This is a genomic window from Catellatospora aurea (assembly GCF_042663325.1).
In the GTDB taxonomy this organism is placed as follows: Bacteria; Actinomycetota; Actinomycetes; order Mycobacteriales; family Micromonosporaceae; genus Catellatospora; species Catellatospora aurea.
Map to the genome: position 1 here is coordinate 1 of NZ_JBHTAC010000014.1, position 56,445 is coordinate 56,445.

The window sequence follows — 56,445 nt, forward strand, 5'->3', positions numbered from 1 at the left end:
TTAAAGACTTGCGGCCTCCGAAGCACTCGGAGGCCGCAAGTCTTTAAGAGTTGCGGCAGGTCGCAGAGGCGGCAGGTCGCAGAGGCGGCAGGTCGCAGAGGCGGAAGGTCGCAGAGGCGGCAGGTCGCAGAGGCGGCAGGTGGGAGGGTCAGGGGCGAGGGGTGAGGGTGGCGGGGTCGAGTTCGCCGGTGAAGGTGAGGACGGCGGGGCCGGCGAGCCAGGAGGTGCGGGCGTCGCGGGTGACTTCGAGGCGGCCGCCGGGGACGTCGACGGTGACCGTGCCGGTGTCGCGGCCGGAGGTGTGCAGGGCCGCCACGCCGACGGCGGTCGCGCCGGTGCCGCAGGACATGGTCTCGCCGGAGCCGCGCTCGTACACCCGCATGCGCCGGTGGTCCTCGCCGAGCTTGACCGAGAACTCGACGTTGACCCCGGCCGGGAACAGCACCGGGTCGGTCTCGGGCGCGCGGGTCAGGTCGACGGCCGCTGCGACGGAAGCGGGCACGTCGCAGACCAGGTGCGGGTTGCCCATGGAGATCGCCAGGCCCGGGTAGCTCACCCCGTCGATCACCGCGGTCGAGTCGCCGAGCAGCGCGGGCGGGGCCATGTCGACCCGGACCAGGTCGCCCTCGACGTACGCGGTGCGCAGGCCGCCGCGGGTGGACAGCGGGATCTCCTCCCCCGCCAGGCCGGTGGTGTGCAGGTAGCGGGCGAAGACGCGCACGCCGTTGCCGCACATCTCCGACAGCGAGCCGTCGGAGTTCCAGTAGTCCATGAAGTAGAGCGCGGCGGGGTCGGCCGAGGGCTGCACCCGCAGCACGCCGTCGCCGCCGATGCCGAAACGCCGGTCGCACAGGGCCGCGACCAGGGCGGGCGTCAGCTCGACGGTGCCTTCGAGATCCTCGATGATCACGAAGTCGTTGCCGGTGCCGTGTCCCTTGGTGAACTTCACGGCGTCTCCCTCACCATCCGCAGCGCCTGCGCCACCAGGTCGGGGGCCGCGCCGTCGAGCCAGCGTACCGAGGGGTCGCGGCGCAGCCACGAGCGCTGGCGCCGGACGAAGCGGCGCGTCCCGGTGACGGTGTCGTCGTGGGCCTGCTGCTCGCTGCACCTACCGTCAAGGTACGCCAGGACCTGCTGGTAGCCGAGCGCTCGCGACGCGGTCAGGCTGCCCGCGAGCCCTTCCGGGAGCAGCCCGCGCACCTCGTCGACGAGCCCGTCGGCCCACATCTTGCCGACCCGCTGCGCGACGCGGACGTCCAGGTCGGCGCGGTCCACCGCGAGCTGGAGCACCGGGTACACCGGGACGGGGTCGGGCAGCGAGGCGGTGAACGGCTTTCCGGTGAGTTCGATCACCTCCAGCGCTCGTACGATGCGACGCCCGTTGCTTTTCAAGATCTTGTCCGCGGCGACCGGGTCGGCCGCGTGCAGCCGCTCGTGCAGCGGCCCGGGGCCGACCTCGGCCAGTTCGGCCTCCAGCCGGGCGCGCACGTCGGGATCGGTGCCGGGGAACGAGAAGTCCTCAAGGACGGCCCGCTGGTAGAGGCCGGACCCGCCGACCAGCAGCGCCACCTTGCCCCGGCCCTGGATGTCGTCGATCGCCGCGCGGGCCAGCCGCTGGTACTCCGCGACGCTGGCCGGCTCGGTGACCGGCCAGATGTCGAGCAGGTGGTGCGGGACGCCCTCGCGCTCGGCGAGGGTGAGCTTGGCCGTGCCGATGTCCATGCCGCGGTAGAACTGCATGGAGTCGCAATTGACGACTTCACCGCCTAGGGTGTGGGCCAGGGCGAGGGACAGCGCCGACTTCCCCGCGGCGGTGGGACCGACTACCGCGATCACCGTTGCGTCCGTTTTCGCACCTGTCTCGTTCACCCGCACGGGACAACCGTAATCGGATCGTGCCCTGCGCAGCGGGGCGGAGCAGGTGCGGTGTCGGCGCGGACCCCGTAAGGTCACCTTGTCCTGGGCGCGCGCCGCGCGTCCAGCCGGACCTGTGACAATGCTGAAGGAGAGACGAACTACTCTCCCCGGTGTAACGGGTCAACTGCGCTGTGGCGGCGACCTCGCACGTGATGGCGAGGTTCGGTCGGGAAGAACGAGGATGGGCACATCATGAGCGACTGGGCATCGTATGGCCGGGTGGACGCGGACGGCACGGTCTGGGTGAAGTCGGCGGCAGGCGAGCGCGCCGTCGGATCATGGCAGGCCGGCACCCCGGAAGAGGGGCTGGCGCACTTCGTCCGCCGGTACGAGGATCTCGTCACCGAGGTCGACCTGATCGAGACCCGCCTCAAGTCCGGGGCCGCTGACGCCTCGCAGACCCTGACCACGGTCAAGCGGCTGCGCGCCGGCATGGACGAGGCGCACGTCGTCGGCGACATCGACGGGCTGTCCACCCGCCTGGACGGGCTGACCACGCTGGCCGAGGAGAAGGCCGGGGCGGCCAAGGCCGCTCGCGACGCCGCCCGGGTCGAGGCCGTGGCCCGCAAGACCGCGCTGGTCGAGGAGGCGGAGAAGCTCGCCGCCGAGTCCACCAGCTGGAAGGCGACCGGCGACCGGTTCAAGGAGATCCTCGACGAGTGGAAGACCATTCGCGGGGTCGACAAGAAGACCGACGGTGACCTGTGGAAGCGGTTCTCGGTCGCCCGGGACAGCTTCACCCGCCGCCGCGGCGGCCACTTCGCGACGCTCGACGCCGCCCGCAAGCAGGCCCAGACCGCCAAGGACGACCTGGTCGCCGAGGCCGAGTCGCTGGCCGAGTCGACCGACTGGGCGGCCACCGCGGCCCGGCTCAAGGAGCTGATGGCCGACTGGAAGGCCGCGCCGCGCGCCTCCAAGGAGGCCGAGCAGAAGCTCTGGGACCGGTTCCGCGCCGCGCAGGACGCGTTCTTCACGCGCCGCAGCGAGGTCTTCTCGGCCCGCGACAACGAGCAGAAGGCCGCGCTGGTGCGCCGCCAGGAGCTGCTGGCCCAGGCCGAGGCCATCGACGTGGACGCCGACCCGAAGGCCGCGCAGAACGCGCTGCGTGAGATCCAGGGCCAGTGGCACGACACCGGCCGGGTCCCCCGCGAGAACGTGGCCGGCCTGGACCGCCGCCTGCGCGCGATCGAGGACAAGGTCCGCGACGCGATGGACGCCGCCTGGCGGCGTACCGAGCCGTCGGCGAACCCACTGCTCAAGCAGATGCGCGAGCAGGTCGCCGAGGCCGAGGCGCGGCTGGAGCGGGCGCAGGCCGCCGGCGACGCCAAGCGCATCAAGGAGGCCGAGCAGGCCCTGGCCGGCAAGCGGAATTTCTTGGCCTTGGCCGAGAAATCAAGCTGATCAGCCTCGCCCTGGCGGAGAAGTCGAGCTGATCTGAACGCAACGACAAGAGGGGCGGTCGCACGAGCGGCCGCCCCTCTTGCTGTGTACGCCGTCGGCGGTGCACGATGTACCCCGGAGCCAGGGCAGGCACGCATTTCCCGATCACGCACGTCCGTCATGGATGGAGCAATCCGAAATGCGTTGGAAGACTCGCACGACGGCGTTCACCGCGGCCCTCGCCGCCGTGACAGCCGCCGCGGCCACCGCCCTCGTGGCGATCACGTTCTCCGCCGGACCGGCCAGCGCCGACACCGGCACCGGCTACCTGCGCACCAGCGGCCGCAACATCGTCGACAGCGCCGGCCGGGTGGTGCGCCTGACCGGCATCAACTGGTTCGGCATGGAGACCGACAACAAGACCTTCCACGGCCTGTGGGCCAACGCCCCCGCCACCTGGAAGGGCCAGCTCGACCGGATGGCCTCGCTGGGCTTCAACACCCTGCGCGTGCCGTACTCCGGCGACGCGCTCAAGGCCGGGGCGGTCGCCACCGGCATCAACGACTTCACCAACCCGGACCTGGTCGGCAACTCGCCGCTACAGATCCTCGACAAGGTCATCACCTACGCGGGCACCAAGGGCATGCGGGTCATCCTGGACCGGCACCGGCCGACCGCGGCCGGGCAGACCCCGCTCTGGTACACCGCGTCGGTCTCCGAGGCCAGCATGATCGCCGATTGGGTGATGCTGGCCCAGCGGTACGCCGGCAACCCGACGGTGATCGGGGCGGACCTGTTCAACGAGCCGCACGCCGAGGGCACCGACCCGAACGCGACCGGCGCCTGCTGGGGCTGCGACGTGCAGGCCCGGGACTGGCGGCTGGCCGCCGAGCGCATCGGCAACGCGGTGCTGGCCGCCAACCCCAACTGGCTGATCTTCGTCGAGGGCGTGAGCTGCCTGTCCGGCGGCGTCGCCAACGAGTGGGACGGCATCCCCGACGACCCGATGGCCTGCGACTGGTGGGGCGGCAACCTGTCCGCCGCGATCGACAAGCCGGTCCGCCTGAACGTCGCCAACCGGCTCGTGTACTCCCCGCACGAGTACGGCATCTCCGTGTACGACCGGCAGAAGTGGTTCAACGACCCGAACTTCCCGAACAACCTGCCCGCGGTCTGGGACTTCTTCTGGGGCAAGCTCGCCAAGCAGAACGTGGCCCCGATCCTGGTCGGCGAATTCGGCAGCACGCTGGCCAACCCGCTGGACGTCCAGTGGCTGACCAAGCTGATGGGCTACATCGGGGAGAACGGGCTGTCGTTCACGTACTGGTCGTGGAACCCGAACTCCGGGGACACCGGGGGCGTCGCGCTGGACGACTGGTACTCGATCAACCAGACGAAGTACAACATCCTCCAGCCTTACCTGAACCCGCCGTCGGGCAACCCGAACCCGACCACCCCCGGCCCGTCGGTCTCCCCGTCGCGCTCGGCCTCGCCGTCGCCGTCGCCGTCCCGGTCCACCTCGCCGTCGCCGTCGGCCTCACCGTCCACGCCGCCGAGCCCCGGCACGGGGGCGTGCAGCAAGGTCGTCACGATCACCAACTCGTGGCAGGGCGGGTACCAGGCCGAGGTCCGGGTGACGAACACCGGCACGAGCGCCGTGAACCCGTGGACGGTCACGTGGACGGTGCCCAGCGGGGTGTCGCTCACCAACGGCTGGAACGCGACGGTCACCCAGAGCGGCACCACGTTCACGGCCGCCGCGCCGAACTGGAGCACGTCGCTGGCCCCGAACGCCACGGCGGTCATCGGCTTCACCGCTACCGGACCGTCCTCGCCGGCCCCGAGCAACGTCCGCCTCAACGGCGCGGCCTGCTCCTGACCCGCGCCCCGGCGCATCCATCCGTTTAGGACAATGGATGCGCCGGGAACAAGGCACCTGGCGCCCTGCATCGATCCACCGGCGATCGCCGGGATGGGCGCCAGGTCTCGCCGGCCCGACTGCGACCGCCGCACCGGGCCGGCGAGGTCCTCCCGCCAGGCGGTTCTCCTGCCGCAACTCTTAAAGACTTGCGGCTTCAGGCAGCCCCCGAGGGCGCGACTCTTTAAGAGTTGCGTCAGGAGGGGGCGGGTCAGGGCAGGCCGGCGAGGTGGAGGAGGAGGGGTTTGACGTCGGTGGCGGCGAAGGCGTCGCGCTGGACGGTGCGGTCGGAGCAGATGAGGACGGGGCCGTCGGCGGCGGTGGTGGGCAGGCGGCCGTGGGAGCCGCGGACGGCGCGAGCGCCGGCGTCGAGGCCGACGACGTCCATGAGGTAGCGCATGCCGGCCTTCTTGCGCAGCAGCGCGGTGGCGGCGCGGCGCTTGGCGGCGGCCGGGGCGGCCGGGTCGAAGAACAGCTCGGCGGGGTCGTAGCCGGGCTTGCGGTGGATCTCGACCAGCCGGGCGAAGTCGGGGGCCTTGGCGTCGTCGAGCCAGTAGTAGTACGTGAACCAGGCGTCGGGCTCGGCGACCAGGACCAGCTCGCCGGAGCGCGGGTGGTCGAGGCCGTACGCGGCCTTGCCGGACTCGTCGAGCACCTGGGCCACGCCGGGCAGGTTCGCGCAGATCTTGGCGACGACGGCCCGGTCGGCGGGGTCGGCCACGTAGACGTGCGCGACCTGGTGGTCGGCGACCGCGAAGGCGCGGGAGGTCCACGGGTCCAGGTATTCCATGCCGGCCTGAGTGTGCACGCGCAGCAGGCCCTCGGCCCGCAGGGCCCGGTTGACGTCCACGGGCCGGCGCACCGGCGTGATGCCGTACTCCGACAGCGCCACCACGGTCGCCCCGCGCGCGGCGGCGTCGTCGAGCAGCGGCGCGAGCACGCCGTCGAGTTCCTTCGCGGCGGCGGCGGCCTCGGGGCCGTACGGGCCGAAGCGCTGCAGGTCGTAGTCGAGGTGCGGCAGGTAGACCAGGGTCAGGTCCGGGGAGTGCGCGGCCATGACGTGCCGGGCAGCCCCCGCGATCCAGCGGGTCGAGGCGATGCCCGCCCCAGGCCCCCAGAACTGGAACAGCGGGAACGTGCCGAGTTCCGCGGTGAGGGCGTCGTGCAGCTGCGGCGGGTCGGTGTAGCAGTCGGGCTCCTTGCGCCCGTCGGCGCGGTACACCGGGCGCGGCGTGACGGTCCAGTCGACGTCCGCGCCCATGGCGTACCACCAGCAGATGTTGGCGACCGTGTAGCCGGGCCGGACCTTGCGGGCCGCCTGCCACACCTTCTCGCCGCCGACCAGCGCGTGGTGCTGCCGCCACAGCAGCACCTCACCCAGGTCGCGGAAGTACCAGCCGTTGCCGACGATGCCGTGCTGCGCGGGCATGACACCGGTGAGCAGCGTCGACTGGGCCGAGCAGGTCACCGCGGGCAGCACCGTGCCCAGCGGCGCGGAGAAGCCGGCGTCGGCGACGGCCCGCAGCCGGGGCATGTGCTCCAGCAGGCACGGGGTGAGCCCGACGACGTCGAGCACGACCAGCGGGGTCACGGTGTCCACGGGCGGACCTCCTGCAGCTCCATCATCTCCAGCGGTGCGGTCGGGCCGCCCGGGGCCAGCCCGAGCGCGATCAGCTCGTCCCGCGCGAACGCCAGCTCGGCGGCGATGCCCGCGGCCAGCTGCGCCGGGGTCACCGGCCGCAACGCGGGCGGCAGCACGTTCCAGGTGTACGTCTCGACGTCGACGTGGTCGCAGCCCGAGGCCGGCCCGCCGAACAGCTCCTTCAGCGCCACCCGCAGCTCGGGCAGGGTGCTGCCGAGCGGCGCGGCCGGTTCGGCGTGCAGCGGCACGTGGTAGTGCACCCGCCACGGCTGCGGGGTGCGGCGCGGGCGTGGCAGCAGCCGGTCCAGGGCCTCGCCGAGGTCATCGGCGGCCTCACCGCGCGAGCCGCGGGTCTGGTGCAGGAACCGCGGCTCGTCGTAGCCGCGCAGCACGGCCTGCGCCGCGACCGGGTCGTCGGCGGTCAGCGCGGCGGAGACCTGCACCTTGATCACCGGCAGTCCGGCGCGGGCCAGCCGCGACAGCGCCTCGGCCGGTTCCTCCCAGGCGCAGGCCAGGTGCGCGAGGTCGAGGCATACGCCCAGCCAGTCGCCGTCCATGCCGGACCACAGCCGGGCGGCCTGCTCGGTGGTCTCCACCACGCAGCCGGGCTCGGGCTCGAAGCCGACCTGCACGGTGCGGCCGGTGCGCCCGGCGATGGCGGCCAGGCCGTCGGCCAGCTCGTCCAGCACCCGCCCGGCCGTCCCGGCGCGTTCGGTGTCCCACGGCTCGCGCCAGGCCAGCGGCAGCGTCGAGATGGAGCCGCGCACCGCGTCGTCGGGCAGCAGATCGGCCAGCACCACGGCCAGGTCCAGGGTGTAGCGCAGCCGCTCCGGGGTGGTCCAGTCCGGGTGGTACACCGCGTGCTTGACCACTTCGGCCTGGAACGACTGGTACGGGAACCCGTTGAGGGTCACCACCTCCAGCCCTCGGGCGTCCAGCTCGCGCCGCAGCCTCCGGCGCAGGTGCGGCTCGGCGGCCAGCGCGGACGCCGCCGGGGCAGCCAGCCACAGGCCCAGCCCCAGCACGTCGGTGTCCAGTCCGCGGCGGATGGCCGTGCCGTACGTGTCGAGCTGCGCGACGATGCCGTCGAGGTCCTCGGCCGGGTGCACGTTGGTGCAGTAGCTCAGGTGCACCGTCTGCCCGTCGGGATGGAACAGCCGCATCAGGCGCCGCCCCGCTTGATCGAGTTGCCGGCGAAGTCGGCGGGCGCGTCCGCGTCGGACAGGTCCAGCCGCCCGGACGCCCCGTAGAACTCGACCGGGTTGCGCCACAGCACCCCGTCCACGTCATCGTCGCTGAACCCGGCCGCGCGCATCGCCTCGCCGGTGGCCCGGGTCAGCAGCGGGTCGGAGCGGCCCCAGTCGGCCGCGGAGTTGACCAGCATGCGCTCGGTGCCGTGGCGGCGCAGCAGCTCCACCATCCGCGGCGGCGACATCTTGGTGTCCGGGTAGATCGAGAAGCCGAGCCAGCAGCCGGTGTCGCGGACCAGCTCCACGGTCACCTCGTTGAGGTGGTCGATCACCACGCGGCCCGGGTCGATGCCAGACTCCTTCACCACGTCCAGGCTGCGCTGGGTGCCGCGCTGCTTGTCCCGGTGCGGCGTGTGCACCAGCGCGGGCAGGTCGTACTCGACGGCCAGCGCGAGCTGCGCGGCGAAGGCGAGGTCCTCCAGCGGGGTCATCGAGTCGTACCCGATCTCCCCGACCGCGACGACCGCGTCCTTGTCCAGGTAGCGCGGGACCAGTTCGAGCACCTCGCGGCAGCGTGGGTCGTTGGCCTCCTTCGGGTTCAGCGCGATGGTGGCGAAGTGCCGGATGCCGAACTGCCCGGCCCGGAACGGCTCCCAGCCGATCAGCGCGTCGAAGTAGTCGGCGAACGAGCCGGGGCTGGTGCGCGGCTGGCCGAGCCAGAACGACGGCTCCACCACGGCGCGCACCCCGGCGGCGGCCATCGCCTCGTAGTCGTCGGTGGTGCGTGAGGTCATGTGCACGTGCGGGTCGAAGATGCGCATCAGATCCCCTTCTCGGCTTTGAGGCGGGCCAGCAGCGCCGCCGCGTCGGCGGGCAGCTCGCGCCCGGCGGCGTGGCGCTCGTCGGCGACCCCGGCCAGCATCGCGGCAAGCTCGCTGTCGGCCCGGTGGTCCAGGTCGTCCACGCAGGTCAGCGGGATGCCCATGAACACGCACTTGACCACCGCCTGCCGCCACGCGGCCGCGTCCAGGTGCGCCGCGTACGGCCCCAGCGCCGCCGCGACCAGCCGGGTGTCGTTGGTGCGGATGGCGTCGTGCAGCAGCTCGACCGCGCTCGCGCCGACCGGCAGCAGCGGCAGCGCGCGCAGCACCGCCCGCTTCTCCGCCGCGTCGCCGTGCCGGTAGAGCGCCCGCGCCTGCACCGCCGCGCGGTCGGCGGGCAGCGTGGCCAGCAGCACCGCGCGGGCCGCCTCGTCGGCGGTCCAGCCGGGCACGTCCAATTCCCCACGCCCGCAGCGGCGAGCCGCGGCGGGGAACAGCCGGCTGATCACCGACGGGTCGGCGGCCACCCGGCGTAGCGCCTCGTCCAGCCAGCCGCCGTCGTCCACCGCGGCCAGCGCGGACCGCAGCACGTCGGGTGCGGGCACGGCCCCGGACGGGCGGCGCTGCCCCGGCGCCCGCTGCCCCGTGGCGGCGGTCCGGTCGGCGGCGCCGGACTGCCCGGCCGCGGCGCGCAGGAACGTCAGCGAGCGCCGCGCGACATCCGGCGCGGCGTGCGAGTGCCGGGGCAGCTCCACCCCGACCAGGCCGCGGTATCCGGCGTCGGCCAGCGCCCGCAGCACCGGCGGGAAGTCGATCTCGCCCTCGCCGAACTCCAGGTGTTCGTGCACGCCCCGGCGCATGTCCTCGATCTGCACGTTGACCAGCCACGGCGCGGCCGCCGTGACGCAGTCGGCGACCGGCTCGGGCTCCAGGCACCGGCAGTGCCCGATGTCGAGGGTCAGCCCGAACGCGCGCGGCATGCCCAGCGCCCGGTGCAGCGCCCGCCAGCCCGCCAGGTCCTGCACGAACATGCCGGGCTCGGGCTCGAAGCCGATCGGCACGCCCGCCTTGGACGCGGCCTCGGTCAGCCGGGCGCAGCCATCGACCAGCCGGTCCCAGGCCAGCTGCGGATCGACCGACGGCGGGCGCACCCCCGACCAGCACGACATCGCCTCCGCGCCCAGGTCGGACGCGATCGACACGGCGCGCAGCAGGAAGTCGAGCCGCACCTCGCGCTCGTCGTGCAGCAGCGTGGGCGCATGCTTGCGGCGCGGGTCGAGCAGGTACCGCGCGCCGGTCTCGACCACGGCGGACAGGCCCAGTTCGATCAGGCGGGTGGCCAGGCCGGAGACCCGGCGGGCCAGGCCCGGGGCGTACGGGTCGAGGTGGTGGTGGTCGAGGGTCAGCGCGACGCCGTCGTAGCCGAGGTCGGCGAGCACGGCCAGCGCGTCGCCGAGGCGGTGGTTGGCGAAGCCGTTGGTGCCGTACCCGAAACGCAGGTTCATGTCGCCGAGATCCTCCGCACCAGGCGCCGGGCCAGCGGCGCGAGAGCGGCGAGGGCGAGCCCGGTGACCCCGGCCCCGGTGCGGGCGGCCAGGGTGCCCTGCAACGTGGGCAACCCGGTGATGCCCGAGCCGACTGCGGCGCGGACCCGGGCCGCGTCCGGCTGCGCGGCGGCGCGGGCCTGCGCCCGGCCGTAGTGGGTCAGGTACCAGCCGGCCAGCGCCACCGGCAGCACCGCCCGCCAGCCCTTGCGGCGGCTGGCCCCGGCGGCGGTCGCGGCGACGGCCACCGTGCCGGCGAGCGTGGCCACCGGAAGGGTCGCGTCCGCGCCGGACACCTCGCGCCGCGACAGCGCGGTGACGGTGTACGTGTGCGCGGCCACGGTCAGCGCCGCGGGCACCGCCTTCGCGGCCCGTCCGCCCGACGCGCCCAGCAGCACGTCCAGCCCCCGGCAGGCGGCCATCACCGCCGGTCCCGCCGCGGTGTTCTTCGCCTTCACGTCGTACGCCCACACGGTCGCCGCCAGCGGCACGGCCGTGGCCAGGCCGCGGCGGCCGCCCACCCACGCGGCCAGCCCCACTCCTGCGGCGGTGAGCCCGGCAGCCAGGCCGAGCGCGGCCCGGGGCGACACCCGCCCACTGGGGATCGGCCGCTCGGGCCGCTCCACGGCGTCCAGCTCCCGATCGGCCCAGTCATTGGCCGCCATGCCCGCCCAGTACAGGCACACCGACGCCGCCGCCAGCCCTGGCGTACGCCGGTTCAGCGTGCCCGCGGCGGCCGCCCCGGCGATCACGTCCCCGGGCACCGAGAGCGCGGCGGGCGCCCGCACCAATTCGGCAAGATCGCGCGCGATGGCCGCCCAGCCGCGACGGCCACCGCTCGGTCCGCGAGGCACATCGGGCATGCGCGCGGCGGGCACGGCCGAGCCGACCGCCTCGCCCCGTCCGGCGCCTGAACCGGCCCCGGCCGTCGCGATCGGCGTTCTCGCCGGGCGAGCGGTCCGGCGGCGGCCCTGGGCCAGGCGCAGGGCGCGGGCGGCGGGCCGCGCCGCGGGGCGCTGCGCCTCGGCCTGCGCGGACCGGGCAGACCCTCGACCATGCGGACCAGCGCGTCGAACTGGGCGCTGAGCCCGTGCTCGACGTCGCCGAGCGGGTCCTTGAAGAAGAACGCCAGCTCCGGCAGCGGGCCGCTGCGCCCGGCGCGATGCGCGGCGGCGGTGAGCCGGACCAGGTCCAGCACCAGCGGGGCGGCCAGCGCCGAGTCGCAGCCGTGCCAGCTGAACTCCAGGCGCATCGCGGTGCCGAGGAACCCGCGGAAGGTGACCAGATCCCAGGCGGTCTTGAACTCACCCAGGTCCTCGACGTACTCGATGCGCGTGTCGCCCTGCGGCTGGTAGCCCAGCGTCTCGGCGAGCACCCGCTGCTTGCTGGCCGCCTTGGCCGCGTTCGGCGCGGGTTGGGCCAGGTTGGCCCCGTCACCGCCGCCGAGCAGGTTCGCGCCCGACCAGCTCCGCACGGCGAGCGCCCGCATCGCGAACATGGGCGCGAGCACCGACTTGACCAGGGTCTCCCCCGTCTTGCCGTCGTGCCCGGCGTACGGCACCCCGCGCTCGTGGGCCAGTTGCGCCAGCGCGGGCAGCCGAGCCCCGGTGGACGGGGTGAAGTCGACGTACGAGCAGCCGGCCGTGAACGCCGCGTACGCGTACAGCGAGCTGGGCGGCAGCACCGGCACCGGGCCGCGCAGCGCCTCGCGTAGCACGTCGAGCGCGGCGTGCGCCTCGTGCGGCTCGGCGGCGGGCTCGGTCGACGACACGTTCACGACGACGACCCGGCCCAGCTCGTGGCGGCGGCGGAACTCGTCGATGTCGGCGGCGACCAACGCGGCCGTCTCGGCCTGGGTCGCACCACGCGGCGCGGGCCGCACCTCGGCGTCCAGCGCGGCCAGCTCCGGCTGCAGCGCGGTGACCAGGCGGCCGGGCAGCACACCCGCGTCGGCGAGCGCGTCGGCCTTCTTGAGGATCGGGGTGGCGACCACGTCGTGCCCGCCGAACACCAGGTCGGCCAGGGCCGGCAGGGCGGGGCTGCGCAGCTGCGGCAGTTCCGTGACGCACCCGGTGGGCTCGGCGAGCCCCGCGCGCAACGCGACTGCTCCGACGATGCTGGTGACGGCGACCGACCCCCGCCCACCGACCAGCCAAACACCTGTTCGCATGCGGTCTCCCGGGGAGATGGAGGAAAAACCACGACAGATTACTTGATTTCGCCGAGACTACCCATATTCGGACCTACCGGCGTTTCGTGAATCGTCGTCGCAGCTCACCCCCGCGTTTCGCACAAAGGAAGGGCACCTTCCCATCGCTATGCAATGGAGAAGGTGCCCTTCTTAACGGCGGCGGGGGGTGTGGCGCTCCGGCTCCCGGCGAAGATCGCCGTTTCGGGTCACGGTCTGCGGTCGCACCGCAGGTCCCGACCGCAGACAGCGATCTTCAACCCGAGTGGTGTCAGCAGGTCGAGCAGGCGGAGTCGGCTGGGGCGGGCTGCGCCGGCGGGCGGCCGATGGTCGGCAGGCCGAGCATCACCCCGGCGGTACGCGCCACCCGTCCCGCCTCGTAGGCGTCGCCGGCCCGGGTGCGCCGGTGCGACACCAGCGCACCGTCGCAGTTCAGGTGGTGCGGCGCGGCGTAGTCGACCACGGTGTGCACGATGTCGCCCGGCCGGACCAGCGCGACCTGCTCCGGCGCCACGGCGAAGTGCACCAGCCGGCCGTCGCGGGCCCGCCCCGACATCCGCCCGGTGGCCTGGTCCTTGCGACCCTCGCCGACCGCGACCAGCACCTCGACCTCGCGCCCGACCAGCTTCTTGTTCTCCGCCCAGGTGATCTCCTCCAGGGTGGCGACGAGCCGCTCGTAGCGCTCCTGCACCACCGCCTTGGGCACCTGGCCGTCCATGGTCGCGGCGGGCGTGCCGGGCCGGATCGAGTACTGGAACGTGAACGCGCTCGCGAACCGCGACTCGCGTACCACCCGCAGCGTCTCCTCGAAGTCCGCGTCGGTCTCGCCCGGGAAGCCCACGATGATGTCGGTGGTGATCGCCGCGTCCGGCATGGCCGCGCGCACCTTCTCGATGATCGACAGGTACCGGTCGGACCGGTACGAGCGCTTCATCGCCTTGAGCACCGCGTCGGACCCGGACTGCAGCGGCATGTGCAGCGAGTGGCAGACGTTGCCGGTCTCGGCCATCGCCTCGATCACGTCGTCGGTGAACGCCGCCGGGTGCGGGCTGGTGAACCGCACCCGCTCCAGTCCCTTGTCCTGAAGCTGCCCGGTGGCCCGCAGCAGCTTGCCGAAGGCGAGCCGGTCGCCGAACTCCACTCCGTAGGTGTTCACGTTCTGGCCGAGCAGGGTCACCTCCAGCACGCCCTCGGCGACCAGCGCCTCGACCTCGGCGAGCACGTCGCCGGGGCGGCGGTCCTTCTCCTTGCCGCGCAGGCTGGGCACGATGCAGAAGGTGCAGGTGTTGTTGCAGCCCACCGAGATCGACACCCAGCCGGAGTACGTCGACTCGCGCCGGGTCGGCAGCGTCGACGGGAAGACCTCCAGCGACTCCAGCAGCTCGACCTGGGCCTGCTCGTTGTGGCGGGCCCGCTCCAGCAGCACCGGCAGCGAGCCGATGTTGTGGGTGCCGAACACCACGTCGACCCAGGGCGCCTTCTTGACGATCTCGCCCTGGTCCTTCTGCGCCAGGCAGCCGCCGACGGCGATCTGCATGCCGGGGTGCTTGTCCTTGACCGGGCGCAGGTGGCCGAGGTTGCCGTAGAGGCGGTTGTCGGCGTTCTCGCGCACCGCGCAGGTGTTGAAAACGACGACGTCGGGGGTGCGGCCGGGTTCCGCGGCCGGGTCGAGCCGCACGTATCCCGCTCCGTCGAGCAGGCCCGAGATGCGCTCGGAGTCGTGCACGTTCATCTGGCACCCGTACGTGCGCACCTCGTAGGTGCGGGCGGGTGCGCTCTGGGTTTCAGGCTGACTGGTCATCTCAACCGACCAGGGTATCCGGTCGCGGGCACGGGTACGGAATCCGGGGAAGTTACCCGGTCGTGACCATCCAGCGCCGTTGTCGTCGCTTCGGCGGCCCTAAGGTCGGTGGGACGACGATGTACGAACGCCGAAAGGACGGTGGCATGTCCCACGAACCGCTCATTGTGCTGGACGCGGTGAACAAGTGGTTCGGAGACCTGCACGTGCTCCGCGACGTGAGCCTCACGGTGGACCGCGGTGAGGTGGTCGTGGTGATCGGCCCGTCCGGCTCGGGCAAGTCGACGCTGTGCCGCGCCGTCAACCGGCTGGAGACGATCAACTCGGGCATCATCCGCTTCGACGGCACTCCGCTGCCGGCCGAGGGCCGCGCGCTGGCGAAGCTGCGCAGCGAGGTCGGCATGGTCTTCCAGTCGTTCAACCTCTTCGCACACAAGAGCATCCTCGACAACGTGACGCTGGCGCCGATCAAGGTGCGCGGCGAGTCGAAGGCGAGCGCCCGCGCCCGCGGCATGCAGCTGCTGGAGCGGGTCGGCATCGCCAATCAGGCCAACAAGTTGCCGGCGCAGCTTTCCGGCGGCCAGCAGCAGCGCGCGGCGATCGCGCGCGCGCTGGCCATGCAGCCCAAGGCGATGCTGTTCGACGAGCCCACCAGCGCACTCGACCCCGAGATGGTCGGCGAGGTGCTCGACGTGATGACGTCGCTGGCCAAGGAGGGCATGACCATGATCGTGGTCACCCACGAGATGGGCTTCGCCCGGGCCGCCGCCGACCGTGTCGTCTTCATGGCCGACGGCCAGCTCGTCGAGCAGGCGCCGCCGGCCGAGTTCTTCGGCGACCCCAAGAGCGAGCGAGCCCGCGACTTTCTGTCGAAGGTGCTGTCCCACTGATCGGCTTCTGCCGGCCCGCCCCGGAGCGATCCTCCGGGCGGCCGGTGATGACTCCGCCGCCGGCCGCGGCGGGTTGGGTAACGAGCTTCGTCGCCTCCGGCGGCGGGAGATATGAGGAGGAAGCATGCGTCTGAAGCGTTTCGCGGCGCTGGCCGCCGTGTCCGTACTGGCGTTCGGGGCGGCGGCCTGCGGTGGCGAGGACCCCGGCACCACGCCGACCACCTCGAAGTTCGAAGCCGGCACCACGATGGAGAAGCTGAACAAGGCTGGCAAGATCACCATCGGCACGAAGTTCGACCAGCCCGGCTTCGGCCTTAAGGGCCTGGACGGCAAGCCGGCCGGCTTCGACGTGGAGATCGGCAAGATCATCGCGGCTGAGCTCGGCATCTCCGCCGACAAGATCAACTGGATCGCGACGCCGTCCGCGGTGCGCGAGGAGGTGCTGGAGAAGGGCGACGCCGACGTGGTGATCGCCACTTACACCATCAACGACAAGCGCAAGGAGCGCATCGACTTCGCGGGTCCGTACTACGTCGCGGGCCAGCACCTGATGGTGCGCTCGGACGACAGCTCGATCACCGGGCCGGACTCGTTCAAGGACGGCGCCAAGAAGGTCTGCTCCGTGCAGGGCTCCACGCCCGCCACGAACATCGAGAAGTTCCTCAAGGACAAGGCCACCCAGCTGGTGCTGTTCGACGTGTACACCAAGTGCGTCGACGCCCTGAAGAACAAGCAGGTCGACGCGGTGACCACCGACAACGTCATCCTGCTGGGCTACGTCTCGCAGAGCAACGGCGCGTACAAGCTGACCGGCAGCAAATTCACCGACGAGCCGTACGGCATCGGCGTGAAGAAGGGCGACGCCAAGTTCCGCGCCTTCATCAACGACCTGCTGGAGAAGATCTATGCCGACGGCCGCTACGCCAAGGCGTGGACCGACACCGCGGGCAAGTTCGACGCGAACGTGCCCACCGGCCCGGCCGTGAACCGTTACTGATCCATCCCGATTGACGTAGTGCTGGAGAGGTGAGCCGATGGATGTCCTGATCGACAACGCCGACGTGTTCGTCAGCGGGTTCTGGCTCACCCTCCAGCTCTGTGTGCTGTCCGCCACGGGGGCACTGCTGATCGGCACCATCGTGGCGGCGATGCGGATCTCTCCCGTGCCGTCGCTGCGGTGGGCCGGCGCGACCTACGTCACGCTGGTGCGCAACCTGCCGCTGACGATCGTCTTCTTCCTGACCTCGTTCGGCCTGCCGGAGCTGGGCTCCAACGCTGACTTCCTGCGTATCCCCGGCCTGTCGTCGATCTTCGACCGGCTCGGCATCGACCTGCCGTACTTCCGGTTCGCGGTGATCGCCCTCAGCGTGTACACCGCTGCGTTCGTCTGCGAGGCGATCCGGTCCGGCGTGAACGCGGTGCCGGCCGGGCAGGCCGAGGCGGCGCGCTCACTGGGCCTCACCTTCCGGCAGAACCTGCTCTCCATCGTGCTGCCGCAGGCCTGGCGGGCGGCCATCGTGCCGCTGGGCAGCGTCATCATCGCGATGATCAAGAATTCGGCGCTGGCCGGCGCGTTCGGCGTCACCGGTGAGCTGTTCAGCTCCGGGCAGTCGCTGACGTCCTCGGGGGGCAACCCCATCGTTCCCGTCTTCATCGGCATCTCGATCGGCTACCTCATCATGACCGTGCCGCTCGGCATCTTCATCGACCGGGTCGAGAACCGTCGGGCGGTGGCCCGATGAGCCCCCAGTCGAGCGTCCTGTACGACGCCCCCGGTCCCCGCACCCGCCGCCGCACCACCGTCGCCGCCGTGCTGATCGGCGTGCTGCTGCTCGTCGGCGCCTACTACCTCGTCTACCGGCCGCTGGAGGCCAACGGCCAGTTCACCGCGCTCAAGTGGGGCCCGCTGGTCGATCCCGACGACCCGAACCTGTCGCTGGTCTGGGAACGCATCAGGCTCGGCATCATCGCCACGCTGACCGCCGCCGCGCTGGCCATCGTGTGCTCCCTGCTGGCCGGCACGCTGCTGGCCATCGCTCGGATGCTGCTCAAGGAGCAGGCGAAGCGCCGCTACGCCGGGATGCCGGCGGCCGCCGCGTACACCCTGCGCGGGCTCAACACCGCGTTGCGTGGGATCACCCGGTTCTGCGTCGAGGTCTTCCGCGGCCTGCCGGTGCTGGTGACCATCTTCTTCGCGTGGCGGATCTCCGGCATCAGCGACCCGCTGTGGCCGCTGGTCATCGGCCTGAGCATCTACAACAGCGTTGTCATCGCCGAGATCATCCGCTCCGGCATGGAGGGCCTGCCTCGCGGCCAGCGCGAAGCGGCCGACTCCCTCGGCCTGACCCCGTTCCAGGCGATCCTGCTGGTCCAACTGCCCCAGGCGTTCCGGATCATGCTGCCCGCGCTGATCAGCCAGCTTGTCGTGATCCTCAAAGACACCACGCTCGGCTACATCATCACCTACGAGGACATCCTCGCCGTCGCCCAGCAGATGATCCAGATCCTGCAGAACCCGATCCAGATGTACACGATCATCGGCGCCATGTTCATCGCGATCAACTACGCGCTGTCCCAGCTGGCCGGTTACGTCCAGCGCCGGGTCTCGCGGGTGCGGGCGCACAAGCCGGCCACCCCGGCTGCCGCGCCGGCTGCCAACGAGCCAGTGGTCCTGGACGCCTGACCCGGGCTCGCCCACCTACCAGCACCGACAAGATCGCCGTTCGCGGTCGGAACGTCAGGCTCGACCTCACGTTCTGACCGCAAACGGCGATCTTCGCTTCCAGCCTCAGCGGGCGATCTCGGTGGTGCGGGACTCGCGGACGACGGTGATGCGGATCTGACCCGGGTAGGTCAGTTCCTCCTCGATCTGCTTGGCAACGTCCCGGGCCAGCACCGCGGCGCCGATCTCGTCGACCTCCTCGGGCCGCACCATGACCCGGATCTCCCGGCCGGCCTGCATCGCGAACACCTTGTCCACGCCGCTCTTGGCTCCGGCGATCTCCTCGATGCGCTCCAGCCGCTTGACGTACGCCTCCAGCGACTCCCGCCGGGCCCCCGGCCGCCCGCCCGAGCAGGCGTCCGACGCCTGGGTCAGCACGGCCTCGATGGTCTGCGGCTGCACCTCGTTGTGGTGCGCCTCGATCGCGTGCACGACCTCGTCGCTCTCCCCGAAACGCCGGGCCACGTCCGCGCCGATCAGCGCGTGCGAGCCCTCCACCTCGTGGGTGAGCGCCTTGCCGATGTCGTGCAGGAAGGCCGAGCGCTTGATCAGCTCCGGGTCCAGCTTCAGCTCCGAGGCCATGATCCCGGCGATGTGCGCGGTCTCGACCAGGTGCTTGAGCACGTTCTGCCCGTACGACGTGCGGTAGCGCAGCCGGCCCAGCAGGGTCACCAGTTCCGGGTGGATGTCGGTGATGCCGACCTCGACCAGTGCGTCCTCCGCAGCGCGCTGGCACATCCGCTCGACCTCGAACCGGGCGACGTCGTACACCTCCTCGATGCGGTGCGGATGGATCCGCCCGTCGAGGACCAGCTTCTCCAGGGTGAGCCGGCCGACCTCCCGGCGCACCGGGTCGAAGCAGGACAGCAGCACCGCCTCGGGAGTGTCGTCGATGATCAGGTTGACCCCGGTGACCGTCTCGAAGGCCCGGATGTTGCGGCCCTCCCGGCCGATGATGCGGCCCTTCATCTCGTCGCTGGGCAGGTGCAGCACGCTGACCACGCTCTCGGCGGTCTGCTCGCTGGCCACCCGCTGGATCGCGTCGACCACGATGTGGCGGGCCCGGGACTCGCCGGTGGACCGGGCGTCGGCCTCGATGTCGCGCACCAGCAGCGCCGCCTCGCGCTTGGCCTGGACCTCGATCGTCTCGACCAGCTCGGTCTTGGCGGCGTCGGCGGTCAGCCCGGCGACCCGCTCCAGCTCCTTGCGCCGCTGCTCCTGCGCCTGGGCCAGCTCCTGCTCCTTGCCCTGCAGGGCCAGCTCCCACTTGGCCAGCTCGGCCTCGGCGGCGGCGATGCGGCGGTCGCGTTCGGCGAGGCGCTCGGCCTCCTCCACGTTCTGCCGCTCACGCTCGGCCAGCCGCTCGGCCTCGGCCGCGTGCATGCGCTCGCGCTCGTCGAGGCGCTGCAGCCGCCGCTCGGCCTCGGCGGCCTGGTCCTTGGCGGTGGAGGTGAGCATCGCGATCTCGCGCTCGCCGGTGCGCCGAGCGGTCGAGCGGACCTGCTCGGCGTCCTCCTCGGCCTGCCGGTGAGCCCGCTGCAGCACGGTGTCGGCCTCGGCGTGGGCCGCGTCCAGCACCCGCTGCGCCTCGGCCCGGGAGGTGGTCACCTCGGCCTTCACGGCCGCGTTCTCGGCGCGTACGGCGGTGGCCTCGGCGCGGGCGGCGGCCACGGAGCGGCGCTCGGCCTCCAGGGCGGTCTGCGCGTCGGAGACGGAATTCTGCAGCTCGACCAGGGTCTGACGCTGGCGCTCGCGCTCGGCCACGGCCTCCGGGTCGTCCACGATCACGCTCAGCGGCTGACCGGTCGGGGCGGTGGGGGCGGCCAGCCGGCGCACCAGGCGCACGCCGACCGCCAGCATCCCCGCCACCATCAGCGCGAGGAGGACGATCGCCGCCAGCAGCAGCCCTTCCATCGTGGTCATGCCACTCGCCCGTCGAACTCGGTCATGGCCGCCTCCTGACGCTCCGAACCGCCGACACGGTGGTGCCGGCGCGGAGGCAACCCGACCAGATGTGCGGACCCGCCACACGACGCGCACGGCACGGCCCGGCGACACCCACCCTTTCGGTGGATGCGACCGGCGCACCAGAGCCCGCGAACCGCTTCAACGGCCCTGAGCTGCGACTACATGTAGGCAGCCGCAGGGGTACAGCGGCTGCGCGTATCCTCACCAGGCAAAACTGTTGTCGTACTGTTACACGTTCTATGTTGTGTGGTTTAACACGTACTGGTCGGTGATACCTCTCCTGCGAGGCTAGGTTGCCGATGGCGGTCCGGTCAAGAACTCATGATCGGACACCAAGACGGACGCATCGCCCATTGTGTCCGGTTGTCACGCAGCCCACCGATGCCGAACCGTGACCTGACCGGCGAACCCGCGCCGCGCCCGGCGTGTCGCGAACCCGACCGAAGGCCGAGAAAATCACTGCTCCGGCGTGTCGAAAAGATCGGGGTCGAGCAGCTCCGCCAGCTCCGCGTCCTCAGCGCTACGAGCGGCCAGGGCGTCCTTCACGGCACGCACCGCGATCCCGCCCGGGTAGCCCTTGCGCGCCAGCGCGCCCACCACCCGCCGGAACACCGCGTCCGGCTCGCCCCGCGTCGTGCGCAGCTTGCGCACCGCCAGCTCGTACGCCGTCCGTGCCTGGGTCTCGTCGTCGAGCTCGGCCAGCGCCTCGGTGACCACCTCGGCGTCCACGCCGCGCCGCCGCAGCTCCTGCCCCAACGCCCGGGACGCCAGCCCCTTGCCGTGATGGCGGCTGGACACCCAGGCCCGCGCGAACGCCGCATCGTCGATCATGCCGACTTCGTCGTAGCGGTCGAGCACCGCCTCGGCAACCTCGTCGGCGACGTCCTTGGCCCGCATCGCGGCGGCCAGCTCCGCCCGGGTGCGCGGCCGCACCGCGAGCTGCCGCAGGCAGATCTCCCGCGCGACCTCGTGCGGATCCCGCTGCGCCTGCCGCTTCGCGGCCCGCTCGGCCCGTGCTGACCCGTCGTCCACGAGCTCCGCACCGTCCGACGGGCCCGCGCCGTCGTCGCCGGGGCGCGCGGGCCGGGCCGGGGCGGGCGGTTTCGCGTCCCATCCCCGGCCGGTGCGCGCACCGCGGCGTCGTCCCACCATGACGGCCGGTCAGCTGCTCAGGCGTCGATCAGAAGTCGACCGGCGGCAGCGCCGGGCCGCCCGCGGCGTCCGACACGCTCGACTGGCCGACGCCCAGCTTCTCCAGGATCTTCTTCTCGATCTCGGCGGCGACGTCCGGGTTCTCCTTGAGGAACTCGCGCGCCTTCTCCTTGCCCTGGCCCAGCTGGTCGCCCTCGTACGTGTACCAGGCGCCGGCCTTGCGGATGATGTTCTGCTCGACGCCCACGTCGATCAGCGAACCCTCACGCGAGATGCCCTTGCCGTACATGATGTCGAACTCGGCCTGCTTGAACGGCGAGGCGACCTTGTTCTTGACCACCTTGACGCGGGTGCGGTTACCCACGACCTCGGTGCCGTCCTTCAGGCTCTCGATGCGGCGGATGTCCATGCGCACCGAGGCGTAGAACTTCAGCGCCTTGCCACCGGTGGTGGTCTCCGGGCTGCCGAACATGACGCCGATCTTCTCGCGCAGCTGGTTGATGAAGATCGCGGTGGTGTTGGAGCTGTGCAGGCCACCGGTCATCTTGCGCAGCGCCTGGCTCATCAGACGCGCCTGCAGACCGACGTGGCTGTCGCCCATCTCACCCTCGATCTCGGCGCGGGGCACCAGCGCCGCCACCGAGTCGATCACGATCAGGTCCAGCGCGCCGGAGCGCACCAGCATGTCCGCGATCTCCAGCGCCTGCTCACCGGTGTCCGGCTGGGAGACCAGCAGGGCGTCGGTGTCGACGCCGAGGGCCTTGGCGTACTCCGGGTCGAGGGCGTGCTCGGCGTCGATGATCGCCGCGATGCCGCCGCTGCGCTGCACGTTCGCGATCGCGTGCAGGGCCAGCGAGGTCTTACCGCTGGACTCCGGGCCGTAGATCTCGACGATGCGCCCGCGCGGCAGGCCGCCGATGCCCAGCGCCACGTCCAGCGCGATCGAGCCGGTGGGGATGATCGCCATCTGCACCTGCGGCCGCTCGCCGAGGCGCATCACCGAGCCCTTGCCGAACTGCTTGTCGATCTGGGCGAGCGCCAGGTCGAGAGCCTTGCTCTTATCGGGGTTAGCCGCCATCTTCGTCGCCACCTCTTTTAGGGCACTGTCAGTCGCCGACTTCGCAGCCTTCTTCGTCACGCCGACACGCTAGGCGCTGGGTCCGACAAAGGCGATACGGGCACGCCGGGCCTGTGGACAACCACGGCATGCACAAGCACTGGTTGTGGACGATAGCCGAACACGTGTACGAGCGCCATCCTGCCACGCCGTAGGTGTGCTCGCACACGCAAACGCGCGAGGCGGAGCCGAGCCATGACTCAGCGGAGGCGGCCGGGCACCCGTTCGGCGTACTGGTCGCACACGGCACGCCAGATCACGTGCACTTCCTCACCGTCGGCCAGGGCGGTGTCGATCGTCCGCCCGCCCAGCTGCGGCAGCACCTGGTCGGCGGCGACGCTGGCGGCATAGGTCGGGCCGAAGACCTCGGTCAGCCGTTCGTAGAAGTCGGTCCGTCGCATCGGGCTAGTCTGCCACCTTCACGGCGGCGAGCGTGGAGGGCCGCAGCGCCAGCGCGATCAGCGGGATCGTGGCCAGCGCGGCGAGCAGGGCCAGCACCGCGTACCCGGACAGCTCGACCACGATGCCGGACAGCACCCCGGCGGTCGCCCCGGACAGGCCGGTGACCAGGTCCGACAGGCCCTGCGCGCGGGCCTTGACCGCGATCGGCAGCGACTCGGTGAACAGCGTCGAGCCGGCGACCATGGTGCCCGACCAGCCCAGCCCCAGCGTCAGCAGCGCGACGGTGAGCAGCGCCGTGTCGTGGCCCGCGGTGGCGGCGACCGCACACGCCGCGATCAGCAGCGCGACCCCGCCCAGGATCACCGGCACCCGGCCCACCCGGTCGGTGAGCCAGCCCACCACCGGCGACAGCCCGTACATCCCCGCCACGTGCACACTCAGCACGAAGCCGACGATGCGCAGCGTGTCCGGGGCGCTGTGGGTCTCCCCGATGTGCACCGGCGTCATCGCCATCACCGCCACCATGACCAGGTGGCCCAGCGCCATCGCGGTCACGCCCAGCCGGGCGGCCGGCGATGCCAGCACCGCCCGCGCCGCCGAGCCCAGCGTGTGCCGCTCGACCGGCCCGCCATCCGCCGCCGCGCCTGCCCCGCCGTCCGCCGCCTGGCCTCCCCCGGCCGGCAGGCGCTCCGCCGCCGCACCGCCGGGGACCGCGGTGGTGCCCGGTGCCGCAGTTTGGTCCGCCGGGGCACGCACCCCGGCCGCAACCTGGGCCAGCAGCAACGGGTCGGGGCGCAGGAACAGGGTGAGCAGCAGGGCGCTGAGCAGGAACGAGGCCGACGCGAAGGCGAACGGGCCCGCCAGCTCGGGGATGCCGAACCGGGACAGCGAGCCGCCCAGCGGGGCGGCCAGGTTCGGGCCGATCACCGCGCCGAGCGTGGTGGACCACACCACCAGCGACAGCTGGCGGCCCCGGCGCTGCGGTTCGGCCAGGTCGGTGGCCGCGTAGCGGGACTGCAGCTTCGCCGTGCTGCCCGCGCCGAACAGGAAGAAGCCGACGAACAGCAGCGGGATCGAGTCGAGCGCCGCCGAGGCCAGCACCGCCACCCCGCCGACCGCGCCGGTGAGGTAGCACAGGGCCAGGCCGGGCCGCCTGCCGTACCGGCTCATCAGGGCCGCGGCCGGCACGGCCAGCACCCCGCCGCCGACGACCGCCGCGCTCTGCGCCACCCCGGACAGGGCGGTACCCGCCATCGCCCGGGTGAGCAGCGCACCGACCGAGATGCCCATGGCCACGCCCAGGCCGCTGACGACCTCGACGACCATGAGCAGGCGGATGGTCCTGGCCTGGACCGCGCTGTGCGCGGCGACGGCGGACGTCATGAGGGGCTCCCGGGGGCGTAAGGGGTGTGGGCGCTTGCTCTACCTTGCCCGACCGCACCCTCTCGCGCCGCCCCGCCCCCGGCCGTCGCCCTAGCGCAGGTCCTCCGGAAGCAGATCCATCAGCAGTCCGTCGTGCCAGGAGCCGTCGGGGCCGAGTTCGTACCGGCGCATCACGCCCACCGGCTGGAAGCCGACCTTGGCGTAGCAGGCGATGGCCGCGGTGTTGTCCGCGGCGGGGTCGATCACGAGCCGGTGGTGCCCCAGCTCGTGGATCAGGTGCCGGGACAGCGTGCGCACCGCGTCGGTGCCCAGGCCGCGCCCGTGCATCCCGGGGTCGAGGTAGAGGTCCATGCCCGCGTGCCGGTACATGGCGTCGGTCTCCTCGTGCCACTGGATCGCGCCGACGACCCGGCCCTCGTGCTCGATCGCCAGCAGTTCGAGATCGGGATCGGCCAGGTCGTCCTTGATCTCCGCAGCGAGGTCCTCGCCCTGCCACCGGACGCGGACCTCCGGCGTGGCCCGGATCGCGGCGAGGCCGTCCACGTCCTCCGGTCCGGCCGGCCGCAGCGTGACCCGCTCGCCGTGCAACGTCGTCATGCCGTCACCGTACGGCCCGGCCCGGCTCCCGGCCCGCCGATTACCCATGATCGACTCTGGACGCGACTCGCTAGGCTCGGGCGCATGCAGATGACATGCCCGAAATGCCACGGACAGATGCGGCAGTACGAGCGCAACGGCGTCACCGTCGACCAGTGCACCGATTGCCGCGGCATCTTCCTCGACCGCGGTGAGCTGGAGCGGCTGACCGCGGCCGAGAACGCCTGGCACGGCAGCCGGCAGCAGGCCGCCCCGCCGCCGCCCCCGCAGCAGCACGGCCACCACGACTCGTACGCCCGCCACGACCAGCACCGCTACGACGACCACGGCCACGGCCACAAGAAGCACAAGCACCAGGAGTCCTTCTTCGAGGACCTCTTCGGCTGACCGCCCGCTTTTTAATCGACGTTGGCCTATCACATCGAGTTCTCGCCGATCGGAGTCGAGGTGATAGGCCAACGTCGATGACGAGGCGGGTCAGCGGAGCACCGCGCCCGGAGCCGGGAGCACGGCGGCGGCCACGGCCGCGGCCAGCGGCTCCACCTCGTCTTCACGCAGCGTCGCGATCGTGATCCGGATCCCGGGCCCGGCGGCGGTGCGGAACACGTGCCCCGGCGCCACCGCGAACCCGGCGTCACGCAGCGCGGTCACCGCCCCCGTCTCGTCGGGCACGGGCACCCACACGTTGATCCCGGTCCGCCCGCTCGCCGCCACGCCCCGCCCGCGCAGCGCCGCGACCAGGGCGTCCCGGCGCTCGTCGTACACCCGCCCGGCCGCCGCCACCGCCCGCCGCGCCGCCGGGTCTTGCCACAACTCCAGCAGGGTCCGCTGGAGCAGCCCGGACACCCAGCCCGGCCCGAGCCGCAGCCGCCCCTCCACCCGCGACACCGTCTCCGGGTCCCCGGCGAGCACCGCGCAGCGCAGGTCGGGGCCGTACGGTTTGCTGGCGCTGCGCACGTAGGCCCAGTAGGCCCCACCGGCGACCGGGTGGGACGGCACCGCCGCGAGCTCTCCGGCGTGGTCGTCCTCGATCACGAACACGTCGCGCAGCAGCGGCCGCAGCAACGCGGCCCGCTCGGCGCTCACCGCGCCGCCGGTCGGGTTCTGCGCCCGCGTCGTGATCACCGCGGCGCGCGCGCCGGCCGCGACGGCCGCGCGGACCCCGTCCGGCAGCGGCCCGTCGTCGTCGACCGGCATGGACACCGGCACCAGACCGTGCGCGGCGATCAGGTGCAGCAGCGCGGCCCAGCCGGGATCCTCCACGGCCACCCTGTCGCCGGGCCGCAGCCGTGCGCCGAGCAGCCGGTCGATCCCGTCCAAAGCCCCGTTGACCAGGGTGTACGCCGCACCGTCCGGCAACCCCGTCAACCGCGTGCGGGCCTGTTCGAGCAGCTCGGGCAGCGGCCCGCCGTCGGCGTAGCGCAGCGCGGCCGCACCGGCGGCGAACGAGTCCGCCACGCGCCGCAGCACCGGGGCGAGTTCGGGCAGCAGGGCCGGGTTCGGCTCGCCGTCGGACAGGTCGCGCACGCCCTCGGGCACGGCGCGCGCCGCCCGGCCGGTCGCGATCGGGGTCACCGGGCGCACCCGGGTGCCGTGGCGGCCCGCGGTCACCACGATGCCCCGGTCACGCAGCCGCTGGTAGGCGGCGGAGACCGTGGCCGGGCTGATCGCCAGCTCCTCGGCCAGCGCGCGCACGCTGGGCAGCGCGTCTCCGGGCGCGAGCACGCCGCGGCGTACGCCCTCCTCGACGCAGGAGGCGATCGCCGTTGCCGTGCCCCCGGTGATCGGATATCGTACTGTCACAAAGCCAATAATGTACTAGTACATTATTCGAGTCAAGGAGGCGGGCGTGACCACCTACCCGCAGACCTCGCGCACCACCGCACTGCGGATGCGCGAGCGCATGTCCTACGAGCGCAGCGCCGCGCACGCGATCCTCGACGAAGCCTGGCACTGCACCCTCTCCTTCGTGCTCGACGGCGAGCCCCGGGCCCTGCCCACCCTGCACGTACGCGTCGACGACACGCTCTACCTGCACGGCTCCAGCGGCGGCCGGATGGGCCTGCAGGCGCGCTCCGGCCTGCGCGTGGCCGCCTGCGTCACCCACCTGGACGGCCTGGTGCTGGCCCGTTCGCAGTTCCACCACAGCGCCAACTACCGCTCGGTCATCGCGCACGGCACCGCCACCCTGGTCACCGACGAGCAGGAGAAGCTGCGCGTCTTCACCGCGCTGGCCGAGAAGATCGGCGAGGGCCACGCCGGCCGCACCCGTCCCCCGTCGGCCAAGGAACTCGCCCAGACGGCGCTGCTCGCGCTCCCGCTCGACGAGGTCTCCGTACGCGCCCGCACCGGCACCGCCGGCGACGACGACGAAGACCTGTCCCTGCCGTACTGGGCGGGCGTGCTGCCGCTGCGGGTCACCGCCGGCCCGGCCGAACCCGCGCCCGGCGTCACCGTGCCCGCCCCCGCCTACCTGCGCGCCGACCGCAGTCCCTGGCACGAGCCGGTGGTGCTGCGCGGCTCCGCGGTCACCCTGGAACCGCTGGACATGTCCCACGTCGACGGCCTGTACGCCGCCGCCGGCAACGACGAGGAAGTGTGGCGCTGGCTGTACAAACCCGCTCCGCGCAACCGTGAGGAGATGGCCGCCGTCGTCTCCGACGCGCTGGCCATGCAGGCCCGCGGCGACCGGGTCCCGTGGGTGCAGCGCGCCACCGCCACCGGGGAGATCCTCGGCACCACCTCGTACTACGCCATCGACACGGGGCAGCGCCAGCTCGGCATCGGCCACACCTTCCTGGGCCGCAAGGCCTGGCGCACCGGCGTCAACAACGAGTCCAAGCTGCTCCTGCTCGAACGCGCCTTCGACGTCCTCGGAGCCGAACGCGTCGAATGGCACACCCACCACAACAACCTGCGCTCCCAGGCCGCCATCGCCCGCCTCGGCGCCGTCCGCGAAGGCGTCCTCCGCCACCACCGCATGCACCACGACGGCCAGTGGCGCGACACCGTCACCTTCTCCATGCTCGCCGCCGACTGGCCCACCGCCCGGCTCCGGCTGGAAGGAAGGGCATCGTCGGCTCGCGTCAGCGAGACGAGCGACAGCTCCGCACATCGCTCCGCGTAGCGGAAGGGCACCTTCTTAACGGTGCACCCGTGGTGAGCTGCGAAGTTTGCTGAAGCCGCGATAAACGCTCCACCGGCCGGCGGGGGGCAGGAGTCGGCACCGGGCTCGGACGGTGACGTAGGGCACGTCCCGGTCGGCCTATCGGCCGAGGTCGCGGTCGGGTCGGGCACGAGAGGATGTAAGGCATGCTCGGCATTACGGACCTATCCACCTTCGTGCTCGGCACGATCGCCATCGTGCTGCTGCCCGGCCCGAACTCGCTGTACGTGCTCGCCGTCGCGGCCCGGCGCGGCGTACGCCAGGGCTACCGCGGCGCGATGGGCGTCTTCTGCGGCGACGGCGTGCTCATGCTGGTCTCCGCCGCGGGCATGGCCTCGCTGCTGCGCGCCGTGCCCGCGCTGTTCATGGTCGTCAAGTGCGCCGGCGCCGCGTACCTCGGCTTCGTCGGCGTGAAGATGCTGTACGGCGCGATCCGCGGCTGGCGGAACCGGGCGACGGGCCAGGCGGCCGCACCCGCCCCGGAGGTCGAGCCCAAAACCGAGAACGCGTTCCGCCGGGCGTTCACGATCAGCCTGATGAACCCGAAGGCGATCCTGTTCTTCGTCTCGTTCTTCATCCAGTTCGTCGACCCGGGGTACGCGTACCCCGCCGTGTCGTTCCTGCTGCTGGCGATCATCGTGCAGATCTGCAGCGCGCTCTACCTCAGCGCGCTCATCTTCAGCGGCAACCGGCTGGCCGCCGCGTTCCGCACCCGGCGCAGGCTGGCCGCGGCCGGCACCAGCGCCATCGGCGCCCTGTTCGTCGGCTTCGGCGTCAAACTCGCCACCTCGTCCCTGAGCTGACCCACCCCGCGCACCCCGACCGCGCACCCCGACCGCGCACTCCGACGGCACGCGGCCGCCACGGCCCGTACACCCAAAAAGACGTTGGCCTATCTCATCGGAAATTCGGCGATCGAATTCGATGAGATAGGCCAACGTCGATGAGAAACGCGGCGCCGACGTCCACAAAAAACGGCGGTCGGCTCAGGGCCGGTCGCGCGTCGGCGGGGCGGGCGGGGCTCAGGCGATGGCCGGCTCCGGGATCAGCAGGTCGTGGCGGCCGAGGTCGCGGATGATGTCGTTGACCACCCAGACGTCCACGTGCGCGGGGCGCGCGTGCGTGTGCGGGTGCCGGGCGTCGCGGTTGCGCACGACGAAGTAGTGCACGGCCGCGCGCACGCGGGCGCGGTCGACGGCGCTGGCGCGCACCGTGTCGCGGATCAGCTGGCGCAGGTGCGCCGCGATGCGCTCGGCCAGGGCCAGTTCGTGGCCGGAGTGCTGGGACTGGGACTGGCCCGCCTGCAGCCGGGCGAGGTGCCCGTCGAGCTGGCGCAGCAGGACGTCCGATTCGTGGCGGCTGTTCTTCCTGTCGACTGCCGGTGTGGTCTGTCGTTCGGTCATGCTCACCCTCCGCACACCGTGTTCGATGGACTACTCATCGTGAGCAAGACGGTACGTGATTCGGGCGCATCCGGGCAAGACTCCCAACGAAACCGTCTCATTGACTGGGCCTACCCGCGCGGGGCGTGTGGTTAACGCCTCACCTGCGGCATCACCCGGACGAGACCGCGAACGTGTGCCAGGCGATTGTCGGTGGCGGAGGGCAGGATGGTCGGTGATGAACACGCCCGCCGCCCTGTTCGGCCCTGCCACGCAGGCCTGGTTCGACGCGGCCTTCGCGGCCCCCACCCCGGCCCAGGCGGGTGCCTGGAAAGCCGTCAGCGCCGGTGACCACGCCCTGGTCGTGGCCCCTACCGGCTCGGGCAAGACCCTCGCGGCGTTCCTGTGGGCGCTGGACCGCCTGGCCCACGAGCCCCTGCCCGAGGACCCCACGCGGCGCTGCCGCGTGCTCTACGTCAGCCCGCTCAAGGCCCTGGCCGTGGACGTCGAGCGCAACCTGCGCACCCCGCTCACCGGCATCCGGCACGCCGCGGCCCGGCTCGGGCTCGCCGAACCGGACATCACGGTCGGCATGCGCACGGGCGACACACCCACGGAAGAACGCCGCACCTTCAACAGGCGGCCGCCGGACATCCTGATCACCACCCCCGAGTCGCTGTTCCTGCTGCTCACCTCGCAGGCGCGGGAGTCCCTGCGCGGCGTGGAGACGGTGATCGTCGACGAGGTGCACGCGGTCACCGGCACCAAACGCGGCGCGCACCTGGCGCTGTCCCTGGAGCGGCTGGACGCCTTGCTGCCCCAGCCGGCGCAGCGGATCGGCCTGTCGGCGACGGTCGAGCCGGTCGAGGCGGCGGCGCAGTTCCTGGGCGGGGCCGCGCCGGTGCACGTGGTGCAGCCGAAGTCCGCCAAGACCATCGAGGTCAGCGTCGAGGTGCCGGTCGAGGACATGACCGCGCTCGACGAGGGGCACGCCGACGACGAGGGCCCGCGCCGGGCCTCGATCTGGCCCGCCGTCGAGGAGCGGGTGTTCGAGCTGATCGGCGAGCACCGCAGCACCATCGTCTTCACCAACTCCCGCCGCGGCGCGGAGCGCCTCTGCGCCCGGCTCAACGAACTGGCGGCCGAGCGGCTGGTCACGGCGGTCCCGCCACCCGCGCAGATCATGGCCCAGTCCGGCGCGTCGTACGGGGCCGCGCCCCAGATCGCCCGCGCGCACCACGGCTCGGTGTCCAAGGAGGAGCGCAAGCAGATCGAGGAAGAGCTGAAGTCCGGGCGGCTGCCCGCCGTGGTCGCCACCTCCAGCCTCGAACTCGGCATCGACATGGGCGCGGTCGACCTGGTCGTGCAGGTCGGCGCGCCGCCCAGCGTGGCCGCCGGGCTGCAGCGGGTGGGTCGGGCCGGGCACCAGGTCGGCGCGGTCTCGCGCGGCGTGGTGTTCCCGACGCACCGCGGCGACCTGCTGTCCTGCGCCGTGGTCGCCGGCCGGATGACCGGCGGCAAGCTGGAGCCGCTGACCTTCCCGCACAGCCCGCTGGACGTGCTCGCCCAGCACATCGTGGCGATGACGGCCCTGGACGAGTGGACCGTCGCGGAGCTGGCGGCGCTGGTGCGCCGGGCCGCGCCGTTCGCCGCGCTGCCCGAGTCGGCGCTGCACGCGGTGCTGGACATGCTGGCCGGGCGCTACCCGTCGACGGCCTTCGCCGAGCTGCGCCCGCGCATCGTCTGGGACCGCGCCGCCGACCGGCTCACCGGCCGCCCCGGCAACCAGCGCCTGGCGGTCACCTCCGGCGGCACCATCCCCGACCGCGGCCTGTTCGGCGTGTTCCTGGCCGGGTCCGAGAAGGCATCGCGGGTCGGCGAGCTGGACGAGGAGATGGTGTACGAGTCTCGCGTCGGCGACGTGTTCGCGCTGGGCACCAGCTCCTGGCGCATCGAGGACATCACGCCCGACCGGGTGCTGGTCTCGCCCGCCCCGGGCCAACCGGCCCGGCTGCCGTTCTGGAAGGGCGACCAGGCCGGTCGCCCGGTCGCGCTCGGCAAGGCGCTGGGGGCCTTCCTGCGCAACCCGTCCGGCCTGGAGAACCTCGACCCGTCGGCCGTGGGCAACCTGACGGCATACCTGGAGGAGCAGCGGGCGGCGACCCGGCACCTGCCGGACGACCGGACAGTGCTGGTCGAGCGCTTCCGCGACGAGCTGGGCGACTGGCGCATCGTGCTGCACAACGTGCTCGGCGCACCGGTCAACGCACCGTGGGCGCTGGCCATCGGGCAGCGGCTGAGGGAACGCTACGGCGTCGACGCGCAGGTGCACGCCGCCGACGACGGCATCGTGATCCGCCTGCCGGAGACCGCCGAGGAGCCGCCGGGCGCGGACCTGTTCGCCTTCGACGCCGACGAGATCGAGCCGCTGGTCGCCGAGACGGTCGGCGGTTCGGCGCTGTTCGCGTCCCGGTTCCGCGAGTGCGCTGCCCGCTCGCTGCTGCTGCCGCGCCGGGACCCGGGCCGGCGGCAGCCGTTGTGGCAGCAGCGCCAGCGCGCCGCGCAGCTGCTCGACGTGGCGCGGGAGTACCCGGACTTCCCGGTGACCCTGGAGGCGGCCCGGGAGTGCCTGCGCGACGTGTTCGACCTGCCGTCGCTGTCGGCGATGATGCGCGACATCGCCTCGCGCAAGATCCGCATGGTCGAGGTGGCCACGCCGCAGCCGTCGCCGTTCGCCCGCTCGTTGCTGTTCGGCTACGTCGGCGCGTTCCTGTACGGCGAGGACACCCCGCTGGCCGAGCGCCGGGCGGCCGCGCTGTCGCTGGACCCGACGCTGCTCGGCGAGCTGCTGGGCCGGGTGGAGCTGCGCGAGCTGCTCGACCCGGCGGTCATCGAGGCGACCGCGCTGCGGCTGCGCTGGACCGACCGGCGGGTGCGCGACGCCGAGGACACCGTCGAGATGCTGCGCCAGCTCGGCGACCTGTCCCCGGAAGAGCTGAGCGAACGCGGCGTGGAGCCCGGCTGGCTCGACGAGCTGGCCCGCACCGGCCGGGTCCTGGCGGTCCGGGTGGCCGGGCAGGAGCGCTACATCATCGCCGAGGACGCCGGCCGCTACCGCGACGCCCTCGGCGTGGCCCTGCCGCCCGGCCTGCCCGCCGCGTACACCGCCGCGGTCGCCGACCCCCTGCTCGACCTGATCAGCCGGTACGCGCGCACCCACGGCCCGTTCCGGTCCGACGACTGCGCGATCCGGTTCGGGCTGGGCGTCGCGGTGGTCGAGCACACGCTGCGGCGGCTGTCCGCCTCGGGACGGCTGGTGCAGGGCGAGTTCACCGCGTCGTCGGACGGCGGGTTCATCGAGTGGTGCGACGCGGAGGTGCTGCGTACCCTGCGGCGACGCAGCCTGGCCGCACTGCGCAAGGAGATCGAGCCGGTGCCGCCGGAGGTGCTCGGGCGCTTCCTGCCCGCTTGGCAGCACATCGGGCGGCGCAGCGAGGGCATCGACGCGGTCGCCGCCGCCATCGACCAGATCCAGGGCGTGCCCGTGCCCGCCTCGGCCCTGGAACGCCTCGTGCTGCCCGCGCGGGTCGCCGACTACCGGCCCTCCTATCTGGACGAGCTGTGCGCCACCGGTGAGGTCGTCTGGGCCGGTGCGGGGCCGATCGGCGGCAACGACGGCTGGATCGTGCTGGCCTTCGCGGACGCCGCGCCGCTGCTGCTGCCCCCGCCCACCGAACTCGCCCAGACCGGGGTGCACGAGGCGCTGCTGGGCGCGCTCGGCGGAGGCGCGCTGTTCTTCCGGCAGCTCGCCGACCAGATCGAGGCCGAGCACGACGAGCTGCTGTCCGCGCTGTGGGACCTGGTCTGGGCCGGGCTGGTCGGCAACGACACGCTCGCCCCGGTGCGGGCGCGGCTGTCCGGCGGCGGCGCGCACCGGGCCAAGCCCACCCCCGGCCGGGCCCGCTACCGGCGGCCCAGCCTGACCGGGGGCCGCTCACTGGCCGCCGCACGGGGACCGGCGCACCTGCCCGCCGCGGCGGGCCGCTGGCACGCGCTCGGTGCGCGGGACACCGATCCGACCGCGCGGGCCGCGGCACTGGCCGACGCGCTGCTGGAACGTTACGGCGTGGTGATCCGGGGCGCGGTCGCCGCCGAGAACCAGCCCGGCGGTTTCGCCGCCGTGTACCCGGTGCTGGCCGCGCTGGAGGACCGGGGCGCGGCCCGGCGCGGTTACTTCGTCGAAGGGCTGGGCGCGGCCCAGTTCGCGCTGCCCGGAGCGGTGGACCGGCTGCGCTCGTACGCCGACACCCGCGACGGGACACCCCGCGCCCTCGTGCTGGCCGCCACCGACCCCGCCAACCCGTACGGCGCCGCCCTGCCCTGGCCGCACACCACCGAAGGCCACCGCCCCGGCCGCAAAGCGGGCGCACTGGTCGTCCTGGTCTCCGGCGCGCTCGCCCTGTACGTCGAGCGCGGCGGACGCACCCTGCTGTCCTTCAGCGACGACGAGGCCGTCATGGCCGCCGCGGCGGCGTCGCTCACCGAGGCGGTGACCAGCGGGGCGCTCGGGCCGCTGACCGTGGAACGGGCCGACGGCGAATCCGTCACCGGCAGCCCGCTGGGCGCGGCGCTGGAGGCGGCCGGGTTCCGGATCACTCCCCGTGGGCTGCGGTTACGTGGCTGAGGGCGGTCCCTGACCCGGCCATCAGGGAAAGACCGGGGAAACCCGTGTCGGATTCGCGCTGGCGGGTCGCGGCGCGCCGGTGGCATGCTGCGGTTCATGACCACTGCCGCCGCCCCCGCGCGCCGTGACACCTATGTGGACTTCCTCCGGGCGTTGAGCCTGATCGTGGTCGTGGTCTGGCATTGGGCGTTCACGATCCTCGACTGGCGCGCCGACGGCCCGCACGCCACCAGCCCGCTCGGCTTCACCCGCGGCCTGTGGCTGGCGACCTGGCTGTTCCAGGTCATGCCGCTGTTCTTCTTCATCGGTGGCTTCGTGCACATCCGCAGCTGGGAGCGGGCGCAGGCACGCGGGGTCAGCATGGGCGCGTTCGTCTGGCGGCGCATCCGCCAGTTGCTCATCCCGGCCGGCATCGTGCTGCTGCTGTGGATCGCGGTGGGCGGCCTGATCGGCAGCTACTTCAACCTCACCGGCGTCGGCCGGGCGGTGAAGCTGGTGGTCAGCCCGCTGTGGTTCCTCGGCGTGTACCTGATGCTCATCGCCCTGCTGCCGCTCGGCCTGTGGCTGCACAAGAAGGTCGGCGTGCTGGCCCTCGTGTGGCTGGCCGGTGCGGCGATGGTGGTCGACGTGGCGCGCTTCGGCAAGGGCCTGGAGGACATCGGCTGGCTCAACATGGTGCTGGTGTGGGGCCTGGCCCACCAGGCCGGCTTCTTCTACCAGAACGTGGTCGACTCACCCCGCCGCAACGACTGGGCCCTGCTCTGGGCGGGGCTGTTCGGCCTGGTGGGACTCGTCGGATCGGGGCTGTATCCGGGCTCCATGGTCGGCGTGCCGGGTGAGCGCTTCTCGAACATGGCCCCGCCCACCTTCGTCATCGTGGCGCTGCTGCTGTTCCAGATCGGATTCGCCGAGCTGCTGCGACCCCGGATGCAGATCCTGCTGGAACGTCCGCGCTGGAAACGCCTCAACGAGCTGATCAACGAGTTCTCGCTGCCGCTCTACCTGGTGCACACCACCGGCATGGCGCTGTTCCTGTTCCTGACCTGGCTGTGGCTGCGCTATGACATGGACAAGCCCGCCGACGTGGACCTGGGCTGGTGGCTGACCCGCCCGCTGGCCATCATCGGGCCGCTGATCTGCACGATCCCCGTGCTGCTGCTGTTCCGGAAGATCCAGCGCCGGGGCGCGGCGAGTGCCGCGGCCGCGACGCCACCGGCCGTGCCCGCGCAGCGCGAAGCCGAGCAGCCGGCCGTCGACGCCGCGGCGCAGGAGGAGATCGGCTCGCCGCGGCGGCCATAGTGGACAATGGCCCGGATCGGTCTACCTTCTTAGGCATGCCCGGATACGACTACATCTCGTTCACGACCGACTACGGTCTGTCGGACGGTTTCGTCGCGGCCTGCCACGGCACGATCGCGCGCACCGCGCCGGCCGCCCGCGTCATCGACGTGACGCACCTGATCGCGCCCGGCGACGTGACCCGCGGGGCGGCGGTGCTGGCCCAGACCGTGCCGTACCTGCCCGACGCCGTGCATCTCGCGGTCGTCGACCCCGGGGTCGGCACCCCGCGCCGCGCGGTGGTCGTGCAGACTCCCCGCGGCCTGCTCGTGGGCCCCGACAACGGGTTGCTGATCTGGGCCGCCCAGGCGCTCGGCGGTCCGTCCGCGGCGTACGAACTGGCCAGCGAGGACTGGTTCGCCCCCAACGTGTCGCGGACATTCCACGGCCGCGACGTGTTCTCCCCGGTGGCGGCCCGGCTGGCGCGCGGCGCGGACCCCGCCGACGCCGGCCCGCCGGTCGCGCCGGACGACCTTGTCGTGCTGCCCGAGCCGGTGGTGGCCTGGGGGGACGGCTGGCTGGAGGCCGAGGTGCTGACCGTGGACCGCTTCGGCAACGTGCAGCTCGCCGCCCCCGGCTCAGCTCTGGAACAGCTCCCTGACCGGCTCACCGTCGGCGGCTGCCGGGCGATCCGCGGCACCACGTTCACCGACGCCCCGTCCGGCGGCCTGGTCGTCTTCGCCGACTCCGCCGACCGCGTCGCCATCGCCGTCAACGGCGGCCGCGCCGTGGTCATGCTCGCCGTAACCCCCGGCGACCTCCTCCGCATCTCCTGACCACTTCTTGTCGTCGATCATGAACTTATGGCACGGCTCGACGGCGTGTCCCTGCCATAACTTCATGATCGACCACAGCGGCCGGACCACGCACAGCCGTCGACCGCCCGGTAGGCGCGGACCGGCGCACTGCCACCTAGGGCAGACGCGTGCCGACAAGCCGCTATGCACCTCTCGGCACGCCGCCCCACCACCGGCACCCGGAGTGCAAATCTTGTCATTGACAAGTTATCGCGTGAGTGGAAATCTTGGCGACGTCAAGATGCATGATGAGTGCCACTAGATGCGGGAGGTATGGGCGATGTCGGAGACCGTCGGACTGGGGTTGGTGCGCCAGATGTGGCAGGTGCTGGAGCCGGTGCACGCGGCGATCTACTACTCGCCCCAGGCGAACGAGGAGGCCGCGGCCCTGGGCTACGACACCGGCAGCCGCTGGCCGAGCTACTTCGCGTGGCGCACGGCGCCGCTCGGTGCGGCCGGGCCCGAGTTGGTGACCGCGATCTACTACAGCTTCAGCCCGGCCATGATCCGCGATTACGTCCCTGCGATCTGGAATACCGCCGCCCCGGAAACCGTGCTGGTCTCACGGCTGCGGGCGGTGGACCGTACGCTGCGCGGGCTGCTGCCCGATGCCATCGGCACGCCGGAACTGGCCGAAGCCGCCGCGCTGGCCCGGCGCGCCGCCGAGGCCGCCGTCACCGCGGGACGCCCACTGGCCGCCGCGAACGCCGACCTGGCCTGGCCCGACGAACCGCACCTGGTGCTGTGGCAGGCCGCCACGGTGCTGCGCGAGCACCGCGGCGACGGTCACCTCGCGGCATTGCTCGCGGCCGGGCTGGACCCGTGCGAGGCCCTGGTCTCGTTCGCGGCGATCGGCGCGGCACCCGTCGAGGTCTTCGCGAGCCGGGGCTGGACCCCGCAGGAGTGGCAGGCCGCCCAGGCCCGGTTGGCCGCCCGGGGCTGGATCGACACGGACGGGCAGGCCACCGAGGTGGGCACGGCCGGTCGCGCCGAGATCGAGCGGCTCACCGACGAACTCGCCGCCGGACCGTGGCGGGCCCTCGGCACGGCGGGCGCTGGCAGACTCGCCCAGCTGGTCGGGCCGTCAGCGGTCGCGCTGGCTCGCTCGGGAATCTTCCCCCGACAGAGCACGCTCGGCCTCGGCGCACGGCCCTGAACACGCTGAAGCGGCATGGGCCGACATCTCGGCACGAGCATCCGGCAGCCGGGCGTGCCGGTCCTCGGCACACGACGACGGCAAGCGGAACCGGCTGACCCGGCCGGCGGCGAGCCGAGCCGAGGTCCGCGTCAGACGCCGACGACCTCGCGGCCGCGCGCGTTGCCGGCGTTGCCCGGCCGCATGTTGCGAGTCGTCCGCAGCGTGGTGCGCAGCGCATTGTCCCGCCGGACCGTGACCGAGACCTGGCCGTCGGTGGCCACCTCGGTACGCGGCCGGTGGGCCAGCTCGGGCACCGGCTGGTCACCGCGCGGCGTGAGCACGCCCTCGACCTGCTCGGCGACGGCCATGGTGTCGCTGACTTCGCGCAGGACCTCGGACAGGCGCGCGCCCAGCGCGTCGCAGATCGAGGTCAGCAGCTCGCTGGACGCCTCCTTCTGCCCCCGCTCGATCTCGGACAGGTATCCGAGACTCACGTTGGCAGCGGTGGATACCTCACGCAGGGTGCGGTGCTGCCCCTGCCGGCGGGCACGGAGGGCATCACCGATCACTCGACGCAGAAGCACCATGTTCGCACCCCCTGTACTGTTCCCCGTCACGACGCTCGGCTGATATGCGCTCAGCCGCCGGTTGTCACCGACGGCTGAGAAGAACCGTACTCTCTTCATGCCAGTTCGACACCCCGCCCCGCCGGGGCAGGTTCCGAAGACTATCGGCGGCCGACGCCACTTTCATACACACTACGACAGTCCGGCCAAACCCCGCTCAGGTCACGAAGAGATCACGTCTTACGGATCGATGACGGCCGCGCGGAGCAGGCCCAGCGCCGCCGCCACCGCGGAGTCCCGGACGTGCTGCCGCTCACCCTCCACGTGCAGCTCGCTGACCTGGGACTGACCGTCCGGACCGGCCAGCGCGACGTACACCGTCCCGGCCGGCACCCCGTCCTGCGGGCCCGGTCCGGCGACCCCGGTGGTAGCCAGGCCCCAGTCCGCCGCGCAGCGCTCGCGAGCTCCCCGGGCCAGCGCCAGCGCCACGTCCGGGTCGACCGGACCTCGCTGCGCCAGCAGCGCCGCGTCCACCCCGGCCAGGCTGTGCTTGAGGTCGGTGGCGTACACCACCAGGCCGCCGCGCAGCACCTTGCTCACCCCCGGCACGGTGACCAGGGTCGCGGTGAGCAGCCCGCCGGTCAGCGACTCCGCCGCCGCGACGGTCTGCCCCCGCGCGGCCAGCACGCCGACCAGTCCAGGAACGTCGATCACGAGGTAGGTTCCGGCACCGTATGCGTCGCAGTCCGCGCCACGGGCAGCTGACCGGCGGATCCCCTCGCCGCGGCCGCGTCGGCTTCGTGCGCTGCTGCCACGTCGGATTCCTGGGCGGTCCGCCGCCGGGCGACCCACTCCTCGTGCGCGGCCACCGCGCCGGGCCACAACTCGTCAAGGTCGCCGCCGGTCAGACCGAAGAGTTCAGCGAGCGCCTCCCGCCAGCGTTCCCGGGTGGCCAGCCGCTCCTCGCGCCGCCCGGCTGCGTCGATGGTGAGCAGCGTGCAGCCGCGCAGGATGTCGACCCCTGCGGCGGTCCGGCGCTGAGCCGTGAGGAATCGGGTGAACGGCGACGCGGCCGAGGTCGACAGATGCTCGTGCGCGGCGGCGAAATCCCCGAGCCCGGCTGGGGCGGCGACGATGTCGCAGGCCGCGAAGGAGCCGGCCGGGTCGTGGAGCAGCCGCCAGCCGGCTTCCGGCCGTGGCGAGGCGGTCAGGGCGTACGCGAAAGGGCCCTGCACGTGCTCTCCGGCAACCAGCGGCAGCGGGTCGAACAGCGCGTCCCCGAGCCCCGCGTCGGCCAGCCACCGCCCGTCCGGGCTCGCCGGGTCCGGCAGGTCGTGCACGAGCAGGGCGAGGTGGTTCAGCGCGGGGTCGACCTCGTCGAGGGCGGCCACCACATAGGCACGGTGCAGGGTGACGGTGAAGTCCAGCGCGCGCAGCAGCTCGGCGAACGCCGTGTTCAGGTGGAAGCAGTAGCCGCCCACGCCGCCCGTGACCCGGCGCAGCGCCTCGTCTGCGGTGACCGCGCCCGGCCGGCCCAGCATGATCTCCTGGTTCGTGTACGGCACCCGGGCCACCTGGGCCCGGTGCAGTTCCCGCAGGTACGCCGCCGAGGGCGCCCGGCGGGGCACCCCGAGCAGGCTCAGGTAGGCCTCGATCACGGGGCCGGGCGGAGCGCGCCGCGCCGCAGGCGGATCGCCGCCACCACGTAATCGATGCCCGTGACCACGGTCACCAGCAGCGCCGCGCCCATCAGCCACGGACCGACCGCCGACCACGGGGCCGGGAACGGCCACAGGTACCAGGCGATCGCCGCGATCTGCAGCACGGTCTTGAGCTTGCCGCCGCGGCTGGCCGCGATCACCCCGTACCGGATGACCCAGAAGCGCAGCAGCGTGATGCCCCACTCGCGGACCAGGATCACCAGGGTGACCCACCACGGGAGCAGGTCGTACCAGCTCAGCAGGACCAGCGCGGAGCCGGTCAGGGCCTTGTCCGCGATCGGGTCGGCGACCTTGCCGAACGAGGTGACCAGCTCGAAGCGCCGAGCGATCCAGCCGTCGACGTAGTCGGTGAACGACGCGACGCCGAAGGTGATCGCGGCCGCGATCCGCCAGCGGTTGTCGGTCATCCCAGAAACGATCACCAGTGCCACGAAGACCGGCACCAGCACGATGCGCACGACCGTGAGGACGTTGGCGGCGTTGAGCAGCGGTGGCACCCGGCGTGAACGTTCCTGCACGGCAGACACGCTAACCAGCCACCACGGCCAGCGCAGGCCGACCGGCGGGAGCCGCGTCGATCATTTCCACCGGCACGGCCACCAGGTCCACGCCCTCGGTCCCGGTCACCCGGGCCCGCACCAGGTCACCGGCGTGCAGCGCGCCGAGGTCGACGCCGCCCTCCCCCGCGACCAGCGTGGTCGAGCCGTCGACCTCGGGCGCCTGGTGCGCGGCGCGGCCCTCGACCATCTTCCCGTCGGTGGTGTCCACGAGCACGTCCACCAGGGTGCCCAGCCGCTCCTCGGCCCGCTGCCCGCACAGCTCCTCGACCAGGCTCAGCATCCGGTCGTACCGGCCGCGGATCGTCTTCGCGCCGACCTTGCCGTCCATCGTCGCGGCCTCGGTGCCGTCCTCGTCGCTGTAGTCGAACACGCCGATCGCGTCGAGTCGCGCCTCGCTGACGAAGCGCACCAGCTCCTCGTAGTCGGCGCGGGTCTCGCCCGGGAAGCCGACGATGAAGTTGCTGCGCGCGCCCGCCTCCGGGGCGAGCTTGCGGGCGCTGTCCAGCAGCTCCAGGAAACGCTCGGTGGAGCCGAAACGGCGCATCCGGCGCAGCACCGGCTCGGACGAGTGCTGAAACGACAGGTCGAAGTACGGCGCGACGCCCGGCGTGGTGGCGATCGCCTCGACCAGGCCGGGCCGGGTCTCGGCGGGCTGCAGGTAGCTCACCCGGACCCGGACCAGTCCCTTGATCGCGGCGAGCTGCGGCAGGAGCTTCTCCAGCGCCCGCGGGTCGCCCAGGTCCTTGCCGTACGACGTCGAGTTCTCGCTGACCAGCACCAGCTCACGGACACCCGTGCCGGCCAGCCACTCGGCCTCGGCGAGCAGCTCGTCGGGGGTGCGGCTGACGAACGAGCCGCGGAACGCCGGGATGGCGCAGAACGAGCAGCGGCGGTCGCAGCCGCTGGCCAGCTTCAGCGAGGCGACCGGGCTGCTGTCGAGCCGGTGCCGCAGCACGGGCCGCAGGTGCGCCGGGGTGTGCTCGTCGTTGGTGAACGCGGCGTGGCCGGGCACGATCACGCCGGTCTCGCGGCGCTTGGCCGGAGCGATCGGCAGCAGCTCGCGGCGGTCGCGCGGGGTGTGCGCGTCGTGGTGCTCCCCGCGCAGCACCGAGCCGAGCGCGGCGGAGATCGACGGGTAGTCGTCGAAACCGAGCACCGCGTCGGCCTCGGGCAGGCTCTTGGCCAGCTCGTTGCCGTACCGCTCGGCCATGCAGCCCGCGGCGACGACCTTCGCGCCGGTGTCGGCGGCGGCCAGCAGCGTGTCGATCGAGTCCTGCTTGGCCTTCTCGACGAAGCCGCAGGTGTTGACGAGGACCACGTCCGCGCCCTCGCCGTCGGTGCTGACCTGCCAGCCGTCGGCCGCCAGGCGGGCGGCCAGCTCTTCGGAGTCGACCTCGTTGCGGGCGCAGCCCAGGGTCAGCAGCGCGACCCGCCGCCCGTTCTCGGGCACGGAAAGATCATGGGAAGAGTTGACTGGCACTCGACCAGGCTACCGGCCCCCCGCGACAAACCGCCTACCGCCTTCCATGTAAGGAAGGGCACCTTCTTATCGCTATCGGTGGTAAAAGGTGCCCTTCTTAACTCGTCAGGGCTACCCTTGGCGGCGGCCGCGCCCTCCGGCGCCTGCCCCGGACGAGTGCCTGCCGTACCCGGAACGACAAGACGGCGCGCAGAAGACACGATCATGAATCATGACGTCCTGCAGATCCTGGGCGCGCTGACCGTGCTGGCCGGATACGTGGCCGCGCAGCTCGGCTGGACCACACCCCGCTCAGTCGGCTACCTGACCGCGAACATCCTCGGCGCGGGCGCGCTCGCCTGGCTCGCCTGGACCAGCCGGGACTGGGGATTCCTCCTACTGGAGGGCGTATGGTCCGCCGTCAGCGCGTTCGCCCTGATCACGATCCTCCGCGCCCGCCGCGCCCCGGACCCCACCCCGTCCTGAAGATCAGGGCTGCCCCGTCCCCGACGCGGTGATCATGAACTTGTGGCACGGACACGCCGGTGAGCCGTGCCACAAGTTCATGATCACGCAGCGAGGGTGGGGGTCAGTCGTCGTCGACGCCGAGGGCGGCGAGGACTTCGGCCAGCTCGTCTGGCTTGATCAGGACCTCGCGGGCCTTGGAGCCCTCGGACGGGCCGACGATGCCGCGGGTCTCCATCAGGTCCATCAGGCGGCCCGCCTTGGCGAAGCCGACGCGCAGTTTGCGCTGCAGCATGCTGGTCGAGCCGAGCTGGGACACCACGACCAGCTCGATCGCCTGGATCAGCAGCGTCAGGTCGTCGCCGATCTCCTCGTCGATCTTCTTCTTGGTGTCCTGCACCGGGGCGAGCACCTCGGGCCGGAACTCCGGCTCGCGCTGGCGCTTGCAGAACGCAACGATGTCGTTCATCTCGTTCTCGCTGACCCAGGAGCCCTGGATACGCTGCGGCTTGCTCGCGCCCATGGGCAGGAACAGCGCGTCGCCGCGGCCGATCAGCTTCTCCGCGCCGGGCTGGTCGAGGATGACCCGGGAGTCGGCCAGCGAGCTGGTCGCGAACGCGAGCCGGGACGGCACGTTCGCCTTGATCAGGCCGGTCACCACGTCCACCGACGGGCGCTGGGTGGCCAGCACCAGGTGGATGCCGGCGGCGCGGGCCAGCTGGGTGATGCGCACGATCGAGTCCTCGACGTCGCGCGGTGCGACCATCATCAGGTCGGCCAGCTCGTCGACGACCACCAGCAGGTACGGGTACGGCTTGAGCACCCGCTCGGAGCCCGGCGGCGGCTTGATCTGCCCCGCCCGGAGCTTGCGGTTGTAGTCGTCGATGTGACGCACCCCGGCGGCCGCGAGGTCGTCGTAGCGCATGTCCATCTCGCGCACGACCCATTCGAGGGCGTCAGCGGCCTTCTTCGGGTTCGTCACGATCGGGGTCACCAGGTGCGGGATGCCCTCGTAGTTGGTCATCTCGACACGCTTGGGGTCGATCAGCAGCAGCCGCACCTGGTCCGGCGTGGCCCGCACCAGGATCGACACCAGCAGCGAGTTGAGGCAGGACGACTTGCCCGCGCCGGTCGCCCCGGCGATGAGGATGTGCGGCATCTTGGCGAGGTTGGCCACCACGTAACCGCCCTCGATGTCCTTGCCGAGCGCGACCACCATCGGGTGCTGCTCCGAGGTCGCCACCCGGGAGCGCAGCACGTCGCCGAGCGCCACGTCCTCGCGGTCGGTGTTGGGGATCTCCACGCCGACCGCGCTCTTGCCCGGGATCGGGCTGAGGATGCGCACGTCGGGGCTCTTCACCGCGTACGCGATATTGCGCGACAGGGCGGTGATGCGCTCCACCTTCACGCCGAGCCCGAGCTCGACCTCGTAGCGGGTGACCGTCGGCCCGCGGGTGAATCCGGTGACCGCGGCATCCACGTCGAACTGGTCGAACACGTGCGCGAGCGCGGCGATGACCTCGTCGTTGGCCTTGGACCGGGTCTTGGCGGCCTCGCCGGGCTTGAGCAGGCTGGCCGGCGGGAGGGTGTAGTCGCCGCCGAGGCTGGGCAGCATCATCTGCTCGGTCTTGGTGGGCGGCGGCGTGTGCTGGGGCGGGTCGGGCTTGCGCCGCTTGGCCGGCCGCTCGATGGCGACGGTCTCCTGCTCGGCGAGGTGCCGCTCGTACGCCGCGTCGTCGAAGTCGTCGTCGGGGTCCGGCGGCTGGAACGCCGCGGGCGGGGTGAGCCGCTTGCGGCGACGCGGTGCGGGCACCTCCTGCTCGTCGTCGACGTCTTCGTCGGAGCGCTCGGGGGTGGCCACGCCGAGCAGGCTGTCGCGCAGGTTCGCGAGCCGCTCCGGGATCTTGTTGACCGGCGTCGCCGTGATCACCAGTACGCCGAAGGTCAGCAGCAGGATGAAGAGCAGGACCGCGACGAAGCTCGACAGCACACCGGCGAGCCCGCCGCCGACCAGTTTGCCGAGCAGCCCGCCGCTCTGCTCCATCTGCTGGACCTCGACCGGGGCGAACGCGATGTGCAGCAGTGCGGTCGAGGCGAGAGTGAGCGCCGTCCAGCCGACGATGCCCCGGCCGCGCTGGGCGGGGTCGGGATCGGAGCGCATCACCCGTACGCCGCACACGAACAGCAGCAGGGGCAGCGCGGCGGCGGTGGCGCCGATGAAGAAGCGGGTGGTGTCGGCCAGCCAGGCGCCGAACGTGCCGCCGCTGCCCTGGGCCGAGCCCCAGACGGCGACGCCGAACAGGATGGACAGGGCGATCAGCAGCAGGCCGAGCCCGTCGCGGCGGTGCTCGGGGTCGAGGTCGCGGGCCTTGGCCGCCTGCGAGCCGACGGCGCGCACCATCCAGCCGAGACCGTGCGCGATCGCCATCCAGATGCCGCCGATCAGGCGGCCGAACAGCGCGGCCGGGTTGATCGTGGCCCGGGTCCGGCGGCGCACCGCGGGCCGCCGCGCCGGGGCACGCCGGGCGGGCGTCCGTCCCGTCTGTCGGGTACGCGCGGACGCGGCCTTCGTCGGCGTGGCAGCTCGACGACGGCTCGATGAGGAAGTACCGCCCGCCATGTCCCACACCGTAACCCCTCCACGTTGATCATGAACTTATGGAACGGTTCGACGGCGTGTCGCTACCCTAAGCTCATGATCAACGTGGAGGGGTCCACGGCGGACAGTGGGGATCAGACCTCCAGGACGGAGGGGACGATCATCGGGCGGCGCCGGTAGGCCTCGTTGACCCAGCGGCCGACGACACGGCGCACGATCTGCTGGAGCTGGTGGGCGTCGGTCACGCCGTCCAGCGCCGCGCGGTCGAGGGCCTCGGTGACCAGCGGCAGCGCCGGGTCGAACGCGGTCGGATCCTCGGAGAAGCCCTTCGCCGACAGCAGCGGGCCGCCGACGACCTTGCCGGTGACCGAGTCGACGACCACGGTGACGGCGATGAAGCCGCCGTCGCCCAGGACCCGGCGCTCGGTCAGCAGGCTCTCGCCGACGTCGCCGATGGCCAGACCGTCCACATAGACGTACCGGCTCTTGACGTGGCCCACCAGCTTGGCGTGGCCCTCGACGAGGTCGACGACGTCGCCGTCCTCGCACAGCACCACCCGCGAGGGGTCCACCCCGGAGTCGACGCCGAGCTGCGCGTGCGCCCGCAGGTGCCGCCACTCGCCGTGCACCGGCATCAGGTTGCTCGGCTTCACGACGTTGAGCAGGTAGAGCAGCTCGCCCGCGGGGGCGTGGCCGCTGACGTGGACCTTGGCCACGTCCTTGTGGATGACGTTCGCGCCGAGCCGGGCCAGTTGGTTGATCACCCGGTACACGCTGGTCTCGTTGCCGGGGACCAGCGAGCTGGCCAGCACCACGGTGTCGTTGGGGCCGACCGTGATGTGGCGGTGGTCGCCGGTGGCCATCCGGCCCAGCGCGCTCATCGGCTCGCCCTGCGAACCGGTCGACATCAGCACGATCTCGTTCGGCGGCAGGCTCGCCGCCTCCTCCATGTTCACCACCAGGCCGGCCTTGACCTTCAGCAGGCCCAGATCGCGGGCGATGCCCATGTTGCGGACCATGGACCGGCCGATCAGGGCGACCTTGCGGCCGTGCTCCTCGGCGGCGTCGAACACCTGCTGCACGCGGTGCACGTGCGAGGCGAACGAGGCCACGATGATGCGGCCGGTCGCCTTGCCGAAGATCGAACCGAGCACGGGGCCGATCTGCTTCTCCGGCGAGACGAAGCCGGGGATCTCCGCGTTGGTGGAGTCCGACAGCAGCAGGTCGACGCCCTCCGCGCCGAGCCGGGCGAAGCCGGCCAGGTCGGTGATGCGACCGTCCAGCGGCAGCTGGTCCATCTTGAAGTCGCCGGTGTGCAGCACCAGGCCGGCCTCGGTGCGGATGGCGACCGCCAGCGCGTCCGGGATCGAGTGGTTGACCGCGAAGAACTCCAGCTCGAACGGGCCGAGCCGCTCCCGCTGCCCCTCGGCGACGGTCAGCGTGTACGGCGTGATGCGCCGCTCGGCGAGCTTCGCCTCGATCAGCGCCAGCGTGAACTGTGAGCCGACCAGCGGGATGTCGTTCTTGTGGGCGAGCAGGTACGGCACGGCGCCGATGTGGTCCTCGTGGCCGTGCGTCAGCACGATGGCCTGGACGTCGCCGAGGCGGTCCAGGATCGGCGCGAAGTCCGGCAGGATCAGGTCCACGCCGGGCTGGTCGGCGGTGTCCGGGAACAGCACGCCGCAGTCGACGATCAGCAGCTTGCCGCCGAACTCGAACACGGTCATGTTGCGGCCGATGGCCCCCAGCCCGCCCAGCGGGATGATCCGCAGGCCGCCCTCGGGCAGCGGCGGCGGCGCGCCCAGATTGGCGCTACGCCCGGTCTCCAGTTGCGGCGAGGTCAATGAACATCACTCCTTATGTTCTCCGGCGCGGGTGCCGCCGTTTCAGGGCTGCGGCACGCGGCGCGCCGTTCGTGCTGGGGCTTCGCGCCCCGGTGGCGTCTAGAGCGGCAGGCCGGCGTCCGCGCAGTCGATGCGCAGCTGCGCCAGCTCGGCCTCGGTCGCGTCGACCAGTGGCGGACGGACCGGCCCGGCGGGCAGGCCGCGGGCGTTGAGGCCCGCCTTGACCAGGATGGTTCCCTGGGTGCGGAAGATTCCGGTGTACAGCGGGAGCAGCGCCTGGTGCAGGCGACGCGCCTGCGCGACGTCTCCGCGCTCGTACGCCTCGATCAGGTCTTTCGTGCCGACCCCGGTGAAGTGGGTCGAGGTGCCGACCACGCCGACGCCGCCGATCGACAGCAGCGGGAGGGTGGCCGCGTCGTCGCCGCTGTAGTAGGCGAACTCGGCGCGGTGCATGACCCAGGACGCGGCGGCGAGGTCGCCCTTGGCGTCCTTGACGCCCACGATGCGCGGGTGCCCGGCCAGGGTGACCATGGTGTCGGTGGAGATCGCGACGCCGGTGCGGTGCGGGATGTCGTACAGCAGGACCGGCACGTCGACCGCGTCGGCAACGGTGGTGAAGTGCTTGACCAGGCCCGCCTGCGGCGGCTTGTTGTAGTACGGCGAGACGACTAGCAGGCCGTGCGCGCCCGCCTTCTCGGCCGAGCGGGCCAGCTCGACGGTGTGGTGGGTGCTGAAGGTGCCGACCCCGGCAACGACCTGGGCCCGGTCGCCGACCGCCTCGACGACGGCCCGGATCACGGCGTCCTTCTCCGCGTCGGTCGTGGTCGGCGACTCACCGGTGGTGCCGTTGACGACCAACGCGTCGTTGCGCTGCTCGTCGACGAGGTACGCCGCGAGCCGCGCGGCACCGTCGACGTCGACGGACCCGTCGGCTGCGAAGGGCGTCACCATCGCGGTGAGCAGGCGGCCGAACGGCCGTTGAGCGTTGTTCGTCATGCACACAACCTAGCGGAATACGACGGGGGCCATCGTGGCCCTCAGGACTCCCAGGTGTAGACGCTGGAGGCGATCTCCGAGCCGTCCGGCAGGGCGCTGATCGAGAAGTCACCGAACACGCTCGGTGCGAGTTTCTGCAGCTCGCGGAGGGTGGCGATGGCCAGCCCGCGGATCTCCACGTCGGCGTGCTCGGTCGCCCGCATGGCGATGAAGTGCCGCCACGCGCGGTAGTTGCCGGTGACCACGATCCGGGTCTCGGTGGCGTTCGGGAGCACCGCGCGGGCCGCCTGACGGGCCTGCTTGCGCCGCAGAGTGGCGTTCGGCACGTCCGCGAAGGTGGCCTCCAGACCCTCCAGGAGCTCGTTGTACGCCCGCACCGCGGCCTCACTGGCCTCGACGAACTTCTTGTGCAGCTCCGGGTTGGCCGCGATCACCTCGGGCTCGACCATGGCCGCGTCGCGCTCCGGGACGTAGCGCTGGGACAGCTGGGAGTACGAGAAGTGCCGGTGCCGGATCAGTTCGTGCGTGAAAGAACGTGAGACGCCCGTGAAGTAGAACGTCGCGGTGCCGTGCTCCAGCACCGACAGATGGCCGACCTCGAGGATGTGGCGCAGGTAACCCTCGTTGGTCGCGGTCGCCGGGTTCGGCTTGGACCAGGACTGGTAGCAGGCCCGGCCGGCGAACTCCGCCAGCGCCTGGCCGCCCTCGGCATCGGTGTCCCACGGCACGTCGGCCGGGGCCTGGAAGTTCGTCCAGGCGATCAGCTGCACGGAGGGCTTCACCATCTCAGTCACACGCGCCAGCTTAGCGTTTCGCGGCCGCCGACCCGCTGGCGGGATATGGCCGCCATTGTCCGTAAGGCGATAGCGGTCAGCCGCCTCTCTGCTGCGACATCAGGACGGCGTCGCACTGACACCAGACTGACACTTGCATGACGTCACAACTGACGTCATAGTGATGTCATGGACCTGTCCCCGTACCTCGAGTCGCTGCGGCGGGATCTCGCCGCCGCGGCCGCACCCGCCGGCGACGACGTCGCCCGCACCGCCGAACTGCTGACCCTCGCCCTCGACGCGTCGGCCCGGCTCTGCCTCATCGAGGTGCTGGCCGACGCGAGCGCCGAGATCACCACCAAGCTCGACGGCCCGACCGTCGAGGTGCGCATCCGGGGGCGGGAAGCCGACCTGGTCGTCACCACGCTCGCCGCCCCGGCGCACGAGACGCCCCCCGCCGCGCCCGACCCCCTGCTCATTGAGGGCGGCGACCAGGCCCGGCTCACCCTGCGCCTGCCCGAGCAGCTCAAGGAGGCGGCCGAGCGGGCCGCCGCGGCCGAGGGCATCTCGGTCAACTCCTGGCTCGTGCGCGCCACCGCGAACGCGCTGCGCCCGGTCACCCCACCGCCCACCTCCCACCTCGGCCGCCGGGTCACCGGCTGGGCCCAGGCCTGATCCCCAGGAGCCGACCATGAACCAGACGTTCCCCTGCACCGGCACCGTCCGGGCCGACCTGCGCGTCGCCGCCGGCCGCCTGGAGGTCGTCGCCTCGGATCGCGACACCGCCACCGTCAGCGTCACGGCCATGGACAACAGCGAGTCCAGCGCCGAGGCGGTACGCGAAACCAAGATCAGCTTTGTGGAGGGCCGGCACCTGCTGGTCCAGGCACCCGAGCACGGCGGCTGGCGGCTGTTCCGCCGCGCCCGCATCCTCGTCCGCGTCGAGTTGCCCACCGGCAGCGCGCTCAGCGTGAAGATCGCCTCCGCGGACGCGGTGTGCGAAGGCACCTACCACGACGCGGTGGTCAGCGCCGCCAGCGGCGACGTGTCCCTCGGACCGGTGACCGGCGACGTCACCGTCAAGAGTGCCAGCGGCGACGTACGCCTGAGCACGGTCGGCGGACACCTGCACGCGAGCAGCGCCTCCGGCGACGTGCGCACCGGGCACATCGGCCGCACCGCCACCGTCAACACCGCCAGCGGCGACATCGAGCTCGGCGGGGTCGACGGCGACGCGCGGGCCACCACCGCCTCCGGGGACATCGTCGTCGGGGTCGCCCGCAGCGGCGAGGCCAGACTGAACTCGGCGAGCGGTGACATCACCGTCGGCGTCGCCGCCGGGACGGCCGTCTGGCTCGACCTGAGCACCGCCGCGGGGCGTACCCGCAGCGACCTGAACATGTCCTCGACCGCACCGCCCGCCGAGACCACCGGCGGCACCCTCACTCTCAAGGTGCGCACCGCCTCCGGCGACATCACGCTGCGCCGCGTCGTCCCCGCCTGACCCCCGCACAACGATCCGCGCCTCACCACCGACCGCTCACCGTTACACGAGCGCGCACCGCGCAACCGTGCACCGCTCGTCGTTCGCCGCGAACTCGGCGGACGTGGTCCGGTAAGCCGCGCCCGGGAGCGGCGCGCGCCCGGTCAGACGAAGAAGTACGTGAACGGGGCCCAGGGCAGGTTGCGCAGCACCATGAAAACCGCCCACGCACCCAGGAACCAGGCGAGGTGCTTGGGAGTGATCTTGAGCTGGGGCAGCTTCCACTTGAAGGTGGTGTTGCCCGCCCAGGCCACGTACATGTAGATCAGGAACGGCACGGCGAAGACGAACATGATGTGGTGGCGGGCCGCCGCGGGCAGGTCGCCCTGCATCAGGTACCAGGCGGCGCGGGTGCCGCCACAGCCGGGGCAGTCGAAGCCGGTGAGCATCTTGACCAGGCAGGTCGGCGTCGCGTTCGCGCCGACGTTGGCCGGGTCGGCCAGCTGCGTGTAGGTCAGCGCGCCGCCGATGCAGGCCAGCGCCGCCAGCGGGCCCGCCCAGACCGGGGTGTGGGCGCGCAGCCAGTCGGTGAACCGGGTGATCCGGTCGGCCGGCGGAGGCGTGAAGGGGTCGCCCGCGAACTGCGGGCCGTGCGGGTTCACAGCGGCGGAGGCCTCGGTCACAACACCGAACTTACACTGCCCCGCATACCCGCGTCGGCGAGCGCGTCAGCCAGATCGCCGCGCTCGGGAGCGGCCACCTCACCCAGTCCCAGCCAGGCCGCCAGCCTGCGCAACTCGACCGCGAGGGCCTCGGCCGTGGCGTGCTCGTCGACCCCGGGCTCGGCCCACGCGGCGGGCACCCGCAGCACCCCGGCCCGCCGGTCGGCCTTCAGGTCCACCCGGGCCGCGAACCGGTCCCCGTGCAGGAACGGCAGCACGTAGTAGCCGTGCACCCGCTGCTCCTGGGGCACGTAGATCTCGATGCGGTAGCGCAGGTCGAACAGCCGCTCGGTGCGCGACCGTTCCCAGATCAACGGATCGAACGGGCTGACCAGCGTGGACACCGCGACCTTACGGGGCAGAGCGGCGTCGCGGTGCCGCCAGGCCTTGTGCTTCCAGCCCCTGACCTCGGTGGGGATGAGCACCCCGGCCTCGGTCAGCTCGGCGATGGCGGTACGGGCCCCGGCCAGCGGTAGCCGGAAGTAGTCGCGCAGCTCCGGTTCCGCAGCCACGCCCAGGCCGCGCGCCGCGATCTCGACGAGCGCCCGGTACGCCGCCGCCGGCTCCGGGGTCGGGGTGCTCATCACCGCGGTGGGCAGCACCCGCTCGGTGAGGTCGTACAGCCGGGCGAACTGGCTGGTCCGGCCCGCGGAGGTGATCTCACCGGAGTAGAACAGCCACTCCAGCGCCTTCTTCACGTCCGACCAGTTCCAGCCCCAGTTGTCCTTGGGCTTGGGCACGTCCTGCTCGATCACGGCGGCGGTCACCGGGCCCCGGTCACGCACCTCCTGCAGCACCCACTGCACCAGGTCCGGCCGCTGCGCGGCGATGTTGCGCGGCCCGCCCCACACGCCCTGCGCGGTCGCCATGCGCCACCGCATCAGCGGCTGCAGCTCGACCGGCAGCAGCGACGCCTCATGGCCCCAGTACTCGAACAGCCAGCGCGGCCGGCGGGCGCTCGCCCCGTCCAGCACCGCCGGGTCGTACGACCCGATCCGGCTGTACGCGGGCAGGTAGTGCGCCCGCTGCAGCACGTTCACCGAGTCGATCTGCAGCAGCCCCGTACGCCCCACGACCTTGCGCAGCTGCCGCGCCCCCACCGGCCCCTTAGGCCCCCGGTCCGCGAACCCCTGCGCCGCCAGCGCCATCCGCCGCGCCTGCGCCACCGTCACCGTCTCCACGCCGCCCGACGCTACCCCGCTCCCCCGACGAGATGGTGAAAGGAAGGGCACCTTCCCATCGCCATGCGTAGAGGAAGGGCACCTTCTTAACGCGTCACCGGGGGTGAGCTGGACTGTAGTAACCGCTTTGCCTCGGGTGAGCGGATATTCCTAGGCTCTATGGGCATGGGGATCATCGTTCGGGCGGAGACCGCCGCCGACTGCGCGGCCGTCGCGGCGCTGCACATCCAGGCCTGGCAGGTCGCGTACGCCGGAATCGTGCCCGACCACGTGCTCACCGCGCTGGACGTGTCCGGCCGCACCGCCTGGCGGCTCGAACGCCTCGCCGACCCGGACAGTCCGTTCCGCAACCTCGTCGCGCTCGACGGCGACACGGTCACCGGCTTCGTCTGCCACGGCCCCTACCGCGCCCAGGAGCTGGACGGCAGCCCGCTGCAGCCGGAGTACGGCGAGATCCTCGCCATCTACGTGCACCCCGACCGCTGGGGCACCGGCGCGGGCGACGCCCTGCTGCTGGCCGCGCTGGACGCGCTGCCGCAACCCGAGGTGCGGCTGTGGGCGCTCGCGGACAACCACCGGGCGCTGCGTTTCTACGCCCGGCACGGGCTACACCCGGACGGCCTTCGGGCGACGTACCGGCCCACCGGCAGCGACGTCGACATCCCCGAGCTGCGCTGCACCCTCCGGCGCGGCTGACCCCGCTGCCAGCGGCGTGCAGCACAGCAGCGCCAGGCACACCCAGACGTACAGGTTCGACCCGAGCAGCGTGCCGACCCCGCCGACCTCGCCCTCCCACAGCCAGACCACCCGGCTGGACAGGATCGCGTACGACACCGCGGCCAGTCCCAGCAGCGACCACCGCCGCCTGCTGCCCCGCTCGGCCGCGAAGCCGCGCTCGACCAGCAGCACGAACGCCGGGATCAGCCAGACCAGGTGGTGCACCCAGGTGACCGGGCTGATCAGCACGCCGATGATGCCGGTGAACGCGAGCCCGGCGACCTCGTCGCCCCGGGCCACCGCCGCCCGGGACCGCACGAACCACACCGCCAGCACGGCGACCACCAGCACCGCCCACAGCGCCTTGCTCGGGTGACCCGCCGTCAGCCGGGCCACCACGCCCTGCAGCGACTGGTTCGAGATGAACGACAGCACGCCGACCCGGTCGGTGTCCCACAGCGCGCTGGTCCAGAACTCGCGCGAGGCGTCCGGCGCGACCGCCGCCGCGCCCAGCGTCGCCGCTGCGGCCGTGCCGCTCGCGACCGCGGCGGCCCGCCAGCGCTTCGTGATCAGCAGGTACACGATGAAGATGCCCGGGGTCAGCTTGATCGCCGTGGCCAGGCCGATGCCCACGCCGCCCCACCTGCTGCCCTTACGCGTGAACAGCAGCAGGTCCGCCGCGACCAGCCCCAGCAGCAGCATGTTGACCTGGCCGAACAGGAACGTCTCGCGCATCGGCTCGTACACGGTGACCAGGCACAGCGCGACCGCCACCACGAACCACGGCGTCCAGCGCTGCGCGGCGATCACCGGGCCCAGCAGCAGTCGCAGCAGCCACCAGGTCACCAGCGCCGTCGCCACCGAGCTCACCACGATCGCGGCGGGCCAGGACAGCAGCGCCATCGGCAGCATGGCCAGTGCCGCGAACGGGGGGTACGTGAAGCCGTACGTGCTGTAGGGCCGGACGAAGTCGTAGATCTCGCCACCGCCGGTCCAGAACCGGACGGCGCCGTAGTAGACGTTGAGGTCGAAGAAGCCGTGCCGCTGCGCAAAGAGCGCGACGAACACCAGCGACGCGACGGCCAGTGCCGACACGGTCGCGATCTGCCGTCCGCGGCTCAAGCTCAGACCTCCTGATCAGTGCCCGGATGGGCTCGGTACGCTTCGGGGCGTGGCAGTCGGGTTCGTCCGACCGGCGCGTCCCGACGACGCCGGCGAGATCGCACGTATCCAGTTGGCGACCTGGCGGGTCGCCTATCGCCGGGTGCTGCCCAAACACGTCCTCGACGAGATCGACGAGGCGTTCCTGGCGCAGCGCTGGCTCGACGCGGTGACCACGCCCCCCAGCGCCCGCCACCGGGTCCTCGTCGCCGTGGAGCAGAACGCGGTCGAGCAGGCCGTCCAAGAATACGTGGTGGGATTCGCCGCCTCCGGTCCCTTCGACGACGGTGCGCTGGCCGCGGACGAGGATCACACGCCCGACCGCGAGAATGTGGCGGCGATCACCGACATGCTGGTCGAGCCCCGCTGGGGCCGCCGCGGCCACGGCAGCCGGCTGCTGGCCGCCAGCGTCGACCTGTGGCGCGGCGACAAGTTCGACAGCGCCGTGTGCTGGGCTTTCGACGCCGACGCCGCGACCCGCAAGTTCCTCACCTCAGCCGGCTGGGCCCCCGACGGCGCCACCCGCGCCCTCGACGTCGACGACCTCCTGGTCCCCCAACTCCGCCTCCACACCACCCTCTGACCCACCCGGCCACACCCCCCACCCCCCACCGCGTTGATCATGAACTTATGGCAGTGTTCGGCGGTGCGTCGCTGCCCTAACTTCATGATCAGCCAAAACCAGACCGCCACAACGATCGCGACGATCTTGCGCGGACGTTGTGGCGGAGTGGGAGTGGGGCTAGAGCAGGTGGTTGAGGCCTAGGGTGAGGCCGGGACGGTTGACGACCTCGCGGATAGCGAGGAGGACGCCGGGCATGAAGGAGACGCGGTCGAAGGAGTCGTGGCGGATCGTCAGGGTCTCGCCGGTGGCGCCGAAGAGGACCTCCTGGTGGGCGACCAGGCCTGCGGCGCGCACGCTGTGGATGCGTACGCCCCCGACCTCGGCCCCGCGCGCGCCGGCCATCTCGTCGGTGGTGGCGTCGGGCATCGCCGCCTTGCCCGCCGCCTTGCGGGCCTGCTCGATGAGGCGGGCGGTGTGCAGCGCGGTGCCGCTGGGGGCGTCGACCTTCTTCGGGTGGTGCTGCTCGATGATCTCCACCGAGTCGAAGTAGCGGGCGGCCCGCTCGGCGAACTCCATCATGAGCACCGCGCCGATGCCGAAGTTGGGGGCGATCACCACGCCGACCCCGGGCTTCTGGTCGAGCCAGCCCTTGACCTGCGCCAGGCGCTCGTCGGTGAAGCCGCTGGTGCCGACCACCACGTTGATGCCCTGGTCGATGCACCAGTGCAGGTTGTCCATCACCACGTCGGGCGTGGTGAAGTCCACCACGACCTGCGCGCCGGCGTCCGAGGCGTTGAACAGCCAGTCGCCCTGGTCGATCATCGCCACGAGGTCGAGGTCGTCGGCCTGGTCCACGGCCCGGCACACCTCGATGCCCATCCGGCCCCGGGCGCCAAGCACACCGACCCGCAGCAGCTCCACGTCATCAGTCACGCGCCCAACCTAGCGGATCAGACCGCCCCGCCCGCGCCAACCACGCCTTTCTGGGACACCCGGCGGCGGGCCTACGATCCACCGCTTTGATCATGAGGTTGTGCCCGAGACACACCGCCGACCCGTGCCATAAATTCATGATCAACGCGCGAGGGCCGCAGGAACGGTCAGAGCGGGAAGGCGGTCTCTTCGAAGGGGCCGACTACCGCGAGGGACATGGGGGTGTTGAGGATTTTGGCGGCTATGTGGTTGACCTCGTCGAGGGTGACGGACTCGATGCGGCGGAGGAGTTCGTCGACGGACATGAGGTCGCCGTGGAGGAGTTCGCCCTTGCCCAGACGGCTCATGCGGGAGCCGGTGTCCTCCAGGCCGAGGACCAGCGAGCCCTTGAGCATGCCCTTGCCGCGGCGCAGTTCCTCAGCCGTGATGCCGTGAGCGGCGGCGTCGGACAGTTCCTGGCGGATCAGGGCGAGGACCTCCTCGGCCTTGGCGGGGGCGCAGCCGGCGTACACCGCGAACGTGCCGGTCTCGGCATACTGCGAGGTGTAGGAGTACACCGAGTACGCCAGCCCGCGCTTCTCGCGGACCTGCTGGAACAGGCGGCTGGACATGCCGCCGCCGAGCACGTTGTTGAGCACCCCGAGCGCGAACCGGCGCTCGTCGTGGCGGTGCAGGGCCGGGCCGCCGAGCACCAGGTGGGCCTGCTCGGTGTCGTCGGGGCGCACCAGGGTGGCCGGGGCGCGGTGCTTGACCCGCGAGTGCGGCGAACGGGTCGGCTCGGGCGAGGCGGCCACGGCGTCGCCGAGCGGTGTGCCCGCGAACGCCTCGCGGACCTGCTTGACCACGGTGGCGTGGTCGAGGTTGCCCGCGGCCGCGACGACGATCACCGGCGGGGCGTACCGCCGCCGGTAGAAGCTGTTGATCTGCTTGCGGGTCATCGGCGTGATCGTCTCGACGGTGCCCGAGATCAGCCGGCCCAGCGGGTGATCGCCGTACACGACCTCGGCGTGCAGGTCGTGCACCTCGTCGCCGGGCTCGTCGGCGTGCATGGCGATCTCTTCGAGGATCACCCCGCGCTCGGTCTCGACGTCGGCCTCGGCCAGCACCGAGTCGGCGACCGCGTCGCACATGACGTCGATGGCCAGCGGCAGGTCCTCGTCGAGCACCCGCGCGTAGTAGCAGGTGTACTCCTTGGCGGTGTACGCGTTGGTCTCGCCGCCGACCGCCTCGATCTGCGCGGAGATGTCCAGCGCGGACCGCTTGCGGGTGCCCTTGAACAGCAGGTGCTCCAGGAAGTGCGAGGCCCCGCCGAGCTGGGGGGCCTCGTCGCGCGAGCCGACCCCGACCCAGATGCCGAAGGTAACGCTGCGCATCGCGGGCACGGCCTCGGTGAGGATGCGCATCCCGTTGGGCAGCGTGGTACGCCGCACCGTCCCGCCCAGCGGGTCGCTGTCGACGGTCCGGGTCACCGCCCGCGAACCGCCCGTGGGGCGCGCGGCGGGGGCCGATCCGGTGGGCTGCGGCGCGGGCTCGCCGCCGGTGGTGAAGGCAGAAGACATGGGC

At 72.1% G+C, this 56,445-nt stretch carries 48 protein-coding genes, 1 pseudogene and 1 riboswitch; of the genes and pseudogenes, 18 read left to right on the top strand and 31 right to left on the bottom strand.

Translation table 11 applies throughout. From position 1 onward, the window contains the following. Positions 1–148: 148 nt before the first annotated feature. Together dapF and miaA are read right to left on the bottom strand one after the other, a co-directional pair. Entirely contained in the window at positions 149–949 is an 801-nt protein-coding gene (dapF, locus tag ACFQO7_RS15780; RefSeq protein WP_376807035.1) for a diaminopimelate epimerase, read from the bottom strand. After that, entirely contained in the window at positions 946–1,875 is a 930-nt protein-coding gene (miaA, locus tag ACFQO7_RS15785) for a tRNA (adenosine(37)-N6)-dimethylallyltransferase MiaA (RefSeq protein ID WP_376807036.1), read from the bottom strand. The genes dapF and miaA overlap by 4 nt, the downstream gene beginning before the upstream one ends. Positions 1,876–2,109: 234 nt before the next feature. Here miaA and ACFQO7_RS15790 point away from each other — a divergent pair, with 234 nt between their 5' ends. Further along, the gene (locus ACFQO7_RS15790) at positions 2,110–3,318 is read left to right on the top strand and encodes a DUF349 domain-containing protein (protein WP_376807037.1); all 1,209 of its coding nucleotides are present in this window, start codon (positions 2,110–2,112) and stop codon (positions 3,316–3,318) included. A 178-nt stretch (positions 3,319–3,496) separates the two neighbouring features. Then, positions 3,497–5,176 carry a cellulase family glycosylhydrolase gene (locus tag ACFQO7_RS15795; RefSeq protein WP_376807038.1) on the top strand — a complete coding sequence of 560 codons (1,680 nt, stop codon included), beginning with the start codon at positions 3,497–3,499 and terminating at the stop codon, positions 5,174–5,176. Positions 5,177–5,426: 250 nt separating this feature from the next. On the opposite strand, the gene ACFQO7_RS15800 is transcribed toward ACFQO7_RS15795, so the two are convergent. From ACFQO7_RS15800 to miaB, 7 genes and pseudogenes are all read right to left on the bottom strand, one after another. After that, positions 5,427–6,815, bottom strand: coding sequence for an alkaline phosphatase family protein (locus ACFQO7_RS15800; protein WP_376807039.1), 1,389 nt, complete (start codon positions 6,813–6,815; stop codon positions 5,427–5,429). Next, positions 6,803–8,020 carry a metabolite traffic protein EboE gene (gene eboE, locus ACFQO7_RS15805; RefSeq protein WP_376807040.1) on the bottom strand — a complete coding sequence of 406 codons (1,218 nt, stop codon included), beginning with the start codon at positions 8,018–8,020 and terminating at the stop codon, positions 6,803–6,805. Before eboE ends, ACFQO7_RS15800 begins: the two co-directional genes overlap by 13 nt. Beyond that, positions 8,020–8,868 carry a TatD family hydrolase gene (locus tag ACFQO7_RS15810; protein WP_376807041.1) on the bottom strand — a complete coding sequence of 283 codons (849 nt, stop codon included), beginning with the start codon at positions 8,866–8,868 and terminating at the stop codon, positions 8,020–8,022. The genes eboE and ACFQO7_RS15810 overlap by 1 nt, the downstream gene beginning before the upstream one ends. After that, positions 8,868–10,373: an EboA domain-containing protein gene (locus ACFQO7_RS15815; RefSeq protein WP_376807042.1), complete on the bottom strand. Its 1,506-nt coding sequence runs from the start codon at positions 10,371–10,373 to the stop codon at positions 8,868–8,870. The genes ACFQO7_RS15810 and ACFQO7_RS15815 overlap by 1 nt, the downstream gene beginning before the upstream one ends. Beyond that, positions 10,370–11,275 (bottom strand): SCO3242 family prenyltransferase, encoded by a 906-nt coding sequence (locus ACFQO7_RS15820; protein ID WP_376807043.1) that lies wholly within the window; start codon positions 11,273–11,275, stop codon positions 10,370–10,372. The genes ACFQO7_RS15815 and ACFQO7_RS15820 overlap by 4 nt, the downstream gene beginning before the upstream one ends. Positions 11,276–11,454: 179 nt before the next feature. Further along, a pseudogene (locus ACFQO7_RS15825) lies at positions 11,455–12,582 on the bottom strand (inositol-3-phosphate synthase); the annotation flags it as partial. Between the two features lie 289 nt (positions 12,583–12,871). Next, positions 12,872–14,401, bottom strand: a complete 1,530-nt coding sequence (gene miaB, locus ACFQO7_RS15830; RefSeq protein ID WP_376807044.1) for a tRNA (N6-isopentenyl adenosine(37)-C2)-methylthiotransferase MiaB — start codon at positions 14,399–14,401, stop codon at positions 12,872–12,874. Positions 14,402–14,547: 146 nt separating this feature from the next. On the opposite strand from miaB, the gene ACFQO7_RS15835 reads away from it, so the two are divergent. From ACFQO7_RS15835 to ACFQO7_RS15850, 4 genes are all read left to right on the top strand, one after another. Beyond that, the gene (locus ACFQO7_RS15835) at positions 14,548–15,291 is read left to right on the top strand and encodes an amino acid ABC transporter ATP-binding protein (protein WP_376807045.1); all 744 of its coding nucleotides are present in this window, start codon (positions 14,548–14,550) and stop codon (positions 15,289–15,291) included. A 124-nt stretch (positions 15,292–15,415) separates the two neighbouring features. After that, positions 15,416–16,288 (top strand): glutamate ABC transporter substrate-binding protein, encoded by an 873-nt coding sequence (locus ACFQO7_RS15840; RefSeq protein WP_376807046.1) that lies wholly within the window; start codon positions 15,416–15,418, stop codon positions 16,286–16,288. Between the two features lie 37 nt (positions 16,289–16,325). After that, a complete protein-coding gene (locus tag ACFQO7_RS15845) occupies positions 16,326–17,033 on the top strand; it encodes an amino acid ABC transporter permease (RefSeq protein WP_376807047.1) in 708 nt (235 codons plus the stop codon). Beyond that, the gene (locus ACFQO7_RS15850) at positions 17,030–17,974 is read left to right on the top strand and encodes an amino acid ABC transporter permease (protein ID WP_376807048.1); all 945 of its coding nucleotides are present in this window, start codon (positions 17,030–17,032) and stop codon (positions 17,972–17,974) included. The genes ACFQO7_RS15845 and ACFQO7_RS15850 overlap by 4 nt, the downstream gene beginning before the upstream one ends. Before the next feature lie 105 nt (positions 17,975–18,079). Here ACFQO7_RS15850 and rny read toward each other — a convergent pair whose 3' ends face one another. The 6 genes from rny to ACFQO7_RS15880 form a co-directional block, all read right to left on the bottom strand. Further along, positions 18,080–19,936: a ribonuclease Y gene (gene rny, locus ACFQO7_RS15855; RefSeq protein ID WP_376807049.1), complete on the bottom strand. Its 1,857-nt coding sequence runs from the start codon at positions 19,934–19,936 to the stop codon at positions 18,080–18,082. 501 nt (positions 19,937–20,437) lie between these two features. After that, on the bottom strand, positions 20,438–21,133 hold the full coding sequence (locus tag ACFQO7_RS15860) for a regulatory protein RecX (RefSeq protein ID WP_376807050.1): 696 nt from the start codon (positions 21,131–21,133) through the stop codon (positions 20,438–20,440). A gap of 28 nt (positions 21,134–21,161) precedes the next feature. Continuing rightward, complete coding sequence (recA, locus tag ACFQO7_RS15865) at positions 21,162–22,211, bottom strand: recombinase RecA (protein WP_203693961.1); 1,050 nt, start codon at positions 22,209–22,211, stop codon at positions 21,162–21,164. Between the two features lie 239 nt (positions 22,212–22,450). Further along, positions 22,451–22,651 (bottom strand): DUF3046 domain-containing protein, encoded by a 201-nt coding sequence (locus tag ACFQO7_RS15870; RefSeq protein ID WP_203693909.1) that lies wholly within the window; start codon positions 22,649–22,651, stop codon positions 22,451–22,453. A gap of 4 nt (positions 22,652–22,655) precedes the next feature. Further along, complete coding sequence (locus ACFQO7_RS15875) at positions 22,656–24,035, bottom strand: MFS transporter (protein WP_376807051.1); 1,380 nt, start codon at positions 24,033–24,035, stop codon at positions 22,656–22,658. A 90-nt stretch (positions 24,036–24,125) separates the two neighbouring features. Then, complete coding sequence (locus ACFQO7_RS15880; RefSeq protein ID WP_376807052.1) at positions 24,126–24,632, bottom strand: GNAT family N-acetyltransferase; 507 nt, start codon at positions 24,630–24,632, stop codon at positions 24,126–24,128. 84 nt (positions 24,633–24,716) lie between these two features. Here ACFQO7_RS15880 and ACFQO7_RS15885 point away from each other — a divergent pair, with 84 nt between their 5' ends. Beyond that, positions 24,717–25,019, top strand: a complete 303-nt coding sequence (locus ACFQO7_RS15885) for a TFIIB-type zinc ribbon-containing protein (RefSeq protein WP_376807053.1) — start codon at positions 24,717–24,719, stop codon at positions 25,017–25,019. A gap of 90 nt (positions 25,020–25,109) precedes the next feature. On the opposite strand, the gene ACFQO7_RS15890 is transcribed toward ACFQO7_RS15885, so the two are convergent. After that, complete coding sequence (locus ACFQO7_RS15890) at positions 25,110–26,435, bottom strand: aminotransferase class I/II-fold pyridoxal phosphate-dependent enzyme (RefSeq protein ID WP_376807054.1); 1,326 nt, start codon at positions 26,433–26,435, stop codon at positions 25,110–25,112. 88 nt (positions 26,436–26,523) lie between these two features. Here ACFQO7_RS15890 and ACFQO7_RS15895 point away from each other — a divergent pair, with 88 nt between their 5' ends. Further along, entirely contained in the window at positions 26,524–27,759 is a 1,236-nt protein-coding gene (locus ACFQO7_RS15895) for a bifunctional pyridoxamine 5'-phosphate oxidase family protein/GNAT family N-acetyltransferase (protein WP_376807159.1), read from the top strand. Positions 27,760–27,944: 185 nt separating this feature from the next. Continuing rightward, positions 27,945–28,601 (top strand): leucine efflux protein LeuE, encoded by a 657-nt coding sequence (gene leuE, locus ACFQO7_RS15900; RefSeq protein WP_376807055.1) that lies wholly within the window; start codon positions 27,945–27,947, stop codon positions 28,599–28,601. A 219-nt stretch (positions 28,602–28,820) separates the two neighbouring features. Here leuE and ACFQO7_RS15905 read toward each other — a convergent pair whose 3' ends face one another. Continuing rightward, the gene (locus ACFQO7_RS15905) at positions 28,821–29,201 is read right to left on the bottom strand and encodes a hypothetical protein (RefSeq protein ID WP_360530099.1); all 381 of its coding nucleotides are present in this window, start codon (positions 29,199–29,201) and stop codon (positions 28,821–28,823) included. A gap of 217 nt (positions 29,202–29,418) precedes the next feature. Between ACFQO7_RS15905 and ACFQO7_RS15910 the strand changes: the two genes are divergently transcribed. From ACFQO7_RS15910 to ACFQO7_RS15925, 4 genes are all read left to right on the top strand, one after another. Continuing rightward, a complete protein-coding gene (locus ACFQO7_RS15910; protein WP_376807056.1) occupies positions 29,419–33,864 on the top strand; it encodes an ATP-dependent helicase in 4,446 nt (1,481 codons plus the stop codon). A gap of 96 nt (positions 33,865–33,960) precedes the next feature. Continuing rightward, the gene (locus tag ACFQO7_RS15915) at positions 33,961–35,163 is read left to right on the top strand and encodes an acyltransferase family protein (protein WP_376807057.1); all 1,203 of its coding nucleotides are present in this window, start codon (positions 33,961–33,963) and stop codon (positions 35,161–35,163) included. Positions 35,164–35,198: 35 nt separating this feature from the next. Further along, positions 35,199–35,978, top strand: a complete 780-nt coding sequence (locus ACFQO7_RS15920; RefSeq protein WP_376807058.1) for an SAM hydrolase/SAM-dependent halogenase family protein — start codon at positions 35,199–35,201, stop codon at positions 35,976–35,978. A 301-nt stretch (positions 35,979–36,279) separates the two neighbouring features. After that, a complete protein-coding gene (locus tag ACFQO7_RS15925) occupies positions 36,280–37,155 on the top strand; it encodes an SCO6745 family protein (protein WP_376807059.1) in 876 nt (291 codons plus the stop codon). 131 nt (positions 37,156–37,286) lie between these two features. On the opposite strand, the gene ACFQO7_RS15930 is transcribed toward ACFQO7_RS15925, so the two are convergent. From ACFQO7_RS15930 to rimO, 5 genes are all read right to left on the bottom strand, one after another. Continuing rightward, a complete protein-coding gene (locus tag ACFQO7_RS15930; RefSeq protein ID WP_376807060.1) occupies positions 37,287–37,724 on the bottom strand; it encodes a helix-turn-helix domain-containing protein in 438 nt (145 codons plus the stop codon). A gap of 219 nt (positions 37,725–37,943) precedes the next feature. Beyond that, the gene (locus ACFQO7_RS15935) at positions 37,944–38,417 is read right to left on the bottom strand and encodes a CinA family protein (protein WP_376807061.1); all 474 of its coding nucleotides are present in this window, start codon (positions 38,415–38,417) and stop codon (positions 37,944–37,946) included. Next, entirely contained in the window at positions 38,414–39,361 is a 948-nt protein-coding gene (locus ACFQO7_RS15940; protein ID WP_376807062.1) for an arylamine N-acetyltransferase family protein, read from the bottom strand. The genes ACFQO7_RS15935 and ACFQO7_RS15940 overlap by 4 nt, the downstream gene beginning before the upstream one ends. Further along, the gene (gene pgsA, locus ACFQO7_RS15945) at positions 39,358–39,942 is read right to left on the bottom strand and encodes a CDP-diacylglycerol--glycerol-3-phosphate 3-phosphatidyltransferase (RefSeq protein WP_360530122.1); all 585 of its coding nucleotides are present in this window, start codon (positions 39,940–39,942) and stop codon (positions 39,358–39,360) included. The genes ACFQO7_RS15940 and pgsA overlap by 4 nt, the downstream gene beginning before the upstream one ends. Before the next feature lie 10 nt (positions 39,943–39,952). Continuing rightward, on the bottom strand, positions 39,953–41,434 hold the full coding sequence (gene rimO / locus ACFQO7_RS15950) for a 30S ribosomal protein S12 methylthiotransferase RimO (protein ID WP_376807063.1): 1,482 nt from the start codon (positions 41,432–41,434) through the stop codon (positions 39,953–39,955). Between the two features lie 154 nt (positions 41,435–41,588). Further along, a riboswitch (guanidine-III (ykkC-III) riboswitch) is annotated at positions 41,589–41,656 on the top strand. A gap of 12 nt (positions 41,657–41,668) precedes the next feature. Here rimO and ACFQO7_RS15955 point away from each other — a divergent pair. Beyond that, complete coding sequence (locus ACFQO7_RS15955; protein WP_376807064.1) at positions 41,669–41,929, top strand: CBU_0592 family membrane protein; 261 nt, start codon at positions 41,669–41,671, stop codon at positions 41,927–41,929. A gap of 103 nt (positions 41,930–42,032) precedes the next feature. Here ACFQO7_RS15955 and ACFQO7_RS15960 read toward each other — a convergent pair whose 3' ends face one another. The 4 genes from ACFQO7_RS15960 to thyX form a co-directional block, all read right to left on the bottom strand. Beyond that, a complete protein-coding gene (locus ACFQO7_RS15960) occupies positions 42,033–44,528 on the bottom strand; it encodes an FtsK/SpoIIIE family DNA translocase (RefSeq protein WP_376807065.1) in 2,496 nt (831 codons plus the stop codon). Between the two features lie 113 nt (positions 44,529–44,641). Further along, on the bottom strand, positions 44,642–46,312 hold the full coding sequence (locus ACFQO7_RS15965; RefSeq protein WP_275412067.1) for a ribonuclease J: 1,671 nt from the start codon (positions 46,310–46,312) through the stop codon (positions 44,642–44,644). A 138-nt stretch (positions 46,313–46,450) separates the two neighbouring features. Beyond that, a complete protein-coding gene (dapA, locus tag ACFQO7_RS15970) occupies positions 46,451–47,347 on the bottom strand; it encodes a 4-hydroxy-tetrahydrodipicolinate synthase (RefSeq protein ID WP_376807066.1) in 897 nt (298 codons plus the stop codon). Between the two features lie 41 nt (positions 47,348–47,388). Continuing rightward, positions 47,389–48,132, bottom strand: a complete 744-nt coding sequence (gene thyX / locus ACFQO7_RS15975; protein WP_376807160.1) for an FAD-dependent thymidylate synthase — start codon at positions 48,130–48,132, stop codon at positions 47,389–47,391. A 177-nt stretch (positions 48,133–48,309) separates the two neighbouring features. Between thyX and ACFQO7_RS15980 the strand changes: the two genes are divergently transcribed. Together ACFQO7_RS15980 and ACFQO7_RS15985 are read left to right on the top strand one after the other, a co-directional pair. Next, positions 48,310–48,795, top strand: a complete 486-nt coding sequence (locus tag ACFQO7_RS15980; protein WP_376807067.1) for a toxin-antitoxin system HicB family antitoxin — start codon at positions 48,310–48,312, stop codon at positions 48,793–48,795. A gap of 16 nt (positions 48,796–48,811) precedes the next feature. Next, on the top strand, positions 48,812–49,624 hold the full coding sequence (locus tag ACFQO7_RS15985; protein WP_376807068.1) for a DUF4097 family beta strand repeat-containing protein: 813 nt from the start codon (positions 48,812–48,814) through the stop codon (positions 49,622–49,624). Positions 49,625–49,767: 143 nt separating this feature from the next. Here ACFQO7_RS15985 and ACFQO7_RS15990 read toward each other — a convergent pair whose 3' ends face one another. Together ACFQO7_RS15990 and ACFQO7_RS15995 are read right to left on the bottom strand one after the other, a co-directional pair. Continuing rightward, positions 49,768–50,286 carry a DUF2752 domain-containing protein gene (locus tag ACFQO7_RS15990; protein ID WP_203693928.1) on the bottom strand — a complete coding sequence of 173 codons (519 nt, stop codon included), beginning with the start codon at positions 50,284–50,286 and terminating at the stop codon, positions 49,768–49,770. Next, complete coding sequence (locus tag ACFQO7_RS15995) at positions 50,283–51,473, bottom strand: winged helix-turn-helix domain-containing protein (RefSeq protein ID WP_376807161.1); 1,191 nt, start codon at positions 51,471–51,473, stop codon at positions 50,283–50,285. Before ACFQO7_RS15995 ends, ACFQO7_RS15990 begins: the two co-directional genes overlap by 4 nt. 198 nt (positions 51,474–51,671) lie before the next feature. On the opposite strand from ACFQO7_RS15995, the gene ACFQO7_RS16000 reads away from it, so the two are divergent. Beyond that, on the top strand, positions 51,672–52,202 hold the full coding sequence (locus tag ACFQO7_RS16000; RefSeq protein WP_376807069.1) for a GNAT family N-acetyltransferase: 531 nt from the start codon (positions 51,672–51,674) through the stop codon (positions 52,200–52,202). Here ACFQO7_RS16000 and ACFQO7_RS16005 read toward each other — a convergent pair. Then, on the bottom strand, positions 52,113–53,345 hold the full coding sequence (locus ACFQO7_RS16005; RefSeq protein WP_376807070.1) for a glycosyltransferase 87 family protein: 1,233 nt from the start codon (positions 53,343–53,345) through the stop codon (positions 52,113–52,115). The two genes, ACFQO7_RS16000 and ACFQO7_RS16005, sit on opposite strands and share 90 nt — an antisense overlap. 49 nt (positions 53,346–53,394) lie before the next feature. Here ACFQO7_RS16005 and ACFQO7_RS16010 point away from each other — a divergent pair, with 49 nt between their 5' ends. After that, entirely contained in the window at positions 53,395–53,967 is a 573-nt protein-coding gene (locus tag ACFQO7_RS16010; RefSeq protein ID WP_203693930.1) for a GNAT family N-acetyltransferase, read from the top strand. Positions 53,968–54,126: 159 nt separating this feature from the next. Here the strand turns inward: ACFQO7_RS16010 and dapB are convergent, their stop codons facing one another. After that, positions 54,127–54,882 (bottom strand): 4-hydroxy-tetrahydrodipicolinate reductase, encoded by a 756-nt coding sequence (dapB, locus tag ACFQO7_RS16015; protein WP_360530150.1) that lies wholly within the window; start codon positions 54,880–54,882, stop codon positions 54,127–54,129. 167 nt (positions 54,883–55,049) lie between these two features. Continuing rightward, complete coding sequence (locus ACFQO7_RS16020) at positions 55,050–56,441, bottom strand: M16 family metallopeptidase (RefSeq protein ID WP_376807071.1); 1,392 nt, start codon at positions 56,439–56,441, stop codon at positions 55,050–55,052. Positions 56,442–56,445: the final 4 nt, after the last annotated feature.

Bases quoted from the DNA above. Each gene is read 5' to 3' on its own strand.
- ACFQO7_RS15915 (WP_376807057.1), top strand. From the start codon at position 33,961: ATGACCACTGCCGCCGCCCCCGCGCGCCGTGACACCTATGTGGACTTC.
- ACFQO7_RS16020 (WP_376807071.1), bottom strand. From the start codon at position 56,441: ATGTCTTCTGCCTTCACCACCGGCGGCGAGCCCGCGCCGCAGCCCACC.
- ACFQO7_RS15910 (WP_376807056.1), top strand. From the start codon at position 29,419: ATGAACACGCCCGCCGCCCTGTTCGGCCCTGCCACGCAGGCCTGGTTC.
- ACFQO7_RS15880 (WP_376807052.1), bottom strand. From the start codon at position 24,632: ATGACGACGTTGCACGGCGAGCGGGTCACGCTGCGGCCGGCCGGACCG.
- ACFQO7_RS15835 (WP_376807045.1), top strand. From the start codon at position 14,548: ATGTCCCACGAACCGCTCATTGTGCTGGACGCGGTGAACAAGTGGTTC.
- ACFQO7_RS15815 (WP_376807042.1), bottom strand. From the start codon at position 10,373: ATGAACCTGCGTTTCGGGTACGGCACCAACGGCTTCGCCAACCACCGC.
- eboE (WP_376807040.1), bottom strand. From the start codon at position 8,020: ATGCGGCTGTTCCATCCCGACGGGCAGACGGTGCACCTGAGCTACTGC.
- thyX (WP_376807160.1), bottom strand. From the start codon at position 48,132: ATGGTGAAGCCCTCCGTGCAGCTGATCGCCTGGACGAACTTCCAGGCC.
- ACFQO7_RS15980 (WP_376807067.1), top strand. From the start codon at position 48,310: ATGGACCTGTCCCCGTACCTCGAGTCGCTGCGGCGGGATCTCGCCGCC.
- recA (WP_203693961.1), bottom strand. From the start codon at position 22,211: ATGGCGGCTAACCCCGATAAGAGCAAGGCTCTCGACCTGGCGCTCGCC.
- ACFQO7_RS15870 (WP_203693909.1), bottom strand. From the start codon at position 22,651: ATGCGACGGACCGACTTCTACGAACGGCTGACCGAGGTCTTCGGCCCG.
- ACFQO7_RS15930 (WP_376807060.1), bottom strand. From the start codon at position 37,724: ATGGTGCTTCTGCGTCGAGTGATCGGTGATGCCCTCCGTGCCCGCCGG.
- ACFQO7_RS15920 (WP_376807058.1), top strand. From the start codon at position 35,199: ATGCCCGGATACGACTACATCTCGTTCACGACCGACTACGGTCTGTCG.
- ACFQO7_RS15850 (WP_376807048.1), top strand. From the start codon at position 17,030: ATGAGCCCCCAGTCGAGCGTCCTGTACGACGCCCCCGGTCCCCGCACC.
- ACFQO7_RS15925 (WP_376807059.1), top strand. From the start codon at position 36,280: ATGTCGGAGACCGTCGGACTGGGGTTGGTGCGCCAGATGTGGCAGGTG.
- leuE (WP_376807055.1), top strand. From the start codon at position 27,945: ATGCTCGGCATTACGGACCTATCCACCTTCGTGCTCGGCACGATCGCC.
- miaB (WP_376807044.1), bottom strand. From the start codon at position 14,401: ATGACCAGTCAGCCTGAAACCCAGAGCGCACCCGCCCGCACCTACGAG.
- ACFQO7_RS15795 (WP_376807038.1), top strand. From the start codon at position 3,497: ATGCGTTGGAAGACTCGCACGACGGCGTTCACCGCGGCCCTCGCCGCC.
- ACFQO7_RS15810 (WP_376807041.1), bottom strand. From the start codon at position 8,868: ATGCGCATCTTCGACCCGCACGTGCACATGACCTCACGCACCACCGAC.
- ACFQO7_RS15790 (WP_376807037.1), top strand. From the start codon at position 2,110: ATGAGCGACTGGGCATCGTATGGCCGGGTGGACGCGGACGGCACGGTC.
- dapA (WP_376807066.1), bottom strand. From the start codon at position 47,347: ATGACGAACAACGCTCAACGGCCGTTCGGCCGCCTGCTCACCGCGATG.
- ACFQO7_RS15955 (WP_376807064.1), top strand. From the start codon at position 41,669: ATGAATCATGACGTCCTGCAGATCCTGGGCGCGCTGACCGTGCTGGCC.
- rny (WP_376807049.1), bottom strand. From the start codon at position 19,936: ATGACCACGATGGAAGGGCTGCTGCTGGCGGCGATCGTCCTCCTCGCG.
- ACFQO7_RS15885 (WP_376807053.1), top strand. From the start codon at position 24,717: ATGCAGATGACATGCCCGAAATGCCACGGACAGATGCGGCAGTACGAG.
- ACFQO7_RS15895 (WP_376807159.1), top strand. From the start codon at position 26,524: ATGCGCGAGCGCATGTCCTACGAGCGCAGCGCCGCGCACGCGATCCTC.
- ACFQO7_RS15960 (WP_376807065.1), bottom strand. From the start codon at position 44,528: ATGGCGGGCGGTACTTCCTCATCGAGCCGTCGTCGAGCTGCCACGCCG.
- ACFQO7_RS15995 (WP_376807161.1), bottom strand. From the start codon at position 51,473: ATGGCGCTGGCGGCGCAGGGGTTCGCGGACCGGGGGCCTAAGGGGCCG.
- ACFQO7_RS15820 (WP_376807043.1), bottom strand. From the start codon at position 11,275: ATGCCCGATGTGCCTCGCGGACCGAGCGGTGGCCGTCGCGGCTGGGCG.
- ACFQO7_RS16000 (WP_376807069.1), top strand. From the start codon at position 51,672: ATGGGGATCATCGTTCGGGCGGAGACCGCCGCCGACTGCGCGGCCGTC.
- ACFQO7_RS15905 (WP_360530099.1), bottom strand. From the start codon at position 29,201: ATGACCGAACGACAGACCACACCGGCAGTCGACAGGAAGAACAGCCGC.
- ACFQO7_RS15875 (WP_376807051.1), bottom strand. From the start codon at position 24,035: ATGACGTCCGCCGTCGCCGCGCACAGCGCGGTCCAGGCCAGGACCATC.
- ACFQO7_RS15845 (WP_376807047.1), top strand. From the start codon at position 16,326: ATGGATGTCCTGATCGACAACGCCGACGTGTTCGTCAGCGGGTTCTGG.
- ACFQO7_RS15840 (WP_376807046.1), top strand. From the start codon at position 15,416: ATGCGTCTGAAGCGTTTCGCGGCGCTGGCCGCCGTGTCCGTACTGGCG.
- ACFQO7_RS15985 (WP_376807068.1), top strand. From the start codon at position 48,812: ATGAACCAGACGTTCCCCTGCACCGGCACCGTCCGGGCCGACCTGCGC.
- ACFQO7_RS15860 (WP_376807050.1), bottom strand. From the start codon at position 21,133: ATGGTGGGACGACGCCGCGGTGCGCGCACCGGCCGGGGATGGGACGCG.